Origin of the sequence: Gillisia mitskevichiae, from assembly GCF_003634585.1 — a bacterium.
Lineage (GTDB): Bacteria > Bacteroidota > Bacteroidia > Flavobacteriales > Flavobacteriaceae > Gillisia > Gillisia mitskevichiae.
In genome coordinates, this window is the sequence record NZ_RBLG01000003.1 from 346,028 (window position 1) to 403,698 (window position 57,671).

Here is a 57,671-nt window from a genome sequence, read left to right on the forward strand (position 1 = left end):
GACCTCTTCTTCCAATTGCTTCCCTGTTAGCAGGCACATCTCTTGAAGCATCCAAAAAATTGTAGATAAACGCTAATCGGTGATTATCAGAAACATTCCAATCTAATTTAAAAAGTCCTTTGGTAGATTCTGTTTTATGTGTAAAGCCTTCATAAGCTCCAGTATCGTAACCTAAGTTTCCTAATTGAGTTGAAACAAAATCTAGATCATCTGCAGTTACTCTAGAAACATTAGATCCTGTTAATCCAGGTCTTGATGCAACGAAGTTAGAACCTAGATCTTCTCTATCATCTTTTTCAAAATTCCCAAAAACAAAAAGTTTATTTTTAATAATTGGTCCTCCTACACTTACTCCATATTGAGCTTGAGAGAGGTCGGGAACAAAGATGTCGTCTCCGGCAACTTTCCCTCCTGTTAAGTCTTCGTTTCTATAGAACCCATAAACTGTACCTTTCCAGGTATTTGTTCCACTTTTAGTTACTGCATTTACAGATGCTCCCGTAAATCCAGCCTGAGTAACATCGTAAGGCGCTGTAGAAACTTGAATTTGCTCTATTGCATCTAAAGACACCGGCTGTGCGCTAGTTTGTCCTCCTGGGGTTGCAGCATCTAAACCGAATGGATTATTAAAAATAGAGCCATCTAAGCTAAAGTTATTGAATTGGTCATTTCTACCTCCAAAAGAACCATTGCTCGAAGCGGTTGGTTCTAATCTGTAAAAATCTGCTGCAGACCTTGTAATAGATGGTAAAGTTTTTAGTTCCCTACTTCCAATACTAGTTTCGGCACCAGTTCTATCACTATTAATAACAGTGTTTTTTGCGCTGTTAATAACTACGGCATCCAATGCGGTAGCATCAGCAGCCATTGTTACATCTAAATTGAAAGTTTGACCTAATTTTAGATCTACATCTGTTAAAATGTAATCCTTAAACCCTACAAAACTAACAGTGATGGTATAAGGTCCACCAATTCTAAGGTTTAATAATGTAAATCTACCATCAAAATTAGTAACGGCTCCATACACAGTTCCCGTTGGCGTGTGTACTGCTTTTACATTAGCTCCTGGAAGCACGAGATCTTGTGCTTCATAAACAATACCACTCATTTCTGCTGTAGTTACCTGGGAGAACCCAGAGAAACCAAGTAAAAGAGCGGTGACAAATAAAAGTAAATTACGTTTCATTTTTAAATTTTTAGTGGTTGCGTTATGATTGTTAGTGTTAAGCAAAAATACTGTAAATTAATTGTAAAAAGTAAGGTCATATTGCGAAATCATCAATCTTGTAAGCTCGTTCGTTTTTTTTCTAAAAATTAATAAATTAAAGTTATAAAATATTGATTTAAAACACATTAGAAGAAAAAAATTTGATTTATTTGATTTAATGAAAAGAAAATATACTTAACCAGCAACAATTATTTATTACAAAAACGGATAAATATTTAAATTGTACTTAATCTCCATTTTTCGTATTTTTAGGTTGTTATAACTTTACCTATCTCATTAAGTCGAGATCGTCATTTTAGGACAAAACTCTCAAAAAACTACCCTATATTTATTTAGATTGGAATTTGTAATACTTTAAATGTAAATACGCTTAATATGAATAGCCTTAAATCAACTTTAGTTTTTTTATCACTAATAATCGGACTTTTATTTTCTTGTGAGTCTGAGCCTAAAAATCTTGAAATTGGATTGAATGAAAGCATCTATCATGATGACTTTGAATATGTAGTAACAGATTTTAAAATTCTACCTGTAGATGATTACACTAAGAGATATAGAATTAAATTTAAGGTAATTAATAATGCAGAGGTTGTAGAGCATACATGGAATAACTCTATTGCATATATAGTAGATTCCAAAGGGAATATTTATAATAACAATAAAGAACTGCAGATTAAACTTAATGAAAGAGAACCATTTGGCTGGCAGGAAATATATCATACCCATCCTCAATCTAACGAAACTACTACCTTGATCTTCGATTTACCTACCAATGTAACTCAGCCCTACTTAAAAGTGACTGGAAAATTTTTAATGGGAGATGTTCTAGACCTTAATGAGTATAAAAAAATGAAAGTCAAACTATTTTAAAATATCTAAATACTAACAAATATTTAGAAATCCATCGAAAGAAATTCTTTCTTTTATCGTTACTAGCTATGAGTATTCAAGTAAAAGTTTCAGATCATGTAATGCGCACTGTAGACAAGGTATTTAATGCTATTGTAGATCCTACCCAGATTACAAAGTATTTTGTATCTAATGCCAGTGATTTTCTTTCCGAAGGGAACAAGATCATTTGGGAGTTTAAAGATTATAATGTAAAACTTAATATTGAGGTTATAAAAGTGATTAAAAATGAACAAATCACTTTTAATTGGGAAGCTTGCGGAAATAAAACTAAAGTATCTATGCTTCTATCTTCTGAAGAGGAACATAAAACAAAGATTGTTATTACTGAAGATGCTTTTGAAGCTAATGAAGAAGGAATAAAAAAAGCACTTGAGCAAACTCAAGGATGGACAGATTTTGTTTGCTCGCTAAAAGCTTACTTATATACTGGCATCAACCTTAGAAACGGAAAAATGAATTAGAATATGCAAATAGAAGCAACATCTCCAGATGATTATTTACAAAAGATACCTGAAGATCGTAAGCAAAGTATGTCCAGATTAAGGGCGACAATTAAAGAAAATTTACCCGAAGGGTTTCAAGAAACCATGAGTTATGGTATGATTGGATATGTGATTCCACACGATATATATCCTGCTGGTTATCATTGTAGCCCAGAACTACCTCTACCTTTTATGAGCATTGCCTCTCAGAAAAATTTTATAGCCATATATCATATGGGAATTTATACAAATAAGGATTTACTAGATTGGTTTGTAAGAGAGTTTCCAAAACACAGTAAATTAAAGCTGGATATGGGTAAAAGCTGTATTAGGTTTAAGAAACCTGAACAAATCCCATTCGAATTGATTGGAGAACTAGCTACAAAAATGACCTGTGAAGAATGGATCAAAATATATGAATCTAAGGTAAAACCATAATTCCACTGCTTTTTATAAGAGTTATCATCCTGAAACTGAATTCTGTAAACCTTAAACAGCTAATTGATGATATTTGAAAAAAAGTTCTAAATTTACATTGTTACCAATAATTATTTACCCTACAAAAATAAGGATATGTATAAGTACGGACTAAGCGTAAAATTCAGATCAACCGAGAATAATGCCCAGAAATTATCTTCAATATTACTAAAAGCTTCAGAATTAGTCTCCCGAGCTAAAGGCTGCCAACTTTACTTAGTAAGCATAGATAGTGAAGATCCTGATACTGTATGGAGCACAGAAGTGTGGGATTCTAAAGAAGATCACGATAATTCTTTATCTGTGATTGGAGTAAAAGAACTAATCTCTCAAGCAATGCCCTTATTTGCTGCCCCACCAGAAAAAGTAAAAGAAATAAAAATATTAGGTGGTTATGGTATAAACCCATGATCATGATCAAAGCTTTCATTTTACTCATAGGATTCTGTTTTAACTGAACTACCTAAAACGGCAATTCCTCATCTAAGGTTATAGTATTCAAAAAAGAAATTAGCGAGATAAAATTTCCATAACTTCATTTTCTTTAATTTTATTTCTGAAAATTTAGAAAATGAACGTTCGGGCTATTTGGAGTTATTATATAGATATTAATATCGTGAATTTGGTCTTCTCCCTTTTCATTATGTTTTTATTTAATAGGTATTGGGGCCTCTTTATGTTTTGTACTATTGGAATTTTTGTAGGCCGCTTTGCATTCTGGCATTTTAAGAATAACGAATACAACCTCTATTTCAATCTTGGATTTACTAAGCTGAAATTGCTAAAAATAGTTTGGATTCTCAATCTTATTGTTGCAATTCCATTGCTTCTAATAGCTTTAGCTATATAAATTATGAGTCATCTTTTAGAGATAAGTGGAGCCTATTTGTCTTTCGGAAAAAAAAGAATTTTAGAAAATATTTCTTTTAAGATAAAAACAGGAGATATATTGGGCATCTTCGGAAGAAATGGAAGTGGAAAATCTAGCCTTTTAAAAATGATGTTTGGTACTTTACCTGCAAACCATATTCAAATAAAATTTGATTCAGAAATTATTAAAGCTCACGAAGTAATTCCACAACGTCTTATTGGGTATCTACCACAAGACAGCTTTTTACCAAAAGGAACTAAAGTGCGAGATATAATTTCTCTATTTTGTGATGATGAGGAGATGCAAAACAAGGTTTTTTATGCTCCTGGAGTCTCTAAATTCGATAATATTAAAGTTGGAAAGTTATCTATGGGACAATTACGCTATCTGGAAACCTTACTAGTAGGCTCTCTGGATCATCCATTTATCATGCTGGACGAACCTTTTTCTATGCTCGAGCCTCTTTATAAAGAACTACTTAAAGAGCTTTTAATAAGTTTAAGTCAAACTAAGGGAATCATTATAACAGATCATTATTACCATGATGTATTAGATATCACCAATGTAAATTTTCTGCTAAAAAATGGAAATAAAATAGAGATTTCAGAAAAGATAGATCTCGTTAACAACGGGTATATCTCTTCCATTTAAACCTACAATAAAACTCGGAAATGTTTTTGGAAACTAACCTAAGATTTTTTCAATGAAACATGAACATCTCTAGTCTCGATATTAGATAGTAATTTTAATTTCCCTTCTTCAAACAACTCATCTAGCTGACATAAGTCTGTATTAAAATCGTCTTGGGTATAATTTTTATAATCTACAAACCTAATTCCTTCAATAACACGAGGATTGTATGCTTCTCTAAAGCGAAGTCCTCCTTCATTTATATGAAACTTATAAGCAAGATAATCTATGGTGAAGTTCTCTTTATGAATCCAATATAAAAATTCATCATGATGGTCTGTGCCACCACCATCTTGGCTAAATGTAACTTTTAATTGATAATATGGCATTCCATTAATTTCTGCATCTCCTACCAATTTCTTATTTACAGCTTTATCATTTAACCCGTAAGGTAAGTGTGCAAAATAATGTACAGAATTTACGCTGCTAATATATTTAACCATCATACTGTCTGGTACGGTGATCACACTATCATTTATAAAACGTTGATAACCGGTGTTACTAACCACATCCTTAATAGTATCTATCGAGTCCTTGATCTCTCGCTCCAAGAGAAATTCTCCCCCATTACGAACGCTCTTATATTTATGTTCTCGGAATTTAAATTCGATCGTTGCCTTCTTGTAAATATCGCCACCAGCAGTAGCTATAGTTTTATTGATGATCTCATCTGCAGAAAATTGCTCTTTTTCGTTCTGGCAGGAAGCAAATAATAGAAACAGGGCAAATATTAAAAGGTATCTCATAGTACAGTTAAAATAGGCGCTAAGATAAAAAAATTAGCACAATAGACGTTTTCTAATATAGAATATCAATATTCTAAGACAACATTATTCCTAACTCCTTACACCTAACAAAAAACTTCCCAAATTACTTAGAAAAGATCAAACTTAAAACTTTACAAATTCATTATAGGAATTTCTAATTAAACCTTCCTATTTTTGTGCCTCTATGAAGAATAACATCAACATAAAGAACCGTAAAGCGAAATTTGAATATGAATTTCTGGAAACCCATGTGGCAGGGATAAAACTTGCCGGGACAGAGATCAAAGCAATTCGTTTAGGGAAAGCTTCTATTACTGAAAGTTTTTGCGAATTTCAGAACAACGAACTCTTTGTAATTAACATGCATGTAGAAGAGTATTCTCACGCCTCACATTTTAATCATAACCCTAAAAGTGAGCGTAAACTTCTAATGCAAAAGCGTGAACTTAAAAAACTGGAGAAAGAAGTTAAGAATACTGGCCTAACCATTATTCCAATAAACCTCTTTATAAATGATCGTGGAATTGCAAAACTTAAGATCGCCTTAGCAAAAGGTAAAAAGTTATACGACAAGCGAGAAACATTGAAAGACAGAGACAATAAGCGCAATTTAGATCGAATTAAAAAAGAGTTTAATTAAGCCTCTTCCCCATTCCTTTTAATTAGCTATTTTGCAGTGATAAAATCACTGTTCATGAATGGTAGCTTAAAATTCCTCTTACTTTTTTTACTTATTTCCCAGTTTACATTTTCTCAAGTCACAGGAACTGTTAGAGATAACAATAACCTACCACTTCCCTATGTAAATATATATACTGAAGATGGCACTCAAGGAACTACTACGAACGAGGAGGGTAATTTCGAACTACGCCTAACCAAAACAGGTGAATATGAACTGGTTTTTCAGTTTTTAGGCTATCAAACTTTCAAAAAAAAGATAGTTGTAGAAAAATTCCCTTTTCAATTAGATGTTCAATTAACTTCTGAAACCACCAATCTAGATGAGGTTACAATTAACTCCAAAGATAATCCTGCCGATAGAATTATTAGAAATGCCATTGCTAGCAGAAAGGAAAACCTTGCGAAATTAGAACAATACACTGCCAATTATTATTCCCGCGGATTATGGAGAATAAAAAACGCACCAGAAAAGATCTTGGGTCAGGAATTAGGTGATTTAGGAGGCGGTTTAGATTCTACACGAAGCGGAATTATATATTTAAGCGAAACAATTTCTGAGATCACATTTCGCGCGCCAGATGATTTTAAAGAGAAAATAATCGCTTCTAAAGTGAGTGGAAATGATAACGGTTTTAGCTTGAACTCTGCTGAAGAGTCTGATTTTTCCTTTTATAACAACACCATCAATCTAAATACAGAGATCGTTTCTCCAATTGCCGATTATGCTTTTAACTATTACAATTACAAGCTAGAAGGCGTTTTTTACGATAATGAAGGTCACCTTATCAATAAGATCCTAGCAACTCCTAAGCGTCCAAAAGACCGTGTTTTTAACGGTTTCATTTATATTGTAGAAGATACCTGGCAGATCTTTGGTACAGAATTAAAAACGACAGGACAAGCGATCCAAGTGGCTCCCATAGAGGAACTCACTTTTACGCAAAACTTTAAATATTCTGAAGAAAATAAATTTTGGATCAAGATAAGTCAGGCGGTGGATTTTAGTTTTTCTATGTTTGGAATTGGTGGAGATGGAAGGTTTACTGCAGTTTACAGTAATTATAATTTCGAACCTCAATTTGAAAAAAGAACCTTTACCAGAGAGGTTTTAAGTTTTGCCGATGAAGCCAATAAAAAGGATTCTTTATATTGGAATAAAATTAGGCCAGTACCTTTAACTACTGAAGAGTTAACAGATTATGTGAAAAAGGATAGCCTCCAAGAATTAAAAAAATCCAAAAAATATCTGGATTCTGTAGATACAGTACAAAACAAATTTTCCATTTCCAATGTGCTTTTTGGCTATAGCTATGGAAACTCGTATAAAAAGCAGCGATTTAGCATCTCTTCTCCATTATTCGGAACTCACTACAATACAGTTCAAGGATATAACCCTTCTGTGGATGTCACCTACAGAAAAGATCTGGATGATAATTTCGGGAAATATTGGAGGATCTATTCCAAGATGAATTATGGATTTAGTGATGATCACTTCAGAATAAAGGCAGGTTTTCAGAAAAAATTCAATAATATCTCTAAGCCTATTTTAAATGTGGAAGCTGGTGTAGAAACTGCGCAAATAAATCCTAGCCAGCCTATTTCAGAAAGAATAAATGATATTACCAGTTTATTTTTTGAACGTAATTATTTAAAATTATACGAAAAGCAATTTGCAGAGATCTCCTACCAACAAGAGCTTTTCAACGGATTCAGATTGTTTTCAGATGTAAGTTATCAGCAGCGAAATGCCTTATTTAATTCTAGCGATAATTCCTGGTTTAATCAAGAAGATATAGCCTACACTTCTAACGATCCCTTACAACCACAAAATTTTGAGAGCGCTCCCTTTTTAGATCATCATATTTTTAAACTGAATCTTACAGGGAAAATAGATTTTGCACAGAAATACTTGAGTTATCCAGATAGTAAGTATAATGTACCTTCAAATAAATTTCCAACATTATGGCTCACCTATGAGAAAGGTTTTGGAAGTGATATTTCTGAATATGATTTCGATCAGGTTCGTGCGGCTCTCACCCAAACCGTGAAACTAGGAAATAAAGGGAATTTTCAATACACTTTAAAAGGAGGTGCTTTTTTAAATGATAGCGAGATCGCATTTTTAGATTACCAGCACTTTAATGGAAACCAAACCCGAATAGGAAGTGGTAGTTACCTTAATAAATTTAATTTGTTGCCCTATTATAAGCTTAGCACCAAAAACAACTATTTGGAGCTACATGCAGAGCAAGATTTTCAAGGCTGGATCTTAGGAAAACTGCCATTGATAAATAAACTGAATTATAATTTAATCCTTGGTGCCCACGCATTGTCTATAGAGAACAACAAACCTTATACAGAGTTTTCTGTGGGAATAGACAACTTAGGATTTGGGAAATACCGATTATTAAGGCTGGATTATGTAGTCTCCAATTATCAAGGTAAAACAGAAGGAGCCTTTGTATTCGGACTTAAATTCTTGGGGATATTTGAGTAATACCAAAGAGATAAGACATCATACTTATAAAAGTTTAATTTTTAGAACGATTGTCAGGTTGAGCGGAGTCGAAACCTATTAGCTACGTCAAAAAGCTCTCGATTTCGAGTAAAAAGTACAAATTGTTCAAATTAATACATTAAATATGTCCCTCAATGAGGGATTAATTTTTATCCTCTAAGAGAGGAACAAATCTAAAGTCGCCAAATTCCTTTTTCTCGAATTCTTTAGCAGACTTTCGTACAAAAAGTGTCATTACCTGTACATTTTCACCTACCGGGATCACTAAGCGGCCTCCAACTTTTAACTGAGCCAATAATGGATTTGGAACATATGGCGCACCAGCAGTAACGATAATTTTATCGTAAGGAGCATATTCTTCCAATCCCTTATAACCATCCCCAAAGCTCAAATATTTAGGTCTGTAGCCTATTTTAGATAAGAATACCTTGGTTTTTCTATATAATTCTCTTTGTCGTTCTATACTATAAACTTTAGCACCTAATTCACACAAAACAGCGGTTTGGTATCCACTACCAGTACCAATTTCCAAAACGCTATCGCCCTTTTTTATCTCTAATAATTCGGTTTGAAAAGCTACGGTATAGGGTTGAGAAATAGTTTGATCTGCAGCTATAGGAAAAGCTTTATCTTGGTAGGCATGATCTTCAAAACTACTATCCATAAAAAGATGTCTAGGGATCTTATTGATTGCAGCCAAAACCTTTTTATCTTTTACTCCTTTTGCCTCTACAATTGTTGCCAATTGTTGCCTTTTCCCCTTATGTCTAAATGTATCTTTCAACTTAATAAATTCCAATTATGGCATAAAATTAAACAATCTAAACTAAGGCTTCAAGCTTAGTTTTAATTATTATTTAACGATTGTACTAAATCATTTACACTCAAAATGGTATTGGCTTTATGTCTAGAAATGCTATTTTTGTTGAAAACATAAAAACATGCTAAAAGCTGGTGTATTTGGTGCGGGACATTTGGGAAAGATCCATTTAAAACTGCTCCAACAATCTTCGGAATATGAGTTAATTGGATTTTATGATGGAGATGAGCAAAGAGCCAAAGAAATAGAAGACGAATTTGAATATAAAAGTTTCGCTTCTGCCGAAGCTCTTATAGAAGCTGTAGATATGATAGATGTGGTAACTCCAACTATCACTCACTTTGAAACTGCAAAAAAAGCGATCAAAGCAGGTAAGCATCTTTTTGTAGAAAAACCCATTACTTCCACCTATGCTGAAGCTGAAGAATTGATCTCTTTGGCTAAAAAACATAAAGTTAAAGGCCAAGTTGGGCATGTTGAAAGATTTAACCCAGCCTTTACTGCGGTTAAAGATAAGATCGGGCAGCCAATGTTTATAGAGGCGCATAGATTAGCAGAGTTTAATCCGCGTGGGACAGATGTGCCAGTGGTCTTAGATCTAATGATCCATGATATAGACGTGATCTTGAGCGTTGTAAAATCCAAGGTGAAAAATGTATCTGCAAGTGGGGTTTCGGTAATTAGTGAAACACCCGATATTGCAAATGCTCGTATTCAATTTGAAAATGGATGTGTTGCTAATTTAACAGCAAGTCGCATCTCTCTTAAGAATATGCGAAAAGCAAGATTTTTCCAAAGAGATGCTTATATCTCTGTAGATTTTCTTGAACGTAAATGTGAAGTTGTGAAAATGAAAGATGCACCCAAGGATCCAGATGATTTTGCGATGATCCTTCAAAATGCTGAAGGAGTTAAAAAACAGATCTATTTTGAAAATCCAACTATAGATGCTAATAACGCAATTTTAGACGAATTGGAATCTTTTGCGCAAGCCATAAAAAATAACACCGAGCCTGTCGTAAGCTTAGAACAAGGCGCTGAGGCCTTGAAAGTTGCAAACATGGTAATAGAAAGTTTTAAAAAATAGAGGCTTAAGAATTAATAAGATAGATATAAGTAGTTATTTTTATAACTAAACCATACTTGAGTATGGATGTCAGGTTGAGCGGAGTCGAAACCTCCTTTTTAAGCAAGAAAGTTCTCGACTGCGCTCGAACAGACAAAAATGAGATGTCTTAAATTTTTGAAAATCAATGAAATCAATAAAAAATTCAGCATGAAAAACATAGCAGTAATTGGAGCAGGAACAATGGGAAACGGAATTGCCCATACTTTTGCACAAAGCGGATACAAGGTAAATTTAATAGATATTTCTAAGGAAAGCCTTCAAAAAGGATTGGATACTATTTCTAAGAATTTGGATAGAATGGTCTCTAAAGAAAAGATCACAGAGGCTGATAAAAAGGCAACTTTAAAAAATATTCAAACCTTCATCGATATACCTTCAGGAGTAAAAAATGTTTCTTTAGTTGTGGAAGCTGCAACAGAAAATGAAGATCTAAAATTGAAGATCTTCGAACAATTAGATTCTAATTGTGATGAAGATACTATTCTTGCTACTAACACTTCTTCGATATCTATAACACAGATCGCTTCAAAGATATCTAATCCATCTCGAGTGATTGGAATGCATTTTATGAATCCGGTGCCGGTGATGAAATTGGTGGAGATCATTAGAGGATATAATACCAGTGATAAGGTTACTAAAACCATTATGAATCTTTCAGAAAAGCTTGGAAAGAGCCCCGTAGAGGTTAATGATTACCCTGGATTTGTGGCAAATAGAATTCTTATGCCGATGATAAACGAGGCAATAGAAACCCTTTACAATGGCGTTGCAGGGGTTTATGAGATAGATACGGTAATGAAGTTAGGAATGGCTCATCCAATGGGACCATTGCAACTTGCAGATTTTATTGGTCTGGATGTATGTCATTCTATCTTAGAAGTGATGTACAAAGGTTTCAAAAACCCTAAATATGCAGCTTGCCCTCTATTAACAAATATGGTTCGCGCAGGAAAACTAGGTGTGAAATCTGGGGAAGGATTCTATGATTATTCTGAAAAGAGAAAAGCTGAAAACGTTTCAAAACAATTCAGTTAAATAATAAAACACCTCATAAATTAAAGGGCATGTAAAGATGCTCTTTTCATAATTTTTGAAACAGAAAATTCATTGGCTAAAATAGTTCCGTTTAAAGCAGTAAGACCTACAAAAGATAAGGCTGGGATGGTTGCATCCAGACCTTACGAGAATTATAGCGTGGGGGAATTAAAAGCTCAATTGGAATACAACCCTTTTTCCTTTTTGCACATCATTAATCCTGGTTATAAATTTCAGCATGAAATAACAGGCGAGAAAAGGTTTCAGTTAGTAAAAAATAGATATCTCGAGTTTAAGGAAGAGGAAATTTTTATTCGGGATCAAACACCTTGTTATTACTTTTATAAAATATTAACTAGGACCAATATGTTCTCTGGAATTATCGCGGCTGCAAGTGTGCAGGATTACGAGGAGAATATTATTAAAAAACACGAAGACACCATCGCTTACCGAGAGAATCTTTTTAAAGATTATTTAAAAGTGGTTGGTTTTAATACAGAACCAGTACTCCTCACATACCCAGATTCAGAAATCATGGATAGCCTTATGCTAAAGGTGATGAAAGGAGAACCGGAGTATGAATTCTCTACTTACAACAAGGAGAAACATATTTTATGGAAAATAGATTCTCCCGAAAAAGTCGCGAAAATAAAAGCAGAATTTGAAGCTATGCCTGCACTTTATATAGCAGATGGACATCATAGAAGTGCTTCCTCCTATTTGCTTGCTAAGGAATCTAAGGATGCAAATCCAAATCACACTGGAGTCGAGCCATATAATTATTTTATGAGCTTTCTAATTCCCGAAAGCAAGCTGCAGATCTATGAATTTAGCCGAATGGTGAAAGATCTAAATGGCTTGAGTAAAGAGGAATTTTTAATGCAATTAGATCTTTGGTTCAGGATAGAAAGAAGAGGATTAGAAGTTTATACTCCATCCAAAAAGCATCATTTTAATATGTATCTAGATGGAGAATTTTATTCCTTATATCTTCGGAAAACGAATTATGAGTTTACAGATTCCTTGAGTAGTTTGGATACTTATATTTTATATCAGAAGGTATTAAAACCGATCTTGAACATTCAGGATCTTCGAAATGACGATAGAATTGAGTACATACATGGAAGAAATGACCTAATTGAGATCAAGACTCAAGTAGATAATGGTAATTTTGCTGTTGGGTTTGGCATGCTACCTTTAGTTATAGACGAAATAAAAAAAGTTGCAGACGAAGGTTTAACAATGCCTCCAAAAAGCACATATATAGAACCTAAGCTAAGAAGTGGATTAACGATCTATGAATTTTGAATTAATAATAATCTTGTAAGGTCTAATAATTACCTAATTTAGAGAATGGAAATTTCCGAAAATATTAAAAGATACAAAGAAGAACTTGGAGAAAAAGTGAGTCTTGTTGCTATTTCTAAAACAAAACCAAACAGTGATTTACTAGAAGCTTACGAAGGTGGTCAAAGATTGTTTGGTGAGAACAAGATCCAAGAAATGGCAGAGAAGTGGGAAAGTCTTCCAAAAGACATAGAATGGCATATGGTTGGCCATGTACAACGCAACAAGGTGAAATACATGGCACCATTTGTGAGTTTAATTCACGCTGTGGATAGTCTTAAATTATTAAAAGAAATCAACAAAGAAGCAGAAAAGAACGAGAGAACGATCTCTTGTTTGCTCCAAATAAAAATTGCTGAAGAAGAATCTAAATTCGGTTTAGACGCTGAAGAAGCAAAGGAGATCTTGGCTTCAGAAGAATTTTCAGAATTAAAAAATATCCAAGTAAAAGGATTAATGGGAATGGCTACGTTCTCTGATGATGAAGCAAAAGTAAGGGGAGAATTCGATTACTTAAAATCTGTTTACGAAGATTTCAAGAAAAAGCAAACTCAATTTGAGATACTTTCTATGGGAATGAGTGGCGATTATAAAATAGCAGTAAGCTGCGGGAGTAATATGGTGCGAATAGGAAGTGCTATATTTGGAGAACGGAATTATAATTAAGAAGAAAAGAATTTTTGTACGCAATATTAGACATAGAAACTACCGGTGGTAAGTATAATGAAGAAGGAATTACAGAAATAGCCATTTATAAATTTGATGGTTCCAAAGTAGTAGATCAATTTATTAGTCTTGTTAATCCAGAACAACCCATCCAACCATTTGTAGTTGGCCTTACGGGTATTAATAATGACATGCTTCGCAATGCCCCTAAATTCTATGAGGTTGCAAAGCGAATTGTAGAGATCACTACGGGATGTATCGTGGTTGCCCATAATTCTAAATTCGATCATAGAATTTTAAGATTGGAATTTCGCAGATTAGGTTTCGATTTTGAACGAAAAACCCTTTGTACCGTTGAGTTATCTAAAAAATTGATCCCAGGACAAGGTTCTTATAGTTTAGGAAAACTCGTAAAATCTTTAGGAATCCCTTTAAGTGACAGGCACAGAGCCAATGGAGATGCACAGGCAACCGTTAAGTTGTTTAAAATGCTAATGGCAAAAGACCTGGAAAAAGAGATCCTTAAAGCTTCTGTTAGAAACGAGCCTTCCAAACAAATAGACACCAAACTCATTCAGATAATAGATGAATTACCTTCTATAACAGGCGTTTATTACCTGCATAATGATGATGGTGAGATCATATACATTGGTAAAAGTAAGAATATAAGAAAACGCATTAATCAGCATTTCACGAACGATCATCACAAGTCTAAAGAAGTTCAGAAGGAAGTTGCCTCTGTTAGTTTTGAAGCTACTGGGAATGAACTGATCGCCTTGCTGAAGGAAAATGAAGAGATCAAACAGAATAAACCCAAATATAATAAGGCACTTAAAAAGAATATTTTTAATTACGCCCTATATCAATTTACAGATGAAAATGGGTATATCAATCTAAAGATCGCAAGATCTGATTCTCGTAAAAAGAGCATTACAACATTCACAAATTTACAGCAGGCAAAATCTGTTTTGCATAATATTGTAGAGAAACATCAGCTTTGTCAAAAATTAACTGGATTGCATTTGGGAACTGGGAATTGCTTTAGTTATACCATTAAATCTTGTAAGGGAGCTTGTGTAGAAGTAGAAACTCCAGAGGAATATAACTCCCGAGTTTTAGAGGTAATAGCATTGCATAGTTTTCAAAATCAAAATATATTGGTGATAGATCGCGGAAGAGAAATAGATGAAAAAAGCGCCTTATTGATAGAAGAAGGAGAATTTAAAGGAATAGGCTTTTTCAACTTAAATCATCAAATGAATAATTTGGATATTGTTCGTTCTATAATAACTCCTATGACCAATGATAAAGATGCCAGACATATTATTCAAAGCTATCTTAGAAAGAATAATAAATTAAAGATCATTCAACTCGCTACGCAGAATACTGGGATATAATAATCAATCTCATTTTTATTTGACAATTCTAGGTTTTATCTCTTAATTGCAGAAAATCGCTAACTTTAGATCTAATTTAAAATCTCCATATTTGAACAAAATTCACTTCGATAAAGATCATGCTGCTTGGAGAGTAAAGCTTTATCATATTATTTATGGGGCAGACACTCGTTTAGGTAAGTTGTTTGATGTAGTTCTCCTTATTCTTATAGTATTAAGTATTATTCTAGTAATGCTGGAAAGCGTTTCTAGTTATAATATTAAATTCCACGATCAGTTTTATATCGCAGAATGGATAATTACTATTTTCTTTAGTATAGAATATATTCTAAGGATCATTACAATTAATAAACCTAAGAATTATATTTTTAGTTTTTATGGAATCGTAGATCTACTCTCCACCATCCCATCTTACATTATCTTTTTTGTTGGAGGAAGCAATATGTTTTTGGCAGTACGAGCCTTGCGCTTACTTAGAGTTTTCAGGATTCTAAAAGTGACAAGATATATTGGGGAATCACAAAAATTAATAAGCGCCTTAAAAAACAGTAGGGCCAAGATAAGTATCTTTCTATTTGCCGTACTCATAATATGTATTATTACAGGTACGTTAATGTATTTGGTGGAAGGTCCCGAAAATGGCTTTACAAATATTCCCTTAAGCATCTACTGGTGTATAGTTACTCTTACTACGGTTGGCTTTGGAGATATTCACCCTTTAACCCCTTTAGGAAGATTTATCGCATCATTTATAATGATCGTAGGTTATGGTGTGATCGCTGTTCCTACGGGAATCGTTGGAGCAGAAATCTCTAAGGACATGAGTAAAGGAGATGCAATAAAACCTTTTACATGTGTTAACTGTGGTGAAAAAGAGCATAAAATTTCATCTGAATTTTGTCATAATTGTGGTAAAAAATTAAATGAAAACTAATATTCTTATAAGTATTGTAGGGCCAACTGCCATTGGAAAAACAGCTTTGAGCATTAAGCTTGCACGTACATTTAGGACAGAGATCCTCTCTGCAGATTCCAGACAGTTTTACAAAGAGATCCCTATTGGCACTGCCGCTCCTAATAAAAAAGAACTGGCTGCAGCCCCCCATCATTTTATTCAAAATAGATCTATTGAAGAAGATTACTCTGTGGGGGATTATGAGCGGGAAGCTATAAAAAAATTAGAAGAACTTTTTAAAGCACATCAGGTGCTTATCTTGGTTGGGGGCAGCGGACTATATATTAAAAGTTTGATCGAAGGCTTAGATAATTTTCCAGAGATAGAGCAAGAAATTAGAGAGCAACTAAACGATAGGCTACTAAATGAAGGTTTAGAAGTTTTAAAAACGGAGTTAGAACAACTTGATCCAGAGTACTATAATAAGATAGACAACAACAATCCACATAGAGTAATTAGGGCATTAGAAGTTTGTATTGGTTCTGGGAATACATTTACATCTTATTTAAATCAACCTAAACCTATTAGAAATTTTAAAACTATTTCTATTGGCCTTAGCGCAGATAGAGAAGAAATTTACGAGCGCATTAATCGCAGAGTAGATATAATGATGGACGAAGGATTGCTGGAGGAAGCACAAACTTTATATCCAAAAAGGAGATTAAATGCTTTAAACACCGTAGGCTATAAAGAGTTATTTTCCTTTTTTGAAGGCAGAATAGATCTTGAAACCGCTGTAGAACAGATCAAGATGAACTCTCGAAGGTATGCTAAACGACAGTTAACTTGGTTTCGGAAAAATGAAAATACCACATGGTTTAATTACAAAACGCCATTTTCGGATATTGAGGATTTTATCAAGACTGAAATTCAAGAAAAATATAGCTAGACTAAAAATCGCTTAACTTATTTCCAGCTTCTTCATTATAAAAACTCTGCATTCTGAAAGACATCTTTAGGCTTCGTAATTCTTATTCTATAATCACTCTCTTGATCTCTATTCCTTCTGAAGTAAATAACTTCAAAACGTAAACGGCATTTTGCACTCCACTAAGATCCATAGAATATTGAAAGTCTGTTTCAGAAAAATCCTTGAATAAGATCATTCTTCCTCGAAAGTCGAAGATCTCTACCCGCTGAATAGTAACTCCAGAAGGTGTTGCGAATTGAAATGGTCCCGAGGTAGGATTTGGATAGATATAGATATATTCTACTCCAGGCAAAGGATTAATATTACAATCTCCGGTAACCGTAACTATTGCAGTTGTACTACTGGAATTACCACTAGAATCTGTAGCCGTAAAGGTTACTATATTTTCTCCAAGCTCCTTACATCCAAAAGTTAGTTTGCTAATATTAAAGCTTAAATTCCCGCAGTTATCTGAAGATCCATTATCTAACATCTCTGCAGTGATGCTTACAGATCCAAATTCATTTAAAGCTACGCTAATGTCTTTTACTCTAACTAAAGGTGCAGATGTATCCTTAACAATCACTTCAACCTCGCAAGAGCCTTGAATAGTACCATTAGTATAAGTTAATTGAATATCATTACTACCCTTATCTGCACAAGTAAAAATTGATTTATCAATTGAAAACTCATAACCTGCGCCGTTGCCAGTATATAGATCTTCAGGTTTTATTTGCGCTTCTCCATTTTCATCAAGTTCAATGATCAAAGATTCTATACATGAAAAGTCGGGAGCATTCTCATCGTACGGCAACACCTTCACTATTGTTTCACAAAAATCTGAATTTCCTGCAGCATCTGTCACAGTAAATAATACCGTATTTTCACCAAGATCGGCACTGGTAAAAATAGATTGAGACAGTGTTTTAGAGATTATTCCACAAGCATCATAAGAATTATCATCAACGCTATCTGGATTCAAGCTAGCTTGCCCGTTTGCATTTAGCATTAAATCCATAGATTCTATACAGATGGCAACAGGCGATGTAGCATCTTCAACCATAACTTTGAAAACACAAGTAGTAGTTCCTACATCTCCTTTAGCTGATAATATTATATCTGTATTTTTATTAATAAATGATCCTGGCAATGGATTTTGAGTTACCTCAGCCTCAAAATTAACTTGAGAAAGTGGAGTGTAATCTGGCAGTAGAAACTGGCAATTTTCATCTAGCTTTTCAAATTGAGTACTGGGGCAATTTAATTCAATATCTGGATTAGATGATGTAATATTAACAATAAAAGAACAGCTATCAGGATTTCCTGAGGCATCAATTACAGTTAACAATACCTCTGTAGACTCATAAATAATTGTACCTACTTCTGGCTGTTGTTTAAACTCCGCAATGAAGCAATTATCACTATAAGTAGAAGTTAATATATAATTTGGTAATTGAAAACCTTCTCCTTCCGTGATGGTTTCGTTTTGCTCACCGGGACAGATAATAAGTGGATTTATAGAATCTATTGCAATTAAATTAACCTCACAAGTATCTACTTGATCCTCAAACTTAGCAGTAATGATAAGTTGAAGTGAACCATTAACTCGAAATCCAGGTGTTATATTTTGAGTTACAACTGCACCATCTATATTAGTAGTTATGGTTGATGCAATATCTGGGATAAGGTAGCTACAATTTGAATCCACCTCAAAAGTTCGATTTTCGGGGCAATTTAGAATTTGAAGTTCTGTTTCTTCATAAAATATTACTTCAAAATTACAGCTGCTTTGGTTGTTATTATTATCGGTAATGGTGAATTCAATTCTGGTGTCTTCAGAAATAACAACGCCCGGCTGTGGAGTTTGGGAGTATGTGAAACTATCTGAACAATTATCTGTAATTGTTAAGAGTGAGAAATAATCTTCAATCTCATATTCTTTTGAGCCGGTATATGGAACAAAGATATCATTTGGGCAGATGACTGCAGGTGGACTCTGATCTTCCAAATTAACTAGAAACTGGCAACTTCCAGCTTCTTCCCCTTCAGATCCGTCAAACACGCGTAGTGTTAGCGTTAAAACATTCCCATTTCTAACTTGTGTTTGGATAAAGAAAGGCTCATTCTCAAAATTTTCAAAATTTGTAATCCTATTAGAATAATCTGGTACTGTAAAAGTACAGTTCTCATCCAATTCTAGGATAGTAGTCTGATTTGGATCTGGACAATCAAAAGTTGGAGATTGTTTTTCATTTTCAGTAATTGTAATATCAAAACTACAGATTGCTTTATTTCCGTTAGGATCGGTTACTACAAAAGTATTGGTAGTAGTTCCCACTGGAAATTCGCTGCCGGAAGCAAAACCAGCAGTTTGTATACTACTAGCCCCAAGACAGTTATCATTAAAACTAATTGCTGTATAAGTGATTACTTTTCCTGTTTCTCCAAATCCAACAGTTTCTGAAATATCATCAGGACACGAAATAGTTGGATTTTCATTATCTACTACGGTAATGGTAAAACTACATTCATCTATTAATCCGGCTCCATCGGTAGCTCTAAAACTTATTATTGTTTCTCCAACAGGAAAAATATCTCCAGAATTTAAATCGATATTGTCTGTTCTAACAATTGTAATTTCTTCCCCAGAATTATCTGTTGCGGTAGCAGTTGCAAATGTTACCATTGCTCCACATTTACCGGAATCCACATTTTTGGTGATAGAAGCAGGACAAGTAATTACAGGTTTTTCAATATCTGTTCCAGCGACAGCATTAACGGTTACCGTAAAACTGCAAATCGCAAAGTTTCCTGCTCCATCTGTTGCTGTATATTCTACTAATGTAGGACCAATGGGAAACTGACTTCCAGATGCCAATCCTTTTGTGCGTGTAACTTTGGCAGAACAGTTATCTGTTGCGGTGGCAGGAGCATAAGTAACTATTGCAAAATTTTCACCCGGATTAGTATTTATAGTAATATTACTTGGACATGTAACTATTATTGGTTTTTCAATATCGAAAGATGGAGTTCGTTCATAGATTTCTAAATCGAATTCGATTTTTATCCTTCTTCTAAACAAATCTAATTCAGTAATATTCGCATTATCAACATACATTTTATCGCATGAATTAAAGGCTATATCAACCGGCAATTCTAATTGATCCTTAAAAAATGGATTTTGTAAAATTCTATTATTATCATAAATTCTAATTCCGAATTCTTTATCATTAATACCTTGTTGAATTTGTAATGCGAATAATACCGCTTGCAATGTGGTTAAATTTTTATAATTCAAAAGCTGACTAAAATTTATTCGATTCGAATAATCTATAACATGAATAAAATCAAATTCATCGATAACAACACTTCCTGGCGAACCCATCCCGGTTAAAGTTGTAAGATATTGAAATGATGAATTTAAAACCAATACTTCTCCCCCGTTTGCTGTATGGCTTATATAAATATTCTTGTTAGAATCGACTCCAATTCTGTAAGGTTCGCGTAAGGTATGTCCGGATGGCCCTTCGGTTTTTTTGATTTCAGTACCACTCTTATTATAAACCCTTAACTCACTACTCACATCACTCTCAGCACCAGATCCATCATTATATATAACTACATAAATATTATCATCTTTATCTAAAGTAAGTCCTAAAGGCCTGAAGTAGGAAGTCCAAATTTGATTTAGTTCAACACCTGAGGAGTTAAATTTTCGAATTTTCCCATTATCCCTAAAAGGTGCTTGATCTTCATAATCAATTACATATATATTGTCATTACTATCCAATGCAACATCCAGAGGATCATTTAATTGACTTCTAGAAATAACCGTACCCAGAAGTATCCCTTCAGAATTATACTTTATAACTCCATCTCCAAAGGTTAGTCTATATACATTTCCTTTAGAATCTGTATCAATAGCAATTGTTAATCCACTTGTTTCAGCTTGAGTTACAGTACCAAATGGAACTGCATCTAACCACTCATAACTTGGCGTAACATTAACCTGCCCCACCCCACTCAACGAAGAAAAAAGCATAAAAAACATGAGCCCAAAAAATAATATAGAATTCTGCCCAAGGCGAGTGTCTCGGGTAATGTGAAACCATAAAATTTCAGGGTAATTCTGTCTCATTGTGTTGCTTAGGGATTATAAATATAATGCTGATTCCCGTAATATATTGTGCTTACATGTTAACTTTAAAATACAAAAGGACTGTACAAAAGATGTATCACATATATCAAGCAACAAATCTAAGGAATTTCCATCCAAAAATTTAAGCCCAATATGTCCTACTAACTTTTATACAGTCCCTTAAGGAAACTGAAAATTCTTCTATTTAGGCTTCGCCCTCTTTATTCTTAACTACCAATCTAAATCCTTCCCCATGAATATTCAAGATCTCTACATTCTCGTCAACCTTTAAATATTTACGAAGTTTAGCGATATATACATCCATACTTCTGGAAGTAAAATAATTATCGTCTCTCCAAATTTTGGTAAGCGCCAATTCTCTTGGCATAAGATCATTTTCATGTAATGCCAACAATCTTAATAATTCATTCTCTTTTGGAGAAAGTTTAATAGGTTCTTTATCCATATAAGTTAAGAATCTTAACTTAGAATTTAAATGTAAACCTCCAATTTGAAATTCAAATTGTTTACTATCTGCTACGCTATCTGTAGCTTTACGCTGCATAATAGCTTTAATTTTCATTAAAAGCACTTCACTATCAAAAGGTTTGTTTAAGTAATCATCTGCCCCTACTTTGTAACCTTTTAATACATCTTCTTTCATCGCTTTTGCAGTTAAGAAAATAATAGGCACATCTTCATTCTTATCTCTAATTTCTTTAGCTAGAGTAAATCCGTCTTTATAAGGCATCATTACATCTAAGATACAAAGATCGAAATCGTCTTTTTTAAACTTTTCAAAACCTTCCATCCCATTTTTAGCATGAGTAACTTCATAGTCATTCATCGCTAAATAATCTTTTAGCACCGTTCCAAAATTTGGATCGTCTTCTACTAATAAAATTTTCTTGTTTTCAGTTTCCATATATTATGTTATTAATGGTAATTTAATTATAAATGTACTTCCCTTTCCACGTTCGCTTTCCACATGAATGGTTGCGTGATGGTCGTCTAGTATTCTTTTTACATAAGCAAGGCCTAAACCATGACCCTTTACATTATGAATATCTCCAGTATGTTCCCTGTAGAATTTTTCAAATATTTTTTTCTGAACAACTTTTGTCATTCCAGCACCTTGATCTCTGATCTTCAAAATTATGGAATTTCTAACGTTTTCTGTATATATATCTATTTTTGGTTCCTCTAAAGAGTATTTTATAGCATTATCTAGAATATTTACTATCACATTTGTTAAATGATCTTCATTTCCTAAAACTGAAGACTTTAATGCTCCAAAATGATTTTTTACATAGCCATTTCTGTCTTCAACTATCAATTCTACGTGTGTTAGCGCATCTTCTACAAGTTCATGAAGCTGTAATCGTTCCTTCTTAAGATCCAATTCATTTTTCTCCAGTTTAGAGATCTGCAATACATTTTCTACTTGTGCATGCATCCTCTTATTCTCATCTCGAATCATTTGGAGGTATCGCGCAACCTTACTTTGATCGTTAACTACCTTTGGATTCTTGATCGCATCTAATGCTAGATTTATAGTTGCAATAGGAGTTTTAAACTCATGCGTCATGTTATTTATAAAATCTGTCTTTATCTGAGAGATCTGTCTTTGCTTAATTAATTGCGATAAAGCACTAGAATAAGCTATTACAATAATTAGGGTAAATATTATAGACAAAGCAGCCATAAGAATTACAGAAGAAAGTACTACTTCCTTTTTTTCAGTAAAATTAACCAACAACTGATAATTACTTTTCCCTGAAACATCTACATATAAAGGAACTGAATAAGTTGCTGGGGCATCCACTATAAAATTATCTGAATGAACTTTGGTTGCAAGTGAATTTGTAAATACTCCAAACTCGAAAGCAGATTTTAAATTAAAATTTTGCAACTCCTCTTTAATAGTTGCCTCCAGCTCCCCTTTAGAAAGCCTTTTATGAATAGGTATCTTAGAAGTGAATTCAGAAATATAGGCACTTAACATGTCCTTTTCCACCTCTTCCATTCTCATTAATCTTTCCAAACGATCCTCTGTAGATATGCTCCCAGAAACCTGATCTTTATTTAAAAAATCATTGACTTTGCTATTAATTAAATTAGCAAGCTGAATGCTATCTGAGGTAGAAACCAGAAAATTAGAAGACTCCTTAGCGTTTTCTTCTATTGTCTTATTATAGTTCTTATTGGGATTCTGCCCATATTCATTTAAACCAAAATATTTTTCAAGATTTACGCTATTTAATTTTAGAGAGGCGCTATCTTCAAAATCAAAATTAAACCAAAATGCTTCTAATTCCTTGTTCTGAAGATCTTTAGAAACATTAATAAGCACTTGTTTTGCATTATAAGAAAACTGTTCTTCCTTATCATCTACAGTACTTTTTATCCAATACCCCTGTACGAAAATTATACCAATGAGCGATAAGCTCATAAGCACAACTAGGAGGAAGAATAATCTTTTATTCATGCTCCAAAAATAAGATTTTAACATTTAGAGCTTCACCCATTTAACCAAATGTTAACAAAACTGAGGCTAATTTTTACCAGTGTTTATCAGAATTTCATGAAGATTTCTCACTTGCTCTTCTGTAGAGGGAAGATTTATATTAATTATCTCGAAATTAGCTAATTTTCGCTTTTTCTCATCACTCCATTGATGCTTAAGTCTAGCCTCAATTTCTGCTAACGAACTTTTATCTCGAGCCTGTATTCTTTTAATTCGCTCTTCTAAAGGAGCAGTTACTAAAATTACAAGATCACAGTTATTGTGACCACCAGCTTCAAAAAGAATTGCAGCTTCATAAATAACATAAGAACTGTCTTGCTTATTTTTCCATTCAAGAAAATCTAAAGCTACTGCCGGATGAACAACATCGTTCAATTGCTTAAGTTTTTCTGGGGAATTAAAAACCTGATCGGCTATAAATTTCCTGTTTAAAATCCCCTCATTATAGGCATTTTCACCAAACAATGAAACAATTTTGGATTTCAACTTCTCATTAGTATTCATCAGGGATTTACCGGCATTATCTGCTATGTAAACTGGAACCCCTAAATCTTTAAAAAAATTGGCCACAGTGGTCTTACCACTGCCCATCCCACCGGTTAGTCCTACTACTCTCATCGTTTAATTACAAATTGAATTTTCTTCTCGTTAAGTCTAATATTGTTTACTTGGGTAGGTTCTTCCAGAATTTGTGCTATTAAGAAGCCATCACTATCCTTAGCATTCTTAAAGTCTACAGCAACCACAAAAGAGGAGGAGTCAATTTTCTCAAAATCATTTAAACTTACCTGGTAATAAATAACTACATCTTTAGGAAAAATTACAACGTTGGTCCCTTCCGGAACATTTAATAATTTTATAGGGATCTCTACTTTCCCTTCTGTAAATTTTTCTGTTCTCACAGAATAATTCACTTCTTCCTGAAATAAGGAAACCCCTTTAAGATTTGCCGTTTCTAGTTTCACATTTCCTTTAACATCGTTACTTATATTATTGATCTTTAAAGGCCTAGTCCTTATGCTGGTAAGAGTATCCAAAATGCTTGCAGATCCACTTATCATTATAGAATCTGGCTGTAATTTAATTTCTTCTAATGCAGAATAACCAACTGCGAAGCTGAGATCTATAGATGATAAAACAGCCACCTTTTTAACTGCTCGTTGTTCAAAACTTATTTTTATATTCTTCTGAAGAAAAACAACTTTTTCATAATCCAGATTTAACTGAGATAGAATAGCAGATTTCTGTTTTTCTAGATCATACACCAAAGATTTTCCTTCTTCACTGGCATCGCTAATATCTATGTTAATTTTTTGAGGGAACATTCGGTTCCAGGCAATATAAAATCCTCGATCCCGAATTCTTAAATCCATTGTTTTTGGAGTGTCTCCAACTAAGATCTTATCTTTAGGAAGGTTGGTATAAATAATGGGCATTTCTAATACTTCTGAGTATTCTTTAGAAAATTGCACAACCACCCAAATCACCGCAGAAAAGCCGAGAAAAAAAGAAAAGGTCTTTAAAGGCCCTCTTTTAATCCATGGTTTTCTTTCTTTCAATTTAGTCTTCATTTGTAAAAAATAGCTTTGGGAATGCTTCCTGAGGTTGCATTTTTAAAAATTTCAGTTTCCAGATAGCGTTTAAAAAACCCACTCCATAACCTAAGAACTGAATAAATGTTGCCATTATTGCAGCAATTCCAATATAACCACTTTTATTTTTTATTCCAGCATCTATTCCAATTATTAAAAAATAGAACAGATAAAACCAGATAAAAAAGGAGAAACCTAACATCCAGAAAATTATCGCAAGAGCAAAGCCTGAAATAAATAGTGTAGGAAACCAAAAGGTGATCTTTGCAGATTGCGGGTGCCAGGAATTTAAAATTGGCCGCACCATTCCAAATTTATTCACCTGTGTATAGAATTTATTCCAATCTATTCTACGCTTGTGAAATACGATGGCATTAGGAATAAGGATGGTCTCAAATCCTTCTTTAAGTAATCTCAAGGCTAGATCTGGATCTTCTCCTGGGTGTATCAATCCAAAACCACCAGATTCAACAAAGGCTTTTTTAGATAAGCCCATATTAAAACTTCTTGGTTGAAATTTGTTAACTGCCTGTTTATTACCACGAATTCCTCCTGTAGTTAATAGGGAAGTCATCGAATAATTTATGGCTTTTTGAAGATCTGTAAAACTTTCATGCGCCGCATCTGGGCCACCAAAACAATCGTAATAATTAGAAGATAAAAAAGTGTCTACTTCAAATAAATAATTTTTAGGTAGCAATACATCGGAATCCAGAATGAGAAAATAATTTCCCTTAGCCAGCTTCATTCCATAATTTCTGGAATCGCCAGGGCCAGTGTTTTCTTTGTAATAATAACTGATATTCAACTTACCCTTGAAATCTTCTATAACTTCTTCCGAAGAAATACTAGAACCATCTTCCACAATCACAATTTCAAAATGGCCATTAAAATCCAAATCCTGCATGCTTTCCAACAATTCCCGGATCTCATCTGGCCTGTTATAAACAGGGATTATAAAAGAATATTCTAATTGCATTTCAAATATAATTACTTCAAAAATTTAGCTATTATAAGGTAAAACTAAGCCCCGAAGAACGGGGCTTAACTATTTATATTTTCATAGAGATTACTCCATATCTTTCATAAAAGTCTCCATTACTTGCTGGCTTACACCCATGTTAGAGAATCCTCCATCGTTGTAAAGATTTTGAAGAGTAACTCTTTTTGTAAGATCCGAGAATAAAGAGATCGTATAGTTAGCACAGTCTATTGCAGTTGCATTTCCTAGAGGCGACATTTTATCTGCATACGCTATAAATCCGTCAAATCCTTTAACACCTTGCCCAGCCGTAGTTGGAGTTGGAGATTGAGAAATTGTATTTACTCTTACTTTTTTATCTTTTCCGAAGAAATATCCAAAACTACGAGCTATAGATTCTAAATATGCTTTATTATCTGCCATGTCATTATAATCTGGGAACACACGTTGTGCTGCCATATACGTTAATGCCACAATACTTCCCCACTCGTTCATAGCATCTTTTTTATAAAGAGCTTGCATGGTCTTATGGAAAGAAACCGCAGAAACATCCCAACCTTTAGTAGTATAATCGTAGTTCATATCTGTATAGTGATTTCCTTTTCTCACATTTACAGACATTCCAATAGAGTGCAATACAAAATCTAATTTCCCGCCAAGGATCTCTTGTGCTTTATCTACTAAATTTTCAAGATCTTCTACTTTTGTAGCATCTGCAGGGATAATTTGAGAATTTGTTTTTTCAGCAAGTTGATTGATACTCCCCATTCTCATTGCGATTGGCGCATTGGTTAGCACAAAAGTTCCACCTTCTTCGTGAACACGTTCAGCTGTTTTCCAAGCGATAGAATTTTCATCTAAAGCCCCAAAAATAATTCCTCTTTTCCCTTTAAGTAGATTGTATGACATGTATGTTGTTTTTTATGGTTGTATTAGCTGGTAAATATAATAAACTTCAATTAATTGAGCAGCGCTTTTGCATGCGCCATTGCCGATTCACTTTTCGTATTTCCACCAAGCATCATTGCAAGTTCCACTATTCTATCTTCTAATGCGAGTTCCTCAATTTTAGTAACCGTAGTTTCGCCGATGTCTTCTTTGAAAATTTTAAAATGCTTGCTTCCCTTCCCTGCAATTTGTGGTAAATGAGTGATCGCTATTACCTGCATACTTAAGCCCATCTTTTGAAGGATATCCCCCATTTTTTGCGCAATATCTCCGGAAACTCCCGTATCTATCTCATCAAAAACAATGGTTGGTAATTTGCTTTGTGTAGCCAAGATGCTTTTTACAGCCAGCATGATCCTTGATAATTCCCCTCCAGAAGCTGCTTTTTTAAGTTCATTAAAATCTCCTCCTTTATTCGCAGATAAATACCAATTTAATAGATCTTGCCCATTAGCGAAGAAATCTGATTGTTGAGTAAGCTCAATTTTTAATCGTGCATTAGGCATTCCAAGTTCCGCAACAATTTTTTCTACAGTGGTGACAAAGGATGGAATGATCTTTTTACGATTATTATGCAAGTCTAAAGAAACACTTTCTAACTGTTTTCTACTCTTTAAAAGCTCCTGCTGTAACTTTTCAAGATCGGCATCGGCATTTTCTGTAAGGGCTACTTTTTCATTTAAGCTATTGGTGATCTCTATTAACTCTTCTACACTAGCAGCCGAATGCTTCTTTTGTAAATTATAAATAAGCTGAAGTTTTGAATTTACTTGTTCCAATTCTTCAGGATTGGCTTCTACTCGCTCCAATGAATTTTCTAATTCTTGCCCTACATCATCCAGTTCTATAATTACACTTTCTATTCGCTCTTGTAGGGCAGCGTAGTTTGCAGAAAATTTAGAGATCTTAGAAAGATTGGTTTTTACTTCTTTAAGTCCAGAAAGGCTTCCTATCTCCTCTTGCTGGATCTGGTTCACCGCAAAACTTAAATGCTCTGTGAGTGTCTCCACATTACTAAGCTCTTCATAACGTTCCTCCAGCTCCTCTTGCTCTCCAGCTTTAAGTTTCGCTTCCTGCAATTCATTCAGTAAAAAGAGATTATAATCATGCTCTTTTAAGGCTTGAGACTGATCTTCTTTTAAAACATGTAATTGCTGCTGAAGTTTTTTATGCTCTTTTAATCCTTTTTTGTATTTAGGAAGCACTTCCTGATTCTTAGCCAAAGTATCCAATACCTGAAACTGGTACTGATTCTCACCTAAACTCATAGTCTGGTGTTGCCCGTGAATATCTATTAAAAAGTCACCTAATTTAACAAGAACAGGCAAAGTAACAGGAGTGTCATTTATAAAGGCTCGGGATTTCCCGGAAGCTAGAATTTCTCTTCTAATGATAGTATGCTTCTCAAAATCCAGATCTTCGGCTTCAAAAAAACTTTTTAAGGAGTAATTAGAAATGTCAAAAACGCCCTCGATAATGCATTTATTCTTTGCATTTCTTATGGCGCTATAATCTGCTCTTTTCCCTAGCAGAAGACCCAAAGCCCCAAGCATAATGGATTTCCCAGCTCCGGTTTCTCCGGTTATTATGGTAAAGCCCTGCTGAAGATTGATTTTTATATCTTCAATTAAGGCGTAATTTTTTATGGATAATTCGGTAAGCAAGATGTGATAATTTTGAAGCTAAAGATACGTGAGAATTTCTTCGGAATCAAAAAGGAAATTACTAGAATTGAATCTTACTCCAGTTTTCTGCATATAAAGGAGCTATTCTATTTAAGGCCTCTTTTAATTCGGTAACAGGAACGCTTGGTCCCCCACTAAAAACCTGCTCTATTTCCTGAGCTTTTGCATCAAAGAAAACTCTCATTAATAGAGAATTAGGCCTGCTTTCGTTCATCTTTTTTATATTCAGAATAGAAGCGGTAATAGCTTGTTTCCCTTTTGAAACATCTTTATGCATAGTATCTAAACCCAATCTATGATATTGATATAAAGTTGTTCTATAGCCTAAAAAAGCATTAGATAAAAGATCTGCATTTAATCTATATCTAGAACGTGTACCATCAGATCCTTTCCAACCTGCAGAATTTCCCTGTTGTGCAGTGGTTACTATTCTATTTGCTTCCTCATAAAAAGGAGTTCCTCCCTCTAACTCAAAAGTATCTGCATCTAAGCCTAAAATAGTGTAGACGTAATAAGAGATCACAGAAACCAGATTAGAAGAATAAGCATTCTCGCTATAATTTAAGGGTTCGAATTCACGATAAGTAAAAGTGAATTGTTCATCGTTAAAATTGAAAACTGGAGAAATTAAAGAGGAACCAAAAATGGGTCTTGAAGATTGCACTTGGATAGTTCCTGTAAAGGTCTCATTATCAAAACTAGAAATATTTATAAAAATACTGCAATTAATACGTTCCTGGTTTTGATAAGTTGTTCCTGTCCAGGTAGTTTTATTAATAAATTCTGACAAGGATGTCTGTAAAGTTTTGAAAACCGTTAAATTACTTTGCCCAGTTTGTTCTGCATTTACAATCACCTCGCAATTAAGTTCCTGAGCCGTCATAGAAGACAAGCAAAAGAACAAGCTTAAAACTAAAATTAATTTACTCATGGAATAAAGATATAACTTCCTTTAATATATCCTGTGCAACTTCAGTTTTAGACTTCAACTCGAAACTTTTTATTTCAGTTTTGGATATTATGCTGATCTTATTGGTATCCTTTTTAAAACCGGCACCTTTATCTTGAAGGGAATTAAGAACTATAAAATCTAAATTTTTTCTTTCTAGTTTAGATTTTGCATTCTCTACTTCATTATTGGTTTCCAAAGCAAAACCAATTAACTTTTGATGTTCTTTAATTTCACCTAAAGATGCTAAAATATCTTGAGTTGGAATTAACTCGATGTTCAAATTAGATTCTTTCTTTTTTATTTTTTGATCTACTACTTCCTTCGGCTTATAGTCTGAAACAGCTGCCGCAGCAATCACTATATCTTGTTGTGTAAAATAAGTATGTGCTGCCTCGTACATGTCTTGAGCACTTGTTACTCGAACAACTTGAATTCCCGAAGACTCTAATTGTAAATGTGTAGGTCCAGTTATAAGAATTACCTGTGCCCCTAGTTTTGCAGCTTCTTTAGCAAGTTCAAATCCCATTTTTCCACTAGAATGATTTCCTATAAATCGTACCGGATCTATAGCCTCATAAGTTGGTCCTGCTGTAATAAGTACTTTTTTATTCCGAAGTGGTAATTGAGACAAAAGGTCCTTCTCTAGAAAAGAAACTATATTCTCTGGCTCTGCCATTCTTCCTTCACCTACCAAGCCGCTGGCAAGTTCTCCAGATTCTGCTGGGATTATAATGTTCTTATAAGATTGTAAAGTCTCTAAGCTAGTCCTGGTTGAAGGATGCAGATACATATCTAGATCCATAGCCGGAGCAAAATAGACTGGACATTTAGCTGAAAGATAAGTAGCAAGTAAAATATTGTCGCTAGAGCCTGAAGCCATTTTAGATAGAGTATTGGCTGTAGCAGGGGCTATAAGCATAAAATCGGCCCAAAGGCCGAGTTCTACGTGATTGTTCCAAGTAGCATTCTCATCTTCATCTGATGTGAAGTTAGAAATTACCTCATTTTTGGAAAGTGTGGATAAAGTAAGCGGGGTAATAAAATCTTTAGCCGAAGGAGTCATAACAACTTTAACCTGCGCTCCGGCTTTTATAAATAATCTTACCAAAGAGGCTGTTTTATAGGCAGCAATACCAGCAGTTATTCCCAACAGTATTTTCTTGCCTTCTAGCACTCCCATCTTAACTTATGCTTCAGAAGATTCAGTTGTATCTCTGTAGTAAATTTTATCGTCTAACCATTCTTGAACTGCCAAAGAATGTGGTTTAGGCAATTTTTCGTAGAATTTAGATACTTCTATCTGCTCCTTGTTCTCAAAAACCTCATCAAGGCTATCGTTGTAGGTTGCAAATTCGTCCAATTTCTCCAAAAGCTCTTTTTTGATCTCAGAGTTAATTTGAGTAGCTCTTTTTGCGATCACAGAAATAGCTTCATAAATATTATTTGTTGGAGCATCTACTAAATTTTTGTCAATTGTAGTAGTATTAATTGGCGCATTAATCTTTTTTAAATCCATCATCTATCTTATTAAAAATTTTGTAATCTCGATTCTAAGTCCTGATAATTTGCTTGTATCTGTTCGTAATACTCACTTCCTTCAGGATAGTATTTTTTATAGTTTGTGTAAAACCCTTTTGCTGTATTCAATCTTTCTTGCATTAAAACCTCGTAACTATTAATTGCAAGTTCGTAAGCAGAATCGAATCTATAGTAAAAGGCAGCTTCTCTAAAAGGAGAACCAGGATATTCTGTAATAAAATTATTAAAGGCTACAATAGCAGACTTATAATTCTCTGTGTGATGATATTGCTTTGCAATCTCGTATGCTTTCTTTTCTAGCTTAACACGTAACTCTGCTACATATTGATTAGCCTGATCTAAAAATTCTCCGTTAGGATATTTATCAATATATTTTTGTAACTCTCCAATTGCTTTTACTGTTTCCGCCTGATCTAAATCGAATCTTGGTGAATCTGCAAAATAACTTTTCGCACTTTTAAAAGAAGCTTCCTCTGCTTTATCACTTTTAGGATAAGATGCAACAAAACGCTCAAATTGATATCCAGCTATTTGATTATCGCCTAATTGGTAATAAGTATCTGCATATAAAAAGCTTAATTTTTCACCTTGAGGCTTACCTCTATATTGCGGAACAATTTGTTCTAAAACACGAAGTGCTTTTCTAAATGTAGACTTGCTGTTTTCTACAATTGCCTGATTGTAAAGCTCTTCAGCTAAAGCATATTTTTTACCTGCATCGTCGCTCTTTAGTACCTTTTGGTATTCACTGCAAGACGCCAGCATTAAAAACACACCCAATAATAATAAAACTTTTTTCATCCTTTGTAAAAACATCTGGCAAAAGTACTCTTTTCTATGATATTAAAAAAACTTTAAAGTATCGCAAATAGTGACTTTCTGCTTTAATTAATATTGATCTAAAAATGCTAGTATTTCCTTCTTTAACTTATCTGAAGCTTTCACTAGAGGTAAGCGAACAACAGGTTTACAAGAACTCTTCGCCTCTAGTAACGATTTAATTCCCGCAGGATTGCCTTCAGCAAAAATCAAATCTATAGAAGGGGCAATTTTATAATGCAACTTATAAGCTTCTTTCACCTTTCCCTCTAATCCTAAACGCACCATTTGCGAGAATTCTTTTGGCAAACCTTGCCCTATAACAGATATTACTCCATGTCCTCCTGCGAGTATCATTGGTAACGTGATCATATCGTCTCCAGAAATCACCAAGAAATCCTTAGGCACCATAGTTATAAGTTTCATTGCTTGCACAATATCTCCCGCCGCTTCTTTAACACCAATGATATTCGTGAAATCTGTAGCTAATCGTTTTACAGTTTCAGGTGAAACATTAGAAGCCGTTCTTCCTGGGACATTATATAAAATGATAGGTTTAGGAGAAACTGCTGCCAATGCTTTATAATGCTGATAAATACCTTCCTGAGTGGGTTTATTATAATAAGGAGATACAGACAAAATAGCATCGAAGTCATCTAGATCTGTACTTTTAAATTCATCTACCAAAGCAGCTGTATTATTACCTCCAATCCCTAAAACCAAAGGCAATTTCCCATTATTAGCTTTTATAATGGTCTTTTTCACTAAGTCTTTTTCTTCGATACTTATGGTTGCGCTTTCTCCAGTGGTTCCAAGAACTACAATATAGTCTATCCCGTTTTCAATTTGATCCTTTACCAAATTCTTAAGCCCGTCTACATCTACCGAGAAATCCTCTTTAAAAGGAGTGATAATTGCAACACCAGTACCTATAAATTTATTCATTCGAATTATTTTTAAACTGTTTTAATAATTTTATTAATTCCGAAGTAAACACCTCTACTTCCTTCCCAGATCTTATTACAACATCCAGTATATTTTCACATTTTGGATCGTTCCCTACTTTTAAATCCGCATTAAACGTTGCAGTTAAAAGATTTATTAACACATTGTTTCCTTCAGCAAAAGTAATAAGTAAATCAATGTGATTTTTGGTAAAATCCAACAATTCTGCTTTATTAAAATTTCCTAGGAAATTCAAGTCTTCATCAACAAAAGTTAAGCCATTAAAATCGGGAAAATTTTCTTCTTTTCTCTTGAATAAGATCATTTTAAAACCTGAATCCTTCAATTTTAATTCCTGTTTTAGCTTTCCTAATACTTGCAACGCATTTATATTGGTTGAATCTAATAAAACTACGGCAGAGGTTATGGGGGTTTTAAAATTGCCAGATGAAGAGTTACGAGAATTGTAAATTCTCCTTTTGGGGAGAGAAAGTTTAATGCCCTTGATCATATTAAAAATTTAAAAAATCATTTAAGTGAAATTATCCAGCTTCAGACTTTTTTCCGAAGTAATAAAAAAGAGAACCAAAAACAAAGCGCTACTCATTCTAATAATACTTTCTGTAATTTCTACACTAATATCCTTGAAGTAAAAAACTCCCATATCTCGCAGCACATTTGCAAAAATGATGCTTATTGCTAAGGATATAAAAAACATGGCTTTTTTAGAAAAAGAATTTAAATAATATACCATTGCAGTAACTCCCAATGCTCCAAGATTTAGATAATAAAAGGTATAAATGATGGTAGTAACATCCCCAGAGATGTAAGTTTTCATTTCATTTATATGAAGTAATAACAAATAAGCATTTAAGCCAATTATACTTATTAGGTATAATATCATAAAATAACTCAAATTTTTTATTTTGAAATGTCTGGTAGCCTCCAAGCTTAATGGAAGATAACTTAATGCCTGAAGCAGTATGGCGATCTCACTAAATACCCAAAAAGTATTAAACAATTCTAGGGAATAGGAAATTACAGTTAAACTTAGAAATAAGTAGAAGTTAAAATTATATGCCTTAGACCTATGGAAGAATAACAAAAATGCAAAAATAAAGTACCCGATATGGCTCACAATATTTAGCCAAAATATATTAGCTACAAAAGCATACGTATTAGCAACCAATAAGAAAAAGATGCCTGTTGCACAAATAAACCTTAATTGCATAGGGATAACTAAGACTTTAAAAGTAAGGATAACTACTCTATCAGACATCTATATATTAGCAATGTTTTATTAAATCTTCATCTATTTTCCTGAAATAGAGATTGACATCTATATTTAATTTCATTTAAAATAACTGTTTATATTTGTGTTTTTTTGAAAAAGCCCCAATTAATGACAATTAGATTTTACTCCTTCTTACTGCTGTTTTTATCTTTAGTTGCGTGTAAGAACAACTCCCACATCACTTCTTCTCCTTCAAGTATAAACGGAAAAAGAATCCCAATTAATAATACGATCCCTTCCGATCCAGAAATTGAAGCCTTTATTAAGCCTTTTGCTATTCATTTAAACAACACTTTAGATAGCACATTAGCTTACAGCCCTACTAATCTGAGTAAAAATGAAGGAAAGCTTAATTCTGCATTAGGGAATATGATGGCAGATTTGGTAATGGAACAGGCAGATCCAATTTTTGGAGCTAGAACTAATAGTAAGATTGATATGGTTCTTTTAAACCAAGGCGGAATTAGATCTGGAATTGGGAAAGGAGCTGTTACTACAAGAACAGCATATCAATTAATGCCTTTTGAAAATGAGATCGTCGTTGTAGAGATCACAGGATCAAAAATTTTCGAAATGATAAGTTATCTAGAAAAAGCTCAAACCGCACATCCTATTAGCGGACTCAAATTAAAAGTGGATAAAGATTTTAAAACTATAAGCGCTACTACTAGAGGAGAATCTATTAAAGCTGAGGAAACATATTTTGTAGCAACTTCAGATTACTTGCAACAGGGCGGAGATAATATGGTGTTTTTTAAAGATCCCGTTAATTTATATAAAATAGATTACAAGCTTAGAAATGCGATCATAGATCATTTTAAAAAAGTAGATACTCTTAAAGCAAGTATAGATAATAGATTCATCCAAATCCTCTAAGTAATGAAAAGAAGAAATTTTATACAGCAAACAGCTGCAACCGGTGCTTTTATAGGGTTAGGTGGATTATCGCTTTCTTTTTCTGAAAACACTAAGAAACACATTACGATCTTGCACACTAATGATGTTCATAGCCATATAGAACCTTTTGGCCCCAATGATGCAAGAAATCCTAATATGGGTGGAGTTGCGAGGAGAGCAACATTAGTTGAACAAATTAGAGTAGAAAATCCAAACACTTTATTACTAGATGCAGGAGATATTTTTCAAGGCACCCCATATTTTAATTTTTATGGAGGCGAATTGGAATTTAAGCTAATGAGCAAATTGAAGTATGATGCCGCAACCTTAGGGAATCACGATTTTGATAACGGTTTAAACGGACTTCTATCTCAAATGCCTCATGCAGAGTTCGATTTTATATCATCTAATTACGATTTTAGTAATACCATTTTAGATGGCCAAACCTCTCGCTTTAAGATCTTCATGAAAGATGGAGTGAAAATTGGAGTTTTTGGTGTAGGTGTAGAATTAAAAGGATTGGTGAACGAAGGGCTTTATAAGGAAACCAAGTACTTAGATCCCGTTGAGATAGCTACCGAAATGACAAGAAAATTAAAGCAAGAACAAAAATGCGATCTTGTGATCTGCTTATCTCATTTGGGCTATGAATACAAAAATGAATCGAAAATATCTGATGTTCTTTTAGCAAAACAAACGAAAGATATAGATCTGATCATTGGTGGACACACTCATACTTTTCTTGACAAACCAACTATTCTCCAGAATCTTGATGGTAAGAAAGTTCTAGTAAATCAAGTTGGTTGCTACGGTCTTTATTTAGGTAGAATTGATTTTTATTTAGACAACGAAAATAATATAGATGGCAGCGGTGTAAGTATTAGCGTTTAATTTAACTTCTGTAGAAACTCATCTTCACTTAAGATTTGAGTTCCCAGCTTCTCTGCTTTCGCCAATTTACTCGGTCCCATGTTTTCTCCTGCTACCAGATAATTTGTTTTTGCAGAGATCGAACTGGAAACCTTCCCCCCATTATCCTCTATTAGTTTTTTAAGATCTGTTCTTGAAACCTTAGAAAACACACCGGAGATCACAAAAGTATTTCCCTCTAGAATATCGGTTTGATTTGCTAACTTTTCAGCAGATATTTCTAACTGTAAGCCAAAATCCATTAGCCTATTTATAGTATTTCTATTTTCTTCTGAAGCAAAAAATTCGGTGACACTTTGCGCAATTCGTTGTCCTATTTCATCTACATTTATAAGGTCTTCTGCAGAAGCTTGCATTAAATTTTGAATGCTTTTATAATGCTTAGCCAGTTTTTTAGCCACTGTTTCTCCTACATATCGAATCCCTAAGGCAAACAATACTCGTTCGAAGGGAATTTCTTTTGAAGCTATTATTCCATTTATTAAGTTGTCTGCAGACTTTTCTGCCATTCTTTCTAATGGTAAAACATCCTCTTTTTTCAAGGTATATAGATCGGCGTAATTATGAATTAATCCAGCCTTCACCAATAAAGCAACGGTTTCTCCGCCTAGACCCTCAATATCCATAGCTTTTCTAGAAATATAATGCTGAATTCTTCCCACGATCTGCGGAAAACAGCCATTATAATTCGGGCAATAATGTTGGGCTTCACCTTCTGCCCTAACTAAGTCTGTCCCACATTCAGGACATTGTTTTATGTATTCAGTTTCTTTAGAATTAGGGTCACGTTGTGTAAAATTTACACCGATGATTTTCGGAATGATCTCTCCTCCTTTTTCAACAAAAACAGTATCTCCCTCTCGAATATCTAACTTCTGAATTTGATCTGCATTATGAAGAGAAGCCCTTTTTACAATAGTCCCAGCCAATTGTACAGGATCCAAATTTGCAACCGGAGTAATTGCACCTGTTCTCCCTACTTGATACGTGATCTCTCGCAATATGGAAGATTCCCTTTCCGCTTTAAACTTATAGGCTATTGCCCATCGTGGCGATTTTGCGGTACTTCCCAGTTCATCTTGCTGATGCAAATTGTTCACTTTTACAACAACGCCATCGGTTTCATAAGGCAGATCATGTCTATGCACATCCCAATACTGAATAAATTCAAGAACTTCATCCATGTTTTTTACCAACTTTGCTTCCGTAGGCACTTTAAACCCCCAATCTCTAGTTTTTTGTAGGCTTTCAAACTGAGTTCTTAGTGAAAGATCATTCCCTACTAAACCATAAGGAAGACATTCTAAAGGTCTTTTAGCAACCTCAGCACTATCTTGCATTTTCAAACTCCCAGATGCAGTATTTCGCGGGTTAGAAAAAGGTTCTTCTCCAATTTCCACCCGTTCTGCATTTATTTTAGCAAAGCCTTCAAAAGGCAGAACGATCTCTCCTCTAATTGCAAATTTATCTGGAAAATCCCCAGTTAAAGTTAGAGGTACCGTTCTTATTGTCCTTATATTATTTGTTACATCATCTCCTTGAAAACCATCTCCTCGAGTAACTGCACGAGCCAACTTCCCATTTTCGTAAGTCAAACTTATAGAAGCACCATCATATTTTAATTCACACACATATTCCAAATCCCCATCTACCATTTTCTTTACCCTGGTTTCCCATTCTTCTAATTCCTCCTTAGAATAAGAATTCGACAGGGATTGCATTGGAAAATCATGGACTACAGTATTAAAGTTCTTAGTAATGGCTCCACCAACCCGTTGAGAAGGGGAAGAAGCATCAAAAAATTCAGGGTTTTTCTCTTCCAGCTCCTGTAATTCTTTCAATTTCATATCAAAATCAAAATCACTGATCTCTGGAGAATCCAGCACATAGTATTTATAATTATGTTGCTCTAATTCTTCTCTAAGCTGCTTGATCTTTTCTTCTGTAGTCATTTATAAATATTATGCTGAATAATTACTAGGCATTGGATTTATCAACTTCAATTTTTCTCCTGTGTATTGAAGCAGATATTCCTTTTCCTTATGTTCTAATTGAATCTCAAATGCCGAATTATAGGCGGCATCTCCTGTTGGAAACCAAGTTTTAAGTGTGCTATTAATGCTTATTAATAATCCTTCATCATCTCCAATGGCACAAAATTTTTCGAAATCTCCATCAAATATCTCTAAACCAACATTCTTATTTAGAAACTTAAATTTTTCCTGAATATCATTAGTAGCTAAACCGATCTCACTTATTCCCAAAATACTTTTTTCTGAAAAGATCTTAGAGGATTCTCCATTAAATTTTCTTCGAGAAATAAATTCCAAAATATTTTTGTCTGCATCATAAAAATAAAGAGATTTTGCATTCCATCCCTTGAAATCTACGATTTCCAACCCATCATATTTTAAAACCTCCACTCTATTCTTCAACCATTCCAAAGCCCTTTCTTCCTCCTTATCTGGAATATGAAACGCAATATGATAAGGTGTAAAATCTACTGCTTCCTGAAAACGTAAAGCAGAATATCCAACTTGTACCTCAAAAGAATTTGATGAAACATTATATATTTCAAGGCCAAGAATTTCCTTGTAAAACTTCTGTTGCTTTACCAAATTCTTACAATTAATATATAGTCTTGAAATTTTCATTAATTCTTTTATTGCTACACCGTCAGACTGAAATTGTCGCATCCTTTATTTTATGAAACTTCGACAGGCTCAGTTTGACAAAACACTTACAAAAGAGTTATCTAAGTCTGATTTTTATTCATCCATTTAGGAACTGGTATTGGTTCAAAATATCGCATTTTCTCTATTAGATCCTCTATATTATCTGCCACCAAAACCAGATCCATATTAGATCTTTTCAATAAACCTTTTGCAACCATCTTATCCATCATCGCTAAAAGATCGTCATAATAATGATTGCTATTTAAGATCCCGATCGGATGTTTATGTAAGCCCAATTGTCCCCAGGTTAGGATCTCAAAAAGCTCTTCTAGAGTTCCAAATCCTCCAGGCAAGGCAATAAATCCTTCACTTAGATCGTGCATTTTCAGCTTTCGCTCATGCATATTCTCTGTTGTAATAAGCTCTGTTAATCCAGAATGCACCACTTCCTTGGTTTTCAAAAATTCTGGTATCACTCCAGTTGCTACTCCATTATTATCTAAGACTCCCTTAGCAACTTGCCCCATCAAGCCTAATTTGCTACCGCCATATACAAGTTTTATATTGCTCTTAGCTAAATATTCTCCAACCTGATAGGCTTCATTAAAGATCAAAGTATCTACACCATCACTACTAGCGCAAAACACTGCAAGACTTTTTAAAGCATTTTTATAGTTATTATGAGTTTTCAAATGGGAATCGAATTTAATATAATATGTTATTGTTTTATTCCTCTTATCATCCTGAAATTTCCAAAAATATCCTTTTTAAGATTTGTTTTAAATCCGGATTCTTGCATTAATTCTTCAGTCTCCTTAGCCAAATATTGATTGATCTCAAAGTACAAATATCCTCCTTTACTTAAGTTAAAATGAGCGAGTTTTGTGATTGCTTCATAAAAAACAAGGGGGTCATTATCGCGAACATAAAGCGCAGCTTCCGGCTCATTTTCAAGAACATTCCTATGCATTTCCTTTTTTTCCAGATCTCGCACATATGGCGGATTAGAAACTATGATATCAAAAGAATCAAGGGGTTTATCTAAATTTAAAATATCTTTGTTCTCAAATACCACTTTCACTCCATTCAATTCGGCATTATTGGAAGCTATTTTTAAGGCTTCTTCAGATATATCTAAAGCTGTAAGTTTAGAATTAGGTAAATTCTTGGCGAGACTAATTGCAATACAACCGCTACCTGTACCAATATCCAAAATTTTTAATGCTGAAGTCTTATTTTCTGAAAGATCTGTAAGTATCCAAGAAACCAGCTCTTCTGTCTCGGGTCTTGGGATCAATACATTTTTATCTACTTGAAATTTTAACCCGAAGAATTCAGTTTCTCCTATAATATACTGTATTGGCTCATGCTGTTGTAACTGTAGTAAGATCTTATCAAATATTATTAATTCTTCAGAAGATATCTCCTTTTTAGGATCTAAGGCTAAGTCTAAGCGGGTCACATTTAGATAATGAGCCGTTAGAATATTAAAAAAAGAACTGATCTCCTCTACAGGATATTCCTTTTTCAGAGCAGTACTAAATTGTTTTTTATATTCTAAAAGTAACAATGCTTGAAATGGTTTATTTATTGAAGAAAAAGAGAATCTGGAAGATCTAATCTAGATCTTTGATCATCCACACAGTACAGTTATAATGCCCGGTATCACCCATTGGTTTTTCAAGATTTCTAAATCCTGTACGATTATATAGGCTTCTAGCATTTTCCATATATGGCAATGTTTCTAAGTAACATTGTTTAAAACCTACAGATTTAGCATAATGCAAACAAGTATTCATCATAGCAGCACCAATTCCTCTCCCTCTGGCTATTGGTAAAAAATACATTTTTTGAAGCTCACAAACTGTCTCTTCGCCATTTAATAAAGGGGCAATACCGGCTCCTCCAATAATTTCACCTTTTTCTTCTACAACAAAATATTGCATTTTGTCATGATCGTAGGTAGCAAACATATCGTCCAGGGATTTGTCCTCATAGGCAGTGCCCACTTTAGGTACTCCCATTTCTACTAAAACTTTTCTCACCACCATTGCAACACTCTGGTTGTCTTTAGGTTGAATCTCACGTATCTTAAAACTGCACATTCTTACTAATTAATCCTATTTTTGTGATGTGAAGATACACGAAAAATATATAAAAAGGTGCATACAATTAGCTGAAAATGGACTAGGAACTACCAATCCAAATCCGATGGTTGGAAGTGTTATAGTTCACGACAATAAGATCATTGGTGAAGGCTGGCATCGCAAAGCTGGAGAGCCACATGCAGAGGTGAATGCCATAAATTCTGTTAAAGATAGATCCAAATTAAAAAAGGCGACTATTTACGTAAGTCTAGAACCTTGTTCACATTACGGGAAAACGCCACCTTGTAGCGATTTAATAATTGCCAGCGGTATTAAAAAGATCGTGATTGGAAGTATAGATCCTTTTCCAGCAGTTTCTGGAAAGGGCATTAAAAAACTGATGGATGCAGGTTGCCAAGTAACCTTAGGGATTCTAGATAAAGAATGCAATGCTCTTAATAAACGCTTTTTTACATTTCATAAGCACCAAAGGCCCTATATAATTTTAAAATGGGCACAAAGTGTAGATGGATTTCTAGCACCTATTTCTTCTGAAGAAAAAAACAAAAGGGAACCCATTTGGATCACTAATAAATATTCCCAACAATTAGTGCACAAATGGCGGAGCGAAGAGACTGCTATTTTAGTCGGCACCAATACCGCTGTCAAGGATAATCCTAAGCTAAACACAAGACTTTGGGAAGGCAAAAACCCCATAAGAGTAATTATAGATCAACACTTAAGATTAACAGATGATTCTGCGTTGCTAGATAAAAGCATTAAAACTATTGTGATCTGCGGAGAAGTTGCGAAGAAAAATAATCTGAAATCTTCTTCGGAAAATTTGATCTTTGAAATCATCGACTTCACTAAGGAGATTACCGCAGAGATTTGCAAGATTCTATATAAACATGCAATCCAATCTATAATTATTGAAGGTGGCGCTAAAACATTACAATCATTTATAGACTCCGAACTCTGGGATGAGGCTCGTATATTTACGGGAGAAGCACATTTCAACAATGGAATCAAAGCACCGATAGCACCGGGTACATTTATACAAAAGCATACTGAAACAGGCGATATTTTAAGAATTTATTCCAATGATTAAAACAATTATATTCGATTTTGGCGATGTATTTATCAATTTAGATAAACCTGCAACACTTAGAGAGCTCAATAAATTGAATATAAAAGAGCTGCCGGAAAACCTCTTTCAAATAAATAAAGAATATGAAATGGGCTTAATTTCTTCTGAAACTTTTATAAGTTCATATATAAATAACTTCTCCTCATTAACACATGAAGGCATAACCACTGCTTGGAATTCTATACTTATGGATTTTCCAAAATACAGATATCAGTTCATTAAGAAACTTTCGGAAGAGAAGAATTACCAATTAATTCTTCTAAGCAATACCAATGAAATCCATATTGATTGGATCAAGGATAAAGTTCCATTTTTTGAAGAATTTAAATCTTGTTTTGATGCGTTCTACCTATCTCATGAAATAAATTTAAGAAAGCCAAATTCAGATATTTTTGAATTTGTATTGAATAAACATCAGCTAAATGCTGAAGAGTGCTTATTTATTGATGATGTTTCAGAAAACACTAAAGCTGCCAAACAATTAGGAATTCATGTTTGGAATTTGGAACCAACCAGAGAGGACGTAATTGACCTATTTACCACCAATAAATCGCTATTTTGATATATCTTCTCTTAAGTATTCTTTCATCGAGTATCATTTTTGTGGTCTTTAAATTATTCAAAAGATTTGAGGTCAACACGCTTCAAGCGATTATTGTAAATTATTTTATAGCATGTTCTGTTGGTTATTTTGGTTTTGTAGAAGAGGCCAATATTACTGAAATACCGTCTAAACCTTGGTTCTATGGCACCTTGATACTTGGCTTATTATTTATAATAGTATTCAATCTTGCAGCCATAACCACACAACGTAGCGGACTCTCGGTAGTTTCTGTAGCAACAAAAATGTCTGTAGCTATTCCTGTACTATTTGGAATCTTATATTTTAATGAAAGTACAGGGATCTTAAAAATAATAGGGATCTTTCTAGCATTAATAGCTGTTTATTTAAGTTCTATTAAAGCTAGAACAGGGATCGCGATAAAGAAAAAAAACCTGGTATATCCAATTTTAGTATTTATAGGAAGTGGCCTCATAGATACCCTTATTAAATTTATTGAGGCTGGATATGTAAATAAGACAGATGTTGCTCTTTTCTCATCCACCATTTTTTCTGTAGCAGGAACCATTGGGATATTAGTATTGATCTTTCAAGGATTTACCGGTAACTTAAAGATCACAGGAAGAAATATTCTTGGTGGGATCGCACTTGGAATTCCCAATTTTTTTTCCATTTATTTCCTTGTCATGGCTCTTAGAAATAACGGATTTGAAAGTTCAACCATATTTACCATAAACAATGTCGCGATTGTCTTGGTTTCTACTTTACTTGGAATTATATTATTCAAAGAAAGATTAATAACCAAGAATTGGATTGGTATTATCCTAGCAATTATTAGTATTCTCTTGGTTGCAAACAGCGGAATTTAAAAACTGTGAAAGACACTTATAAAAGCATAACCGAAGCTTCTGAAGAAGTTCTATTTAAAGACCGGAATTCTAAATTCTTTGGCTATGCCTTTCCAATTAAATCTGAAGATGAAGTAAAAGCAATTATTGAAGACCTGAAAAAGAAACATCACCAAGCAAGACATTGGTGTTATGCGTGGCAATTGGGTAAAGAAGAGCAAGACCATCAGTTTAGAGCTAATGACGACGGGGAGCCTTCAAATTCAGCTGGAATGCCCATCTATGGTCAAATTCAATCTTTTGAAGTTACCAATATTCTAATTGTCGTTGTACGCTACTTTGGCGGTGTGAAACTTGGCGTAGGCGGATTAATTAATGCTTACAGAACTGCAGCTCAATTAGCATTGGAAGAAAGCAATATTCTTAAACGCACTATAGACGATCTTTATATACTACAATTTGATTATCCAGAAATGAATGTAGTAATGCGAATTATAAAAGAGCATAATCTTAATGTGATCGATCAGCAACTGGCATTAGATTGCAAAATATTTATTTCAGTAAGAAAAAAGGAGTCTGAAGCGATCTTTGAGAAATTTTCTAATGTTTATAAAGTAGAAATTAAGCAGCTTGAGCATTAATTATTCAACTTATCTACAATAAATTCTGGACATCTTATTGGTTTCCTTGTTTGAGAATCCATAAATACCAATACTGTATTTGCCGTTGTTAGTAACTCACCTTCCTGATTATAGATTTCGTAGTCGAATTCAATTTTAACACTTGGAGTTTTCACCAATTTTGTTACAATTTTAAGTTCATCATCAAATAATGCAGACTTAATAAATTTAAAATGCAATTCATAAACAGGAAGCATAATCCCTTCTTTCTCCATAGACTTATATGAAACCCCCAGCACGTCAAGCCAGTCTAGCCTTGCTATTTCCAGGTAATCTGCATAATTACCGTGGTGTACCACTCCCATTTGATCTGTTTCTGCATATCTGACTTTAACATAGGTATTATGACTTTTCATAGGATTTTATCGGGATAAGTTAGGTAGGTTTTGTACATTCATCAAACGAAGTAAGTATGCGTAAAATTTTCTTAAAATTCAAGGGTGAAAGCATTTTTTTATTAGATATTTTGTTCACATATTTGTTCTCCGAGAAGTTAAAGCCTTATTTATGCTTTACAGATTTTCAACGATCTACTAACCAATTTATAACCAAGTAATAAGCATGTCAAAAACTGCGCAATCAGTTTGGAATAGCTGTCTAGCTTTTATCAAAGATAACATTACCCCCCAAGCTTATAAAACTTGGTTTGAACCTATTCAAGCAGTAAAACTTACAGACTGTGCCCTGAGTATTCAGGTTCCGTCTAAATTCTTTTATGAATGGCTTGAGGAGCATTACGTGAAACTTCTTAAGGTTTCACTAACCAAAGAATTAGGAGAAAAAGCGAAACTGGTATATGTTATTAAAATGGAGAATACCTACGGGAATAAACTTCCATTTACAGAGAAAATACCTAGCACCCAACGAAGCCAAATGACTTCTCAAGAAGTAGACGTGCCAATTAAGAATAAAAATCCAGAGCTCAGAAATCCTTTTATTATTCCAGGGATAAGAAATGTAAAGATTGAGTCTCAGCTTAATCCTAACTATAGTTTCGAAAATTTCCTTGAAGGTGATTCCAACAGACTGGCTCGTTCCGCAGGTTTAGCAGTATCTAATAAGCCAGGAGGAACTTCCTTTAATCCTTTATTAGTATTTGGAGGAGTAGGACTTGGTAAAACGCATTTGTCTCATGCTATTGGGGTAGATATTAAAGATAAATATCCAGAAAAAACGGTTTTATATATCTCTGCAGAAAAATTTACGCAACAATATATAGAGTCTGTTAAGAAGAATAATAGAAACGATTTCATTCATTTCTACCAGATTATAGATGTATTAATAGTAGATGATATTCAATTACTATCTGGAAAAGCAGGAACTCAAGATGTGTTCTTTCATATTTTTAATCACCTACACCAAAATGGGAAACAGGTTATTTTAACTAGCGATAAGGCGCCTGTAGATATGCAAGATATCGAGCAACGTTTATTATCTCGTTTTAAATGGGGACTATCAGCAGAATTACAGCATCCAGATTTTGAAACAAGGGTTTCAATTATTAAAAATAAATTGTATCGTGATGGTGTGGAAATGCCAGAAGATATCATTGAATTTTTAGCAAATAATATTAAAACTAATATTAGAGAATTAGAAGGTGCCATTATATCGCTTATTGCACACTCCTCTTTCAATAAAAAGGATATCACTTTGGAATTGGCTACCAAGATAGTAGACAATTATGTTAAAAACACTAAGCGAGAGGTATCTATAGACTATATTCAGAAGATCGTTAGCGATTATTTCCAGATGGATGTAGAAACGCTTCAGTCTAAGACCAGAAAAAGACATATCGTACAAGCGAGACAACTTGCTATGTTCTTCGCTAAGAAGTTAACTAAGGCATCTTTAGCAAGTATTGGAAGTCAGATCGGGAAAAGAGATCACGCTACTGTACTTCATGCATGTAAAACGGTAGATAATTTAGCAGCTACAGATAAGCAATTCAAAAAGTTTGTAGAAGATCTAAACAAAAAACTGACTCTATAATTAATAATTATGAAAACCAACGTTTTAATGGTGTGTCTCGGAAATATCTGTAGATCTCCACTAGCCGAAGGAATTCTAAAGTCCAAAACAGATCCAAAAAAGATCTACGTAGACTCCGCTGGCACCGGCGATTATCATATAGATGATCTTCCCGACCCTCGTTCTATAGCAATTGCTAAAAAGCACAAATTAGACATCACATCTCAGAAAGGTAGACAATTTAGTGTTCAGGATTTCGATCGCTTTCACCATATTTACGTTATGGACACTTTTAACTATGCAGATGTAATTGCATTAGCTAGAGATGAAGATGATAAAAAGAAAGTGAAACTTATTTTAGATGAAATATTCCCAGGTGAGAACGTAGATGTTCCAGACCCATATCAAGGATTAGCAGATGGTTTCAAAAATGTATTCGAAATGCTTGATGATGCTTGCGAGATTATCGCCAAAAAATTAAAAGAAACGCATCCACATAAATAACATCATATTTTGATTATGAGCAATTCTGACTTTAAGTTCTCGGGGAAATTATATTTAATACCAACTACTTTGGGAGAATCCAAAATTTCCGAAGTTCTTCCAGATTCCATTGCTACAATAATTGAAAAAATAGATAATTATATTGTAGAGAACGAAAAGACTGCACGAAGGTCTATAAAACAAGTTCTTCCAGAAAAATCTCAATCTTCTTTACAGCTGAACACATTAAATAAACATACTGATGCTGCTTTGCTATCTACATTTTTAGATCCATGTAAAGAGGGAATAGATGTGGGATTACTTAGTGAAGCCGGTTGCCCAGGTGTTGCAGATCCAGGTGCTGAAATAGTAAAGTTGGCTCATGAAATAGGAATTAGAGTTATTCCCTTAGTTGGCCCCTCCTCTATTCTTTTAGCTATGATGGGCAGTGGAATGAATGGACAGAGTTTTACATTTAATGGCTATTTGCCAATAGACAAGAAAGAGCGTAAACAAGAGCTAAAAACATTAGAAAGAATTTCTTCAGAAAGAAATCAAGCTCAACTTTTTATTGAAACTCCGTATAGAAATAATCAGTTAGTTGAAGATCTGGTTCAAATATTAAATCCCGCAACTAAGCTATGTATTGCTTGCGATTTAACTTTAGCATCAGAATTTATAATCACGAAATCTATTATGGAATGGTCTAAAACAAAAGTAGACCTTCATAAAAGGCCTACTATGTTTATAATTCAAAAAGATATCTAAGCTATATTTATAACTGCTTTTGCTTTTCTTTCTGGCTGAACGAAAGAAGTATCGTATCCCGAAAACCTCTTCATATAATAACCTAGAGTTGTTCCAAAAGCATCGCTAAATGCTGTTGCTCCCCAACTTCTAAGGTATTTTTTCACACTTCCAGGTCCTGCTAAATGCGCTGCAGCCAATATTCCAGATTCTGTAATTAGAATTCCGTTTATTCTTTTACCTACAAATCTCTTTATATCTCTTTTTAGAATCCATTTATTTCTAGAAGCGTTTGCATAAAATGCTGCTTCTTGTAATTCTGGGGTCTCTAAAAATAATTGAGTGTCATAGACTCCAATCAATTGTAAAGTTCCCTTACCAAATTGATATTTGCCCATGTAACCATATTGGTTTATGGTTTTATAATTACCTCGAGATTCTTTAAACCCCAAAGCTTCTTTAAAACCAATATAAGATTTACCAAGTTTGGGTGTAGCCTTTAAAACCTCGAAGGTTTCTTCGGGCATTTCCTCTGACTTAGGAACAGTATACTCTAAAGGTTCTAGGGATGAGGTGGCATATCCTTCTAAATTTGCAGCTTCCTTTGTAGAAAAACTAAAAAATATAGCACCAGATAAAATAGGTAGAATTGAAAATTTTGCAACTTTCTTTTTCATAATGTTTTGATTCTGAGAAGCAATTGGTTTTAAAAAATTATTATAACCCTTCTCAATTTCGCCGTGCAAAGATACATTAAATTTTAATAATCTGACTTACAGCCTGTTAAACAAAACACAAGTTTTCAAAAGCTCTCTTAAAGATTTTAACTTATTGATAATTAGCTAATTATAATAACTTATATTGATAAGGCATATTCATGATTTTATTTTTATTCAAAAAAAACTTTTTTTTTTAGAATTTAGAAAGCATTTCTTTCCTTCTGTTGCTAAATAAATTCTCACTTAATAATTATACTTTCTCCATGCATATCAACCTTTTCTTATTTATTTAAAACTAATAAGTTTAGAATTGCAAGCTTTAACGATTAGAATGTAATTGAAGAAGGTAACACAAGTTAAAAGAAAGGAATGAGTAAGGTGAACAGCTGATTCGCATTAAAAGATAAAAATAAATGTATTTATCCTTAGAGTAAGAAAAGAATAGGCTATCCAAAACTCTTTAATACTCATTAATAATAATTAATCCTTTTCTACCAGAGATTGATTGAAAAATTTTATTGAAGTGCTTAAACATATTAGATAAGATATTATCTATTCACCCCTTGTTTGTTTATCCAACGAACATATGTTTGTTTATTTCTGTTATGTTGCGCCAAATTTTCAGCAAACATATGATATCCAAAATTCTCTACATCTGCTACGAAAAAAAAATATTTATGATTTTCATAATTTAAAACTGCCTCTATAGAAGAGATATCAGGCATTGCAATAGGACCAGGAGGAAGTGCAACGTTCATATAAGTATTGTAAGGAGACTCTAACTTAAGGTCTTTATAAAGCACTCTTTTAATAATTGTGTCGAAATTTCCAGATTGCTCTTTAATAGCGTAGATAACCGTTGGGTCTGCTTCCAATTTCCATCCTTTATTAATTCTATTCATGTAAACTCCAGCAACTTTTGGTCTCTCATCTACTTTAGCTGTCTCCTTTTGAACAATGGAAGCCACTACTGTAACCTGATTTGGAGTTAATCCAATTTCTTTAGCCTTTTCCAATCTTGTCTGGTTCCAAAATCTTTTGTATTCTGTTAGCATACGCTCTCTGAAACCTTCTGCGGAAGTATTCCAAAAGAATTCATATTTATTAGGAATATATAGGCCTAATGCTTCTTCTTTATTCAAATTATTTGCATTCAAAAAAGCTTCGTCCTTCATCATTTTAAGTAATGAAATGCTATCTGCCTCAATTTGAACCGCAATTCTCCCTGCAAGTTCTTCTAATCTTTCTTGATTATTAAATACCACGGAAACCGGAGTATTCTGACTGCGAAGTACATTAACAAGATCATTATTATTCATACCCTTTTTCAGAATATATTTACCCGCTTTCACATTTGCTGCATATCCTTTTTTCTGAGCTACGGCATCAAAAGAAGATAAATCCTCAAGTAATGGGCGTAAACTATCTATAGCAGTTTGATATGTGGCACCTGTTGGAATATAGACCGTGCTGGTGTTATTTTCGAATTTTGTGTTTGGGGAGAAGATTGAATTATAAACTGAATAACTAAATATGCCTAATGCCACAAGCCCTAGAAGAGCAATAATCCAAAGAATTTTTTTAATATACATTATTTATTAATTGGTATAGTATTTCATTTTTAAATTTTCCGTTGACTAAAACCCAGTCTTTTTTAATGCCTACCTCCGTGAAATTACATTTTTCAAATAACTTGATACTTGCTAAATTATCTTCAGTAACATTTGCATAAACCTGACGCAGTCCTAGATGTGTAAAACAATAATCGCTGGTTAATTTTAGAACTTCTTGGCCAAAACCCTTCCCACGATCCTCATCATTTACAAATAGAATTCCCAAGGCCGCTCTCCTGTCTTTAGGCTCCAGATCAAATATATCTATTAAACCTATAGACTTGTCATCATGTCTACAGATCATTAATCGAAGCTGTTTTACATCAAAAATATCACGATGAGAATTTTGCAGGTATTTCTTAATCAAAAATCGGGAATATGGAACTCTGGTAGAACTGATCTCCCAAAAATCTTCATTATTCTCCACCTCCAGAATAAAATCTAGATCTTCGGGCTCTAATGCCCTTAAGTATATTTTATCTCCTTTTAAGGTTAACATTCAAATTCTCCTTTAAAAACTTTTGCAGTTGGGCCGGTAAGCCAGATATTATAATAATTTCCATTGTTATTTTCAAAAGAAACCCGAAGTTTTCCTCCTGGAGTTTCTAAGAATACGATGTTTGAATCGGTTTTACCTGTAGCATTTACCGCTATTGCAACCGCCGTAACACCTGTGCCACAAGAATAGGTTTCATCTTCCACCCCTCTTTCATATGTTCTCACTAAAAAAGTATTTTCATCTTTTTGCTGAACAAAATTTACATTTGTTCCTCCACTAGATTCATATTTTTCTGAATATCTAATGCTTGCACCATCTTGTTTTACATTGATATCTCCAACTTGTTCTGAAAATAATATATGATGTGGCGAACCTGTATCTAAAAATAATTCGTCTTCGTTAATTCCTTTCGCTAAAACATCCTGCATTTTCAAACTTACTATATCTCCATCTATAGTAGCCTCATGAAGACCATCTATTGCATTAAAAGTAGCTTTTTCATTAATGACCCCAAGAAGCTTCGCAAAGGCCACCAAACATCTCCCTCCATTTCCACACATACTACTTTGGTTACCATCAGAATTATAGTAAACCATCTTAAAGTCTTCAGAAGCATTATCAGAATTTTCCAAAAGGATCAACCCATCGGCTCCAATTCCAAATCTTCGATGACACAGTTCATGCACTAGATTGGTATTATTTTTGGAGAATATATCATTGCGATTATCAACCATTATAAAATCGTTTCCTGTGCCGTGGAATTTATAGAAAGGAATATTCATGAATGCCAATTTGGATAAAAACAAATATACAACAATCACACAAAAACAATCGTTGTAGAAATAGGCATTTAGGCCCAATTTAAATTTGGCAGTAGTTGGATTAAAATTTAGTTGAATTAAAATAAGAGTAGCAATGAAACAATTTATTAAATTACTTAGTGTTTCCGTTTTGGGTGGCGTGTTAACTTTAGGCTCCTATAAGCTTATTATATACGAAGATGTACCTTTTTTTGAGCCTTCTCCCATTAAACAAGAATCTTCATCATTCATTCCTGTTTCAAATTCCAATAATATTTATGGTACAAATGCCGACTTTACTGAAGCTGCCGAAAAGACAGTTCACTCTGTCGTCCACGTAAAAAATGTTGCTGTATTTGATAAACCAAATAGTTTTTGGGAATACTACTCTAATGGAGGCAATACTGGAAAGGCTTTACAAGGAACTGGCTCCGGTGTAATTATTACCCCAGATGGATACATAATTACCAATAATCATGTTATTAAAGGTGCAGGAGAAATAGAAGTCACCTTAAATAACAATAAATCTTATGTTGCAAAAGTAATAGGAATAGATACTAAGGCAGATATAGCACTGCTAAAAATTGATGCAACAGATTTAGAATATATCCCATTTGGAAATTCTAACGATATTAAATTAGGAGAGTGGGTTTTAGCCGTTGGGAACCCATTTAATTTAACTTCTACGGTCACTGCAGGAATTGTAAGTGCAAAAGCCAGAGATCTCAATGCATACGATGGAACTCCACAATCCTTTATCCAGACCGATGCTGCTATTAATCCAGGAAATAGTGGAGGTGCACTAGTTAATATAGATGGAAAACTTATTGGCATCAATACGGCAATAACCTCTCAAACTGGTAGTTATATTGGATATGGTTTTGCTGTACCATCTAATAATGCAAGAAAAATCGTTGAAGATATCATGGAATTCGGCAATGTGCAGCAAGGAATATTAGGAATTATAGGTACCGATGTAAATCAGGTTATTTCCAAAGAGTTTAATCTTCCTACTTCCCAAGGAGTGATTGTTAGTGATGTAGAATCTGGAAGCGGGGCCGCTTTAGCCGGAATAAAAAAAGGAGACGTTATAAGACAATTAGATAATATTGAAATTAGAAAAATGTCCGATCTAACCGGATATTTAGGCTCCAAAAGGCCAAAAGATGTAGTGAAGGTTAAAATCATTAGAGAAGGAGAAGAACGAGACGTAGCTGTAAAGTTGATTAAATATGAAACTTTTGCCATTCAGGAAATTGGGTTAGAAGTTACCAATGCTTCTAAGGAATATCTTAAAGAGTATAAAACAGCAAATGGAGTGAAAATTTCCAGAGCTTTAAAAGGAGATAAACAATCTCAAGCACTTATTGGGATTGTAATCACCAAAATAAATAATCAGAAGGTAAACAATATAGATGATGTGAAACGTGTTTTAAGTTCAAATAACGACTTAGAACCTATAAGCGTAACTTTTGTGAACAAACAAGGGAAGGAACAAACCTATATATGGAGATAAAATTCGTCAGCAAATATCGCTAACCTACTGTAAAATTTACAGTAGGTTTTTTTTTAAATAAATATTTCACGAAAACGATTGAAATCTATACTTTTGCCGCGTCTAAACACACACAACATAACTCAAAAAAAATGGGATTTAACGAAGTTTACGAAAAAGAACTTGCTTTTCAAGCAGACCGCAGACGTGCCTCTGTGGAGTTTATTAAAATAATAAGCGATCTATGGTATGATAAATCTATAGAATTGGTTTTATTTAGAAATCCACTTATCAATAGAAATGTAAGTGATATTCTTAACCTACATGAATATGCAGGAGCTTTTGTAGAAAAGCCGATCTCAATTTTCGATTCTGTTGAAATTGCCCAAGCTATTAAAGACCTAGATCTTCCTCCTGCAAAATTGGATATTGGAAAACTTACTTACGAGTATCATTTAGAAGATGTAGATTATAATAATGCCAAGGCATTTATATCCTCTAAATTAAAAGACGCCAAAGATTATCAAGATATCACCCCAAAAGACGTTGTGCTTTATGGATTTGGAAGAATTGGTAGATTAGTTGCCAGAGAATTAATGACAAGAACTGGAGTTGGAAGTCAGCTAAGACTTAGAGCTATAGTAACTCGCGGTAAAATAGATGCGACAGTATTAGAGAAAAGGGCATCACTTTTAAGAAGTGATTCTGTTCACGGAGATTTTTCAGGAACTGTTAATGTAGACGCAGAAAATTCTTCTTTGATAATAAATGGAACTACTGTTCATGTAATTTCAGCAAATAATCCTGAAGATATAGATTACACAGAATATGGGATTAATGACGCTCTTATTATAGATAATACCGGAGCATTTAGAGATAAGGAAGAATTATCTAGACACTTAACTTCTGTTGGAGCTAGTAAAGTTTTACTTACAGCACCAGGAAAAGGAATTCCAAACATTGTGCACGGGGTTAATCATAAAGAACATAATCCAGATGAGATCTCAATTTTCTCTGCAGCGTCATGTACCACCAATGCGATCACACCTGTTTTAAAGGCTATTCAAGATTCCTTAGGGGTTGTTCATGGACATTTAGAAACTATCCATGCATATACTAACGATCAAAACTTGGTAGATAACATGCATAGCAAATATAGAAGAGGTCGTGCTGCAGGACTAAACATGGTAATTACTGAGACCGGTGCTGGACAAGCTGTAACGAAAGCTTTGCCTGTTTTCGATGGAAAATTAACTTCGAATGCAATTAGAGTACCCGTTCCTAATGGCTCATTAGCTATTCTAAATTTAGAGGTGGAAGCTGCCACTTCTGTTGAAGGAATAAATACTATACTTAAAAAATATGCTCTTGAAGGAGAATTGGTAGAGCAAATAAAATATTCTTTAGATAATGAATTGGTTTCTACAGATATAGTTGGTTCTTCTGCACCTTCAATTTATGATAGTAAGGCCACCATTGTTACTGCAGATGGAAAGAATATTGTACTATATATATGGTATGATAACGAATATGGTTATAGCCATCAAGTAATAAGACTGGCAAAATACATAGCAAAAGTGAGACGTTTTACTTATTACTAGATCTTATTCCTTTTGAAAAGTTAAATTACATTAAAGGTTCGGAAATTTTCCGAACCTTTTTTAATATATATTAGTTAGATTATAATTAGAATTTTGACTTAATTTTTAAAATAGACCAGATCTTATAACATAAATTCTTCGTCATTAAATAAAGCTTTTAAAAATAACCTGAGAATGTGATTATTAATTCTCATCAACCTAACTTGCGTAATTCACTTTTAATGGCAATAAGTATTTTCTAGGAACGTTGTTAGGAGTACCAAACAAAAAACATTACAATGAATAAACTATTATTACTAGGATTAGCGACCCTCTTTTTTACATTTTCGTTAACAGCTCAAGAAACTGAAGAAAGTGAAGAAAGTGAAAACCCTGTTGAAGATCAATTTACAAGAATTATTGAAGGCTCTAATGATTATCAGGGTTACAAAGTTGTAGATTACAACGATCTTGTGAAATTAAAACAAACTACTGCCAACTTTATCACTAGTTTAAATAATGAAATTGTCACTCAAGACAATACAATAGATCAGCAACAAAAAGAGATCTTGCAATTAAAAAAGGATCTAAACAGCACTCAGGATAACTTAAAAGAAGTTACTGCTGAAAAAGATGCTATTACTTTCTTAGGAATGCCTTTTAGTAAAGGAACTTATATGGCTCTTATGTGGGGGATTGTGGCGATTTTAGTATTATTTCTACTTTTCTTTATTTTCCAGTTTAAGAAAGGACATGTGCAAACCACTGAGGCTAGAAATAATCTAATAGAAACCGAAAAAGAATTTGAAGATTTTAAAGCAAAATCACTTGTTAAAGAACAAAGATTAGGTAGATTATTACAGGATGAAAGAAATAAAGCCAGTGACAGATAAATAAGATTTTCTCTACAAGATTTAACTTATACATATTTCGCATCTTTGCGTTATCAAAATAATTTAGAATGCGCATAGATATTATAACTGTTGTTCCGGAAATTCTTACAAGTCCTTTTGAGGTTTCTATCTTAAAACGAGCCATAGAAAAAGGACTTGTAGAGATTCATTTACACAATCTTCGGGATTACGTTACCGATAATTATAAACAAATAGACGATTATCAATTTGGTGGAGGTGCAGGAATGGTAATGATGATAGAGCCCATAGATAAATGTATCACAAATTTGAAATCTCAAAGAGATTATGATGAAGTGATCTACATGACACCCGATGGTGATAAATTTGATCAGAGAACCGCCAATACTCTATCTTTAAAAGGAAATATTATAATTCTATGCGGGCATTATAAAGGAGTAGATCAAAGAGTTCGTGATCACTTTGTAACCAAAGAAATATCTATAGGCGATTATGTGCTTTCTGGTGGCGAATTAGCCGCTGCAGTTGTTTGCGATTCTATTATAAGATTAATACCTGGAGTATTAGGGAATGAAACTTCCGCTCTTACAGATTCTTTTCAAGACGATTTGTTAGCGCCTCCAGTTTATACAAGGCCTGCAGAATACAAAGGATGGAAAGTACCAGAGATCTTAACCTCTGGAAATTTCCCTAAAATTGAAAGCTGGAGAGAAGACCAGTCTTATGAAAGAACTAAAAAATTAAGACCCGATTTATTAGGAGAAGAATAAGTTAAAAAATTGCTTGTTTATAGCTTTAAATTTTATAATTTTGCACTCGTTTCTATATTAACCTCTGGCGAGATCCGTGAATGTTGGTTTAGACTTTATTAAAAATATTAATTATGGAATCCCTAATTAAATTCGTTCAAGACGAATTCGTTACTAAAAAAGAATTTCCTGAGTTTTCTGCAGGTGATACAATCACTGTATACTATGAAATTAAGGAAGGGGCTAAAACTCGTACCCAGTTTTTTAGAGGTGTTGTAATTCAAATTAAAGGAACTGGTACTTCTAAAACTTTTACCATTAGAAAAATTAGTGGTACTGTTGGAGTAGAACGTATCTTCCCTGTTAATTTACCTGCATTACAAAAAATCGAAGTTAATAAGCGTGGTGCTGTAAGAAGAGCTCGTATTTATTACTTTAGAGGTCTTACTGGTAAAAAAGCCCGTATTAAAGAACAAAGAAGAAGATAATTTTCTTTTTTTTAAGAAGACAAAAAGCCCCTTAATTGGGGCTTTTTTTATTGAAATATTTTAAATTAAAATTTTAATTCATCTTTATAATTATTAACAAAAGTTAATAAAATAAATTATAAGCTGTTGAAAACTAAATAGTTAAAATTTTAATTTTATCGAAAATAGATCGTAAATTTAATAGACTTTATAATTAGAAGAATGACAAAAGGATTTCTCTACTTTAATAAAGTACGGTAAAGTGAATGCTTTACACAGGTTATTATCTTCTAAATAACGCATATTTTGCCCAGCAAAAGCAGTTTGAAAGATTTGACCGTTTTGATATAATTTAAGCGCGTTTGTGATTAAATTATATCATTTGAAGTAACGCACGAAATAAGTTGTAGTAATAGACTTATCAATGATCTTTAATGATCCAGCGGTAAAGCGTTGCTTCATTAGAAGCCATTTCAATATACAAGGTATGTTGAAATGGCTTTTTTAGTATTAAATTTTCCCTAAAACCAAGGTTTTAGCCTTTTCTCCACTATGATAAAAATTCTAAAATACCTATCTTCGCGTGACTTAGGATTTTACGTCCTATTTTTCAAAACACCTAAATAATTAATAAGCCTAGTTTGGTATAAGGAATTTATTCTCCTACTCTAACCTGCTTATTCATAAATCAATAATTACATGAGTCAAAGATCAAAAATAGTTTATACAAAAACAGATGAAGCCCCTATGTTGGCAACCTTCTCTTTTTTACCAATAATTAGAACCTTTACAAATTCTTCTAATATTGAAATTGAAGCAAAAGATATTTCCTTAGCGGCTCGAATATTATCCGCTTTTTCTGATGATTTACCCACAGAACAACGTGTGCCTGATGCTTTAAAGGAATTAGGAGAGTTAGTTACTAAACCTGAAGCTAACATAATAAAACTTCCAAACATAAGTGCTTCAGAGCCTCAATTGGAAGCAGCCATTAAAGAACTTCAAGAAAAAGGCTTTAAATTACCAGATTACCCTGGAGAACCAAAAAACGAAGAAGAAAAGAATATTAAACAAAAATATGACAAGGTTAAAGGTAGTGCTGTAAACCCTGTTCTTAGAGAAGGTAATTCAGACAGAAGAGCTCCGAAAGCAGTAAAGAACTATGCTAAGGAAAATCCACATTCTATGGGCAAGTGGGAATCTAATTCAAAAACTCATGTTGCTACAATGAGTTCCGGAGATTTCTTTCATAATGAAAAGTCCATAACCTTTGATCATGCAGATGTCTTAAGTATAGAATTAGAAGATGCGAATGGAAAAACAAGCATTTTAAAAGAAAATTTAAAAGTTCTTGATGGTGAAATTATCGATGCTACTGTAATGAGCAAATCGGCACTTATATCATTTTTAAATGAACAGATCGCCGATGCTAAAGAAAAAGACGTATTGTTTTCGCTTCACATGAAAGCAACTATGATGAAAGTATCCGATCCAATTATTTTTGGTCATGCAGTACGTTCGTTTTTTAAAGATCTTTTTGAAAA

The 57,671-nt window shown here is 33.7% G+C and carries 57 protein-coding genes (2 of these 57 running past the window's edge); 29 read left to right on the top strand and 28 right to left on the bottom strand.

What is annotated here, in order from left to right:
- On the bottom strand, nt 1-1,186 hold the start of the coding sequence (locus BC962_RS12290) for a TonB-dependent receptor (RefSeq protein ID WP_121346322.1). It extends 2,021 nt beyond the left edge of the window; only the first 1,186 of its 3,207 coding nucleotides appear in the window; the start codon lies at nt 1,184-1,186; its stop codon lies off the left edge, out of view.
- A gap of 417 nt (nt 1,187-1,603) precedes the next feature.
- Here BC962_RS12290 and BC962_RS12295 point away from each other — a divergent pair, with 417 nt between their 5' ends.
- The 5 genes from BC962_RS12295 (at nt 1,604) to BC962_RS12320 (ending at nt 4,621) form a co-directional block, all read left to right on the top strand.
- Nucleotides 1,604-2,098 carry a hypothetical protein gene (locus BC962_RS12295; protein ID WP_121346323.1) on the top strand — a complete coding sequence of 165 codons (495 nt, stop codon included), beginning with the start codon at nt 1,604-1,606 and terminating at the stop codon, nt 2,096-2,098.
- A 68-nt stretch (nt 2,099-2,166) separates the two neighbouring features.
- Nucleotides 2,167-2,601 carry an SRPBCC domain-containing protein gene (locus BC962_RS12300; RefSeq protein WP_121346324.1) on the top strand — a complete coding sequence of 145 codons (435 nt, stop codon included), beginning with the start codon at nt 2,167-2,169 and terminating at the stop codon, nt 2,599-2,601.
- Nucleotides 2,602-2,604: 3 nt separating this feature from the next.
- Nucleotides 2,605-3,060 carry a DUF1801 domain-containing protein gene (locus BC962_RS12305; protein WP_121346325.1) on the top strand — a complete coding sequence of 152 codons (456 nt, stop codon included), beginning with the start codon at nt 2,605-2,607 and terminating at the stop codon, nt 3,058-3,060.
- 135 nt (nt 3,061-3,195) lie between these two features.
- Complete coding sequence (locus BC962_RS12310) at nt 3,196-3,510, top strand: putative quinol monooxygenase (protein ID WP_121346326.1); 315 nt, start codon at nt 3,196-3,198, stop codon at nt 3,508-3,510.
- A 442-nt stretch (nt 3,511-3,952) separates the two neighbouring features.
- Nucleotides 3,953-4,621, top strand: coding sequence for an ATP-binding cassette domain-containing protein (locus BC962_RS12320; RefSeq protein WP_121346328.1), 669 nt, complete (start codon nt 3,953-3,955; stop codon nt 4,619-4,621).
- Nucleotides 4,622-4,659: 38 nt separating this feature from the next.
- Here the strand turns inward: BC962_RS12320 and BC962_RS12325 are convergent, their stop codons facing one another.
- The gene (locus tag BC962_RS12325; protein ID WP_121346329.1) at nt 4,660-5,406 is read right to left on the bottom strand and encodes a DUF6503 family protein; all 747 of its coding nucleotides are present in this window, start codon (nt 5,404-5,406) and stop codon (nt 4,660-4,662) included.
- Between the two features lie 205 nt (nt 5,407-5,611).
- Here BC962_RS12325 and smpB point away from each other — a divergent pair, with 205 nt between their 5' ends.
- Both smpB and BC962_RS12335 read left to right on the top strand, forming a co-directional pair.
- Nucleotides 5,612-6,067, top strand: a complete 456-nt coding sequence (gene smpB / locus BC962_RS12330; protein WP_121346330.1) for an SsrA-binding protein SmpB — start codon at nt 5,612-5,614, stop codon at nt 6,065-6,067.
- Nucleotides 6,068-6,121: 54 nt separating this feature from the next.
- Nucleotides 6,122-8,605 carry a DUF5686 and carboxypeptidase regulatory-like domain-containing protein gene (locus BC962_RS12335; RefSeq protein WP_121346331.1) on the top strand — a complete coding sequence of 828 codons (2,484 nt, stop codon included), beginning with the start codon at nt 6,122-6,124 and terminating at the stop codon, nt 8,603-8,605.
- Nucleotides 8,606-8,768: 163 nt separating this feature from the next.
- Here BC962_RS12335 and BC962_RS12340 read toward each other — a convergent pair whose 3' ends face one another.
- Nucleotides 8,769-9,410, bottom strand: coding sequence for a protein-L-isoaspartate(D-aspartate) O-methyltransferase (locus tag BC962_RS12340; RefSeq protein ID WP_121346332.1), 642 nt, complete (start codon nt 9,408-9,410; stop codon nt 8,769-8,771).
- Between the two features lie 157 nt (nt 9,411-9,567).
- Here BC962_RS12340 and BC962_RS12345 point away from each other — a divergent pair, with 157 nt between their 5' ends.
- From BC962_RS12345 to miaA, 7 genes are all read left to right on the top strand, one after another.
- Entirely contained in the window at nt 9,568-10,533 is a 966-nt protein-coding gene (locus tag BC962_RS12345) for a Gfo/Idh/MocA family protein (protein WP_121346333.1), read from the top strand.
- A 189-nt stretch (nt 10,534-10,722) separates the two neighbouring features.
- Nucleotides 10,723-11,610, top strand: coding sequence for a 3-hydroxyacyl-CoA dehydrogenase family protein (locus BC962_RS12350; RefSeq protein WP_121346334.1), 888 nt, complete (start codon nt 10,723-10,725; stop codon nt 11,608-11,610).
- A 72-nt stretch (nt 11,611-11,682) separates the two neighbouring features.
- Entirely contained in the window at nt 11,683-12,918 is a 1,236-nt protein-coding gene (locus BC962_RS12355) for a DUF1015 domain-containing protein (RefSeq protein WP_121346335.1), read from the top strand.
- Nucleotides 12,919-12,963: 45 nt separating this feature from the next.
- Nucleotides 12,964-13,623, top strand: coding sequence for a YggS family pyridoxal phosphate-dependent enzyme (locus BC962_RS12360; protein ID WP_121346336.1), 660 nt, complete (start codon nt 12,964-12,966; stop codon nt 13,621-13,623).
- Nucleotides 13,624-13,637: 14 nt separating this feature from the next.
- A complete protein-coding gene (locus BC962_RS12365; protein ID WP_121346337.1) occupies nt 13,638-15,020 on the top strand; it encodes an exonuclease domain-containing protein in 1,383 nt (460 codons plus the stop codon).
- A 91-nt stretch (nt 15,021-15,111) separates the two neighbouring features.
- Complete coding sequence (locus tag BC962_RS12370) at nt 15,112-15,954, top strand: ion transporter (protein ID WP_121346395.1); 843 nt, start codon at nt 15,112-15,114, stop codon at nt 15,952-15,954.
- Nucleotides 15,944-16,864, top strand: a complete 921-nt coding sequence (miaA, locus tag BC962_RS12375; RefSeq protein WP_121346338.1) for a tRNA (adenosine(37)-N6)-dimethylallyltransferase MiaA — start codon at nt 15,944-15,946, stop codon at nt 16,862-16,864. Before BC962_RS12370 ends, miaA begins: the two co-directional genes overlap by 11 nt.
- Nucleotides 16,865-16,946: 82 nt before the next feature.
- On the opposite strand, the gene BC962_RS12380 is transcribed toward miaA, so the two are convergent.
- From BC962_RS12380 to BC962_RS12450, 15 genes are all read right to left on the bottom strand, one after another.
- Nucleotides 16,947-21,023: an HYR domain-containing protein gene (locus BC962_RS12380; protein ID WP_121346339.1), complete on the bottom strand. Its 4,077-nt coding sequence runs from the start codon at nt 21,021-21,023 to the stop codon at nt 16,947-16,949.
- A gap of 205 nt (nt 21,024-21,228) precedes the next feature.
- On the bottom strand, nt 21,229-21,948 hold the full coding sequence (locus BC962_RS12385; RefSeq protein ID WP_121346340.1) for a response regulator transcription factor: 720 nt from the start codon (nt 21,946-21,948) through the stop codon (nt 21,229-21,231).
- 3 nt (nt 21,949-21,951) lie between these two features.
- Nucleotides 21,952-23,511, bottom strand: a complete 1,560-nt coding sequence (locus tag BC962_RS12390; protein ID WP_121346396.1) for a sensor histidine kinase — start codon at nt 23,509-23,511, stop codon at nt 21,952-21,954.
- 66 nt (nt 23,512-23,577) lie between these two features.
- Nucleotides 23,578-24,168, bottom strand: coding sequence for a dephospho-CoA kinase (gene coaE, locus BC962_RS12395; protein WP_121346341.1), 591 nt, complete (start codon nt 24,166-24,168; stop codon nt 23,578-23,580).
- Nucleotides 24,165-25,121, bottom strand: coding sequence for a CdaR family protein (locus BC962_RS12400; RefSeq protein WP_121346342.1), 957 nt, complete (start codon nt 25,119-25,121; stop codon nt 24,165-24,167). Before BC962_RS12400 ends, coaE begins: the two co-directional genes overlap by 4 nt.
- Entirely contained in the window at nt 25,111-26,121 is a 1,011-nt protein-coding gene (locus BC962_RS12405; RefSeq protein ID WP_121346343.1) for a glycosyltransferase, read from the bottom strand. The genes BC962_RS12400 and BC962_RS12405 overlap by 11 nt, the downstream gene beginning before the upstream one ends.
- A 90-nt stretch (nt 26,122-26,211) precedes the next feature.
- Nucleotides 26,212-27,033, bottom strand: a complete 822-nt coding sequence (locus tag BC962_RS12410; RefSeq protein WP_121346344.1) for an enoyl-ACP reductase FabI — start codon at nt 27,031-27,033, stop codon at nt 26,212-26,214.
- Nucleotides 27,034-27,083: 50 nt separating this feature from the next.
- The gene (gene recN, locus BC962_RS12415) at nt 27,084-28,736 is read right to left on the bottom strand and encodes a DNA repair protein RecN (RefSeq protein WP_121346345.1); all 1,653 of its coding nucleotides are present in this window, start codon (nt 28,734-28,736) and stop codon (nt 27,084-27,086) included.
- A 61-nt stretch (nt 28,737-28,797) separates the two neighbouring features.
- A complete protein-coding gene (gene porD, locus BC962_RS12420; RefSeq protein ID WP_121346346.1) occupies nt 28,798-29,688 on the bottom strand; it encodes a type IX secretion system protein PorD in 891 nt (296 codons plus the stop codon).
- On the bottom strand, nt 29,681-30,889 hold the full coding sequence (gene coaBC / locus BC962_RS12425; protein WP_121346347.1) for a bifunctional phosphopantothenoylcysteine decarboxylase/phosphopantothenate--cysteine ligase CoaBC: 1,209 nt from the start codon (nt 30,887-30,889) through the stop codon (nt 29,681-29,683). The genes porD and coaBC overlap by 8 nt, the downstream gene beginning before the upstream one ends.
- Before the next feature lie 6 nt (nt 30,890-30,895).
- Nucleotides 30,896-31,225 (bottom strand): DNA-directed RNA polymerase subunit omega, encoded by a 330-nt coding sequence (locus BC962_RS12430; protein WP_121346348.1) that lies wholly within the window; start codon nt 31,223-31,225, stop codon nt 30,896-30,898.
- An 11-nt stretch (nt 31,226-31,236) separates the two neighbouring features.
- Nucleotides 31,237-32,064: an outer membrane protein assembly factor BamD gene (locus tag BC962_RS12435; RefSeq protein ID WP_121346349.1), complete on the bottom strand. Its 828-nt coding sequence runs from the start codon at nt 32,062-32,064 to the stop codon at nt 31,237-31,239.
- 72 nt (nt 32,065-32,136) lie between these two features.
- Nucleotides 32,137-33,012 (bottom strand): 4-hydroxy-tetrahydrodipicolinate synthase, encoded by an 876-nt coding sequence (dapA, locus tag BC962_RS12440; RefSeq protein WP_121346350.1) that lies wholly within the window; start codon nt 33,010-33,012, stop codon nt 32,137-32,139.
- The gene (locus BC962_RS12445; protein ID WP_121346351.1) at nt 33,005-33,523 is read right to left on the bottom strand and encodes a DUF6913 domain-containing protein; all 519 of its coding nucleotides are present in this window, start codon (nt 33,521-33,523) and stop codon (nt 33,005-33,007) included. Before BC962_RS12445 ends, dapA begins: the two co-directional genes overlap by 8 nt.
- 21 nt (nt 33,524-33,544) lie before the next feature.
- Nucleotides 33,545-34,291 carry a hypothetical protein gene (locus BC962_RS12450; RefSeq protein ID WP_121346352.1) on the bottom strand — a complete coding sequence of 249 codons (747 nt, stop codon included), beginning with the start codon at nt 34,289-34,291 and terminating at the stop codon, nt 33,545-33,547.
- Nucleotides 34,292-34,414: 123 nt separating this feature from the next.
- On the opposite strand from BC962_RS12450, the gene BC962_RS12455 reads away from it, so the two are divergent.
- A complete protein-coding gene (locus tag BC962_RS12455) occupies nt 34,415-35,182 on the top strand; it encodes a 5'-nucleotidase C-terminal domain-containing protein (RefSeq protein ID WP_121346353.1) in 768 nt (255 codons plus the stop codon).
- 3 nt (nt 35,183-35,185) lie between these two features.
- A complete protein-coding gene (locus BC962_RS12460; RefSeq protein ID WP_121346354.1) occupies nt 35,186-36,094 on the top strand; it encodes a bifunctional metallophosphatase/5'-nucleotidase in 909 nt (302 codons plus the stop codon).
- Here BC962_RS12460 and ligA read toward each other — a convergent pair.
- The 5 genes from ligA to BC962_RS12485 form a co-directional block, all read right to left on the bottom strand.
- On the bottom strand, nt 36,091-38,085 hold the full coding sequence (gene ligA / locus BC962_RS12465) for an NAD-dependent DNA ligase LigA (protein ID WP_121346355.1): 1,995 nt from the start codon (nt 38,083-38,085) through the stop codon (nt 36,091-36,093). The two genes, BC962_RS12460 and ligA, sit on opposite strands and share 4 nt — an antisense overlap.
- Nucleotides 38,086-38,094: 9 nt before the next feature.
- Nucleotides 38,095-38,787 carry a VOC family protein gene (locus BC962_RS12470; protein WP_121346356.1) on the bottom strand — a complete coding sequence of 231 codons (693 nt, stop codon included), beginning with the start codon at nt 38,785-38,787 and terminating at the stop codon, nt 38,095-38,097.
- A 101-nt stretch (nt 38,788-38,888) separates the two neighbouring features.
- A complete protein-coding gene (locus tag BC962_RS12475; RefSeq protein ID WP_121346357.1) occupies nt 38,889-39,500 on the bottom strand; it encodes an LOG family protein in 612 nt (203 codons plus the stop codon).
- A gap of 26 nt (nt 39,501-39,526) precedes the next feature.
- Complete coding sequence (gene prmC, locus BC962_RS12480; RefSeq protein WP_121346358.1) at nt 39,527-40,378, bottom strand: peptide chain release factor N(5)-glutamine methyltransferase; 852 nt, start codon at nt 40,376-40,378, stop codon at nt 39,527-39,529.
- A gap of 46 nt (nt 40,379-40,424) precedes the next feature.
- Nucleotides 40,425-40,913 (bottom strand): GNAT family N-acetyltransferase, encoded by a 489-nt coding sequence (locus BC962_RS12485; protein WP_121346359.1) that lies wholly within the window; start codon nt 40,911-40,913, stop codon nt 40,425-40,427.
- Between the two features lie 28 nt (nt 40,914-40,941).
- Here BC962_RS12485 and ribD point away from each other — a divergent pair, with 28 nt between their 5' ends.
- Genes ribD through BC962_RS12505 form a run of 4 tightly spaced genes read left to right on the top strand, consistent with a single transcriptional unit; the run spans nt 40,942 to nt 44,096 of the window.
- Nucleotides 40,942-42,006: a bifunctional diaminohydroxyphosphoribosylaminopyrimidine deaminase/5-amino-6-(5-phosphoribosylamino)uracil reductase RibD gene (gene ribD / locus BC962_RS12490; protein WP_121346360.1), complete on the top strand. Its 1,065-nt coding sequence runs from the start codon at nt 40,942-40,944 to the stop codon at nt 42,004-42,006.
- A complete protein-coding gene (locus tag BC962_RS12495; protein WP_121346361.1) occupies nt 41,999-42,607 on the top strand; it encodes an HAD family hydrolase in 609 nt (202 codons plus the stop codon). The genes ribD and BC962_RS12495 overlap by 8 nt, the downstream gene beginning before the upstream one ends.
- Entirely contained in the window at nt 42,604-43,476 is an 873-nt protein-coding gene (locus BC962_RS12500) for an EamA family transporter (RefSeq protein WP_121346362.1), read from the top strand. Before BC962_RS12495 ends, BC962_RS12500 begins: the two co-directional genes overlap by 4 nt.
- A gap of 5 nt (nt 43,477-43,481) precedes the next feature.
- Nucleotides 43,482-44,096 (top strand): IMPACT family protein, encoded by a 615-nt coding sequence (locus tag BC962_RS12505; protein ID WP_121346363.1) that lies wholly within the window; start codon nt 43,482-43,484, stop codon nt 44,094-44,096.
- Here BC962_RS12505 and BC962_RS12510 read toward each other — a convergent pair.
- Nucleotides 44,093-44,491, bottom strand: coding sequence for an acyl-CoA thioesterase (locus BC962_RS12510; protein ID WP_121346364.1), 399 nt, complete (start codon nt 44,489-44,491; stop codon nt 44,093-44,095). The two genes, BC962_RS12505 and BC962_RS12510, sit on opposite strands and share 4 nt — an antisense overlap.
- 205 nt (nt 44,492-44,696) lie before the next feature.
- Here BC962_RS12510 and dnaA point away from each other — a divergent pair, with 205 nt between their 5' ends.
- From dnaA to BC962_RS12525, 3 genes are read left to right on the top strand one after another with little or no spacing between them, the layout of a single operon-like run.
- Nucleotides 44,697-46,124 carry a chromosomal replication initiator protein DnaA gene (gene dnaA, locus BC962_RS12515; RefSeq protein ID WP_121346365.1) on the top strand — a complete coding sequence of 476 codons (1,428 nt, stop codon included), beginning with the start codon at nt 44,697-44,699 and terminating at the stop codon, nt 46,122-46,124.
- 9 nt (nt 46,125-46,133) lie between these two features.
- Nucleotides 46,134-46,607: a low molecular weight protein-tyrosine-phosphatase gene (locus BC962_RS12520; protein ID WP_121346366.1), complete on the top strand. Its 474-nt coding sequence runs from the start codon at nt 46,134-46,136 to the stop codon at nt 46,605-46,607.
- Between the two features lie 15 nt (nt 46,608-46,622).
- Nucleotides 46,623-47,354, top strand: coding sequence for an SAM-dependent methyltransferase (locus BC962_RS12525; protein ID WP_121346367.1), 732 nt, complete (start codon nt 46,623-46,625; stop codon nt 47,352-47,354).
- Here BC962_RS12525 and BC962_RS12530 read toward each other — a convergent pair.
- From BC962_RS12530 to dapF, 4 genes are all read right to left on the bottom strand, one after another.
- Nucleotides 47,351-48,010 (bottom strand): peptidoglycan-binding protein LysM, encoded by a 660-nt coding sequence (locus tag BC962_RS12530; protein ID WP_121346397.1) that lies wholly within the window; start codon nt 48,008-48,010, stop codon nt 47,351-47,353. The genes BC962_RS12525 and BC962_RS12530 overlap by 4 nt on opposite strands.
- A gap of 590 nt (nt 48,011-48,600) precedes the next feature.
- A complete protein-coding gene (mltG, locus tag BC962_RS12535) occupies nt 48,601-49,644 on the bottom strand; it encodes an endolytic transglycosylase MltG (RefSeq protein ID WP_121346368.1) in 1,044 nt (347 codons plus the stop codon).
- Nucleotides 49,634-50,164: a GNAT family N-acetyltransferase gene (locus BC962_RS12540; protein ID WP_121346369.1), complete on the bottom strand. Its 531-nt coding sequence runs from the start codon at nt 50,162-50,164 to the stop codon at nt 49,634-49,636. The genes mltG and BC962_RS12540 overlap by 11 nt, the downstream gene beginning before the upstream one ends.
- On the bottom strand, nt 50,158-50,946 hold the full coding sequence (gene dapF / locus BC962_RS12545; RefSeq protein ID WP_121346370.1) for a diaminopimelate epimerase: 789 nt from the start codon (nt 50,944-50,946) through the stop codon (nt 50,158-50,160). Before dapF ends, BC962_RS12540 begins: the two co-directional genes overlap by 7 nt.
- Before the next feature lie 133 nt (nt 50,947-51,079).
- Here dapF and BC962_RS12550 point away from each other — a divergent pair, with 133 nt between their 5' ends.
- The 6 genes from BC962_RS12550 to BC962_RS12575 all read left to right on the top strand — a co-directional run.
- Entirely contained in the window at nt 51,080-52,480 is a 1,401-nt protein-coding gene (locus tag BC962_RS12550) for a trypsin-like peptidase domain-containing protein (protein WP_121346371.1), read from the top strand.
- Between the two features lie 131 nt (nt 52,481-52,611).
- Nucleotides 52,612-54,060, top strand: coding sequence for a glyceraldehyde-3-phosphate dehydrogenase (locus BC962_RS12555; protein ID WP_121346372.1), 1,449 nt, complete (start codon nt 52,612-52,614; stop codon nt 54,058-54,060).
- 278 nt (nt 54,061-54,338) lie between these two features.
- Complete coding sequence (locus BC962_RS12560) at nt 54,339-54,932, top strand: hypothetical protein (protein WP_121346373.1); 594 nt, start codon at nt 54,339-54,341, stop codon at nt 54,930-54,932.
- Nucleotides 54,933-55,000: 68 nt separating this feature from the next.
- The gene (trmD, locus tag BC962_RS12565; RefSeq protein WP_121346374.1) at nt 55,001-55,681 is read left to right on the top strand and encodes a tRNA (guanosine(37)-N1)-methyltransferase TrmD; all 681 of its coding nucleotides are present in this window, start codon (nt 55,001-55,003) and stop codon (nt 55,679-55,681) included.
- A gap of 113 nt (nt 55,682-55,794) precedes the next feature.
- Nucleotides 55,795-56,148, top strand: coding sequence for a 50S ribosomal protein L19 (gene rplS / locus BC962_RS12570; protein ID WP_121346375.1), 354 nt, complete (start codon nt 55,795-55,797; stop codon nt 56,146-56,148).
- A gap of 678 nt (nt 56,149-56,826) precedes the next feature.
- Nucleotides 56,827-57,671: the 5' end (the start) of an NADP-dependent isocitrate dehydrogenase gene (locus tag BC962_RS12575; RefSeq protein WP_121346376.1), read on the top strand. Its footprint extends 1,378 nt past the window's final position; 845 of the gene's 2,223 nt are visible here — the first part of the coding sequence; the start codon lies at nt 56,827-56,829; its stop codon lies beyond the right edge, outside the window.

Coding starts and splice junctions, on each gene's coding strand:
- BC962_RS12540 (WP_121346369.1), bottom strand. CDS start 50,164: ATGTTAACCTTAAAAGGAGATAAAATATACTTAAGGGCATTAGAGCCC.
- BC962_RS12470 (WP_121346356.1), bottom strand. CDS start 38,787: ATGAAAATTTCAAGACTATATATTAATTGTAAGAATTTGGTAAAGCAA.
- BC962_RS12295 (WP_121346323.1), top strand. CDS start 1,604: ATGAATAGCCTTAAATCAACTTTAGTTTTTTTATCACTAATAATCGGA.
- smpB (WP_121346330.1), top strand. CDS start 5,612: ATGAAGAATAACATCAACATAAAGAACCGTAAAGCGAAATTTGAATAT.
- dapA (WP_121346350.1), bottom strand. CDS start 33,012: ATGAATAAATTTATAGGTACTGGTGTTGCAATTATCACTCCTTTTAAA.
- BC962_RS12350 (WP_121346334.1), top strand. CDS start 10,723: ATGAAAAACATAGCAGTAATTGGAGCAGGAACAATGGGAAACGGAATT.
- BC962_RS12510 (WP_121346364.1), bottom strand. CDS start 44,491: ATGAAAAGTCATAATACCTATGTTAAAGTCAGATATGCAGAAACAGAT.
- BC962_RS12455 (WP_121346353.1), top strand. CDS start 34,415: ATGACAATTAGATTTTACTCCTTCTTACTGCTGTTTTTATCTTTAGTT.
- mltG (WP_121346368.1), bottom strand. CDS start 49,644: ATGTATATTAAAAAAATTCTTTGGATTATTGCTCTTCTAGGGCTTGTG.
- BC962_RS12380 (WP_121346339.1), bottom strand. CDS start 21,023: ATGAGACAGAATTACCCTGAAATTTTATGGTTTCACATTACCCGAGAC.
- BC962_RS12385 (WP_121346340.1), bottom strand. CDS start 21,948: ATGGAAACTGAAAACAAGAAAATTTTATTAGTAGAAGACGATCCAAAT.
- BC962_RS12410 (WP_121346344.1), bottom strand. CDS start 27,033: ATGTCATACAATCTACTTAAAGGGAAAAGAGGAATTATTTTTGGGGCT.
- BC962_RS12460 (WP_121346354.1), top strand. CDS start 35,186: ATGAAAAGAAGAAATTTTATACAGCAAACAGCTGCAACCGGTGCTTTT.
- BC962_RS12320 (WP_121346328.1), top strand. CDS start 3,953: ATGAGTCATCTTTTAGAGATAAGTGGAGCCTATTTGTCTTTCGGAAAA.
- rplS (WP_121346375.1), top strand. CDS start 55,795: ATGGAATCCCTAATTAAATTCGTTCAAGACGAATTCGTTACTAAAAAA.
- BC962_RS12555 (WP_121346372.1), top strand. CDS start 52,612: ATGGGATTTAACGAAGTTTACGAAAAAGAACTTGCTTTTCAAGCAGAC.
- dnaA (WP_121346365.1), top strand. CDS start 44,697: ATGTCAAAAACTGCGCAATCAGTTTGGAATAGCTGTCTAGCTTTTATC.
- BC962_RS12400 (WP_121346342.1), bottom strand. CDS start 25,121: ATGAAGACTAAATTGAAAGAAAGAAAACCATGGATTAAAAGAGGGCCT.
- BC962_RS12405 (WP_121346343.1), bottom strand. CDS start 26,121: ATGCAATTAGAATATTCTTTTATAATCCCTGTTTATAACAGGCCAGAT.
- BC962_RS12525 (WP_121346367.1), top strand. CDS start 46,623: ATGAGCAATTCTGACTTTAAGTTCTCGGGGAAATTATATTTAATACCA.
- BC962_RS12305 (WP_121346325.1), top strand. CDS start 2,605: ATGCAAATAGAAGCAACATCTCCAGATGATTATTTACAAAAGATACCT.
- BC962_RS12360 (WP_121346336.1), top strand. CDS start 12,964: ATGGAAATTTCCGAAAATATTAAAAGATACAAAGAAGAACTTGGAGAA.
- BC962_RS12335 (WP_121346331.1), top strand. CDS start 6,122: ATGAATGGTAGCTTAAAATTCCTCTTACTTTTTTTACTTATTTCCCAG.
- dapF (WP_121346370.1), bottom strand. CDS start 50,946: ATGAATATTCCTTTCTATAAATTCCACGGCACAGGAAACGATTTTATA.
- BC962_RS12300 (WP_121346324.1), top strand. CDS start 2,167: ATGAGTATTCAAGTAAAAGTTTCAGATCATGTAATGCGCACTGTAGAC.
- BC962_RS12430 (WP_121346348.1), bottom strand. CDS start 31,225: ATGGATTTAAAAAAGATTAATGCGCCAATTAATACTACTACAATTGAC.
- BC962_RS12450 (WP_121346352.1), bottom strand. CDS start 34,291: ATGTCTGATAGAGTAGTTATCCTTACTTTTAAAGTCTTAGTTATCCCT.
- trmD (WP_121346374.1), top strand. CDS start 55,001: ATGCGCATAGATATTATAACTGTTGTTCCGGAAATTCTTACAAGTCCT.
- coaBC (WP_121346347.1), bottom strand. CDS start 30,889: ATGGGAGTGCTAGAAGGCAAGAAAATACTGTTGGGAATAACTGCTGGT.
- BC962_RS12310 (WP_121346326.1), top strand. CDS start 3,196: ATGTATAAGTACGGACTAAGCGTAAAATTCAGATCAACCGAGAATAAT.
- BC962_RS12435 (WP_121346349.1), bottom strand. CDS start 32,064: ATGTTTTTACAAAGGATGAAAAAAGTTTTATTATTATTGGGTGTGTTT.
- BC962_RS12485 (WP_121346359.1), bottom strand. CDS start 40,913: ATGTGCAGTTTTAAGATACGTGAGATTCAACCTAAAGACAACCAGAGT.
- coaE (WP_121346341.1), bottom strand. CDS start 24,168: ATGAGAGTAGTAGGACTAACCGGTGGGATGGGCAGTGGTAAGACCACT.
- BC962_RS12530 (WP_121346397.1), bottom strand. CDS start 48,010: ATGAAAAAGAAAGTTGCAAAATTTTCAATTCTACCTATTTTATCTGGT.
- BC962_RS12495 (WP_121346361.1), top strand. CDS start 41,999: ATGATTAAAACAATTATATTCGATTTTGGCGATGTATTTATCAATTTA.
- BC962_RS12390 (WP_121346396.1), bottom strand. CDS start 23,511: ATGAATAAAAGATTATTCTTCCTCCTAGTTGTGCTTATGAGCTTATCG.
- BC962_RS12560 (WP_121346373.1), top strand. CDS start 54,339: ATGAATAAACTATTATTACTAGGATTAGCGACCCTCTTTTTTACATTT.
- BC962_RS12345 (WP_121346333.1), top strand. CDS start 9,568: ATGCTAAAAGCTGGTGTATTTGGTGCGGGACATTTGGGAAAGATCCAT.
- BC962_RS12325 (WP_121346329.1), bottom strand. CDS start 5,406: ATGAGATACCTTTTAATATTTGCCCTGTTTCTATTATTTGCTTCCTGC.
- ligA (WP_121346355.1), bottom strand. CDS start 38,085: ATGACTACAGAAGAAAAGATCAAGCAGCTTAGAGAAGAATTAGAGCAA.
- BC962_RS12550 (WP_121346371.1), top strand. CDS start 51,080: ATGAAACAATTTATTAAATTACTTAGTGTTTCCGTTTTGGGTGGCGTG.
- BC962_RS12520 (WP_121346366.1), top strand. CDS start 46,134: ATGAAAACCAACGTTTTAATGGTGTGTCTCGGAAATATCTGTAGATCT.
- miaA (WP_121346338.1), top strand. CDS start 15,944: ATGAAAACTAATATTCTTATAAGTATTGTAGGGCCAACTGCCATTGGA.
- porD (WP_121346346.1), bottom strand. CDS start 29,688: ATGAGTAAATTAATTTTAGTTTTAAGCTTGTTCTTTTGCTTGTCTTCT.
- BC962_RS12445 (WP_121346351.1), bottom strand. CDS start 33,523: ATGATCAAGGGCATTAAACTTTCTCTCCCCAAAAGGAGAATTTACAAT.